Genomic DNA, 54973 nt, shown 5'->3' with positions numbered 1-54973 from the left:
CTTGTCGTCGCGTTCAGTCAGCTCGCGGTCGACCAGCAGGCCGAGGCGTTCCTCGAAGCTCAGGCTGTCGATGTCCGGGGTTTTCAGTTGTTCGTTCAGCGCCTTGAGCATGCCGTGCAGGCGCAGGGTTTGCAGCTTGTCCAGGGTCGGATGGGGCAGCATGGTGAGTTTCCTTGGGTTCAGTGGTAGTAGCCGGGGCCGCGCAGGTTGGCGTGGTCGTCCGGCAGCAGGGGCAGGTTGGCTTGAGCCAACGGCAGGCTTTCCAAACCCTGGCGCAGGATCGATTCGAGGCTCTTGTAGCTGCACGCACCGAGGCTGAGGGCGCGACGGCAGGCCAGCTCCAGACGCACTTCGCCATGGGTCTTGCCCAGGCGCAGGATGCCCAGGCAGGCCCGGTAGCCGTGAGTCGGGTGGATGCGCCGTTCGAGGATGTGGCCGATCACGCCGGCGGTGTTCGGTCCGGTCTGCTCGGCCCAGCGGATCAGCCGTTGCGGCGTCCACTCGGCGTGCTCGCGATGGCTCTTGGGCATGTGCTCGGCCTGTGTGCTGTGCCGGCCCTTGTGCGCTGAGCGCAGGTGGCTGGCCACCCGCTGATTGGCGTGGAAGCACTCCACCGTGCGCGCTGTCAGGCGTACTTCCAGTTGTTTCTTCACCAGTTGGTACGGCACCGAGTAGTAGTGCCCATCGACCTCGACGTGGTAGTCGATGTGCACCCGCGCCTTCTTCCACTCGGCATGGACGTAGGGCTGCTCCGGCAGTGGGCGCAGCGCTGGACGATCCAGGGCTTCGAAGGCCGAGTGCCGGGAGCCCGGCAGCTTGCGAAACGGTCGTCGGTTGAGCCGCTCCAGCAACCCGGCGATAGCGCTGTTGAGTTCATCCAGGGAGAAGAACTGGCGGTTCCTCAGCGCGGCGAGGATCCAGCGCTCGACCACCTGCACGCCGACTTCGGCCTTGGCCTTGTCGCGCGGTTTGCGTGCCCGCGCCGGCACCACCGCCACGCCATAGTGCTCGGCCAGATCGCGGTAGCTGGGGTTGATGTCCGGCTCGTAGCGATGGCTCTTACTCACCGCGCTTCGCAGGTTGTCCGGCACCACGATCTCCGGCACGCCGCCGAGGAAGGCGAAGCAGCGGGCATGGGAGCCCAGCCAGTCAGGTAACTGCTGCGACCAGGTGGCTTCGGCGAAGGTGTAGCTGGATGCGCCGAGCACCGCGACGAACACCTGCGCCTGGCGGATCTCGCCGCTGTGGCGGTCGATCACCGGCACCGTCTGCCCGGCGTAGTCGACGAACAACTTCTCGCCGACGCGATGCTCCTGACGCATCACCACGTCCAGCCTGCCCTGCCAGGCCCGGTAGTGCTCGCAGAACCAGCTGTACTGAAAGCCTTTCGGCTGGCTGAGGCGATACTCCTGCCAGAGCAGCGCCAAGGTCACGCCGGGGCGACGCAGCTCGGCGTGCACCCAAGACCAATCAGGCAGTGGCCGCTGCTCACTGGGCACCGCCGGCGATGGCGGGAACAGCTGCTGCTCCAACTCCGCATCGGACAACGAACAGGGCCAACTGAGGCCGCTGGCGGCAAAGCGACAGAGGTAATCGCCGACGGTGACACGACCGACCTGCACACTGACTGCAATCTGGCGAGCCGATAGCCCGACCTCGAACTTGAGACGAAGTACTTCGCGAATCTTACGCATGGATAAACGCTCCACGACGACCTCTCTGCTTCGAAAAAGAGGTCGATGGTAGTGAAGAAATCCTGCGTTACTGCCTGCCCGGTTGAGTGGCCGGATGGCCGTGGAATCAGTGGTCGGATACGCGTGGAATGGGTGGCCGGATCACCATGGAATCGGTGGTCAGATGCTCATGGAATGGGTGGCCAGATGACCGTGGAATCCGCAATGGTAGTGGGAGTTGACCGGAAGCAAATTTATCGACTTCTCTATCGGTATTGGAGCATGGGGCAGACACGAAACGCATTTTTGTGGAATACCAGCACGTGTGGAGGCCGTGGAAAGAAAAAAAGTCGGGCCTCAGGCATTGTTCCTGGCCGACCGCTTAAATATCGTGGCGTAGTTGTGGATGACGGTGGCGCAATTCTGCTCGAGTCACGGCACATCTCGCATATTCGCTTGGCCTATGGGCGCTTTGCCAGTGGCAGGTGTGGCAAGCTAAAGAAAGCCTATGATTGGATGCTCAATAAGTTTTATCGGTCGATCAAGTCCGACGGTTCAAAAGGTAACCTGGTTCGAGGTAGCTACCCGTCCATCAATCAACTGGAGTACCATGGAAAACTTTTCTTTGATGAACTCTATAGGTTGAAGAAGAGCGGCGGCGCAATCCGCTATAATAAAGACCATCGTGCGCTAGTTGGATCTGCCTCTCAAGGGTTAGTCGGTGCAAGTCATCGGTACGAAATCGATTCGACGATTGCTGATGTTTATTTGGTACATCGAGTCAATCGGTTATGGTTGATCGGCAGGCCAGTGCTGTATGTGTTGGTTGATACGTTCACCAGAATGATCGTAGGTATTCATGTCGGGCTTGAAGGGCCCAGTTGGAATGGTGCTCGACATGCCATTTATAATGCTTGCACGCCGAAGAAGGAGTTTTGCAAGCGTTATAATATTGAGATCGATGAGGTTGACTGGCCATGTTCTCATCTACCGGTTGAAATCGTCGCAGATCGCGCTGAACTTCTCAGTGAAGCTGGGGAGACGATGACAAAGACTCTTGGTACAGCCTTGAAGATTTTGCCACCGTTTCGGCCTGACTGGAAAAGTATCATTGAAAGCCGTTTCCGACTGCTCAACGAAAAGCTGGATTTGAAATTTGTCCCTGGCGGCGTAGATGCTCGGAAAATGGAGCGTGGTGATCGTGACTACCAGCTCGACGCAATTTTCGATATCGATGAGTTTACTGAGATGGTAATCCTCGGTGTTTTGGCTCACAACAAGAGCCTTCGAGTTCCTCATCTTCTGAACCGTGAGATGATCGCGGCAGAAGTGGAGCCCACGCCTATGGCCATGTGGAAGTGGTCTATGGCAAACAATCTCCTGAATTCGAAATTCGTATCACCAGCGGAGCTGAAGATTGCATTGTTACCCTCGCAGGTGTGTCGAATTGGTCGAGGAGGTATAAATTTCCAAGGTGTGCAGTACACCTGTGAAACCGCCATTCGTTCGGAATGGTTGGAGCGCTCTCACAACTTTAAAACGAGGTACGTTAGGGTTTTCTACGATCCAAACTCTATTGAGAACTGCTGGATGAAATCTGAGGCGGGTTTCGAGCCGTTGACCATTGTACCGCAGCAGCGGGTTAAGTACGGTGGGCTTCGTATGGAGGAGGTCCTCGATATTATCAAGATTTTGAATCAGGTTGCCCCAGATGCCCGGTACGAGGATGCCAATACTGGAGCGCTTCTTCAAGGCCGCCAGGAGGAGATTCTTCATCGAGCGCAAGCCAAACGCCAGGGGCAGGGAGATCCGAAATCTGACGCTGAGTTCAAGCGGGACAAGCGTTCGAAACGTGCCGTTGAAACCCAGACTGAGCGCGACTTGCATACCGCTGACCTAAATCAGCTTCGCCTTGTGGATAACTCGCCAGCCGCGGAGGAGACTTATACACCTGTAACCGTGAAACCTGTCTCGGGTCGGAGCGCCGCCTTCCTGAAATTGGTGATCAACGCGGGTAACGAGGCTAGTCATGAGTGATTCCAGTTTTGCGCCAGCAGATTACAACCCGACTGGCATGCCTCAATACGACGGTAACCCACTGATTGAGTGTCTCCCGAAGATTCTTTCGGATGTTGATGTAGTCAGGCGCATTGGGAGCGCCCCGCCCCGGCCTGACAACGTGGAGCGGGCCTTGGACCCGAAATTACGTGGTCATGGCATCAACAGGCTGAAGGATGTCGTTGTACCTTTTGAAATCCACCTCAGGCTTGAGGACCTGTTCAGTCAATTGATTCGGTACGGATACACCGGGCGCAATCCATTGCATGCGTCATCCGTTAGGCATCGCTTGCCCTCTTCTGCGGAGATCAAGGGGCACGGGTTTATGTCCACCGCTGAAACGTTGACACTGATCGGGTTGAGCGGCATGGGTAAAACGACTGCGCTGAACTCCATTGCCAAGCTTTATCCACAGGTGATCAGTCACAGTAAGTATAAAGAGCAGATCTTCATTGAGACGCAGGTGGTCTGGCTCAAGATCGATTGTCCGCACGATGGCTCGTTGCGAGGTTTTTGTACCGCATTCTTCTCTTCATTGGATGAAGCATTAGGCATAAAAAAGTACTCAGGCAGAGCTGCTACTGGCCGCAGCATCAGCGTGATGCTTCAAAATATCAGTCAGTTGTGCAAAACCTATTTCATCGGAGCTCTCATAATTGATGAGATGCAGCACCTCTGCTCATCCCGAGGCGGGCAAGACCGCGAAAAGCTTCTCAACTTTTTTGTGCAGCTGTCGAATGACGCCGGCATCCCGCTGATCTACGTTGGCACAAATGCCATGCTTCCGCTGTTTTCTGGTGTTTTGCGAAATGCTCGGCGTGCGGCAGGAATGGGGCCTATCACTTTTGACAGGTTTACCGAAGATGATCCGTTTTGGGCGCATCTGGTTTCACTGCTCTGGGCATACGACTGGACCAAAACCCCCACTCCGTTGACGGGTGAGATCCTTTCCAAAATATATGACCTCACTCAAGGAAACACGGATTTCCTGGCCAAACTTCTAATGCTGGCTCAGCGGCACGCAATCTGGGAGGGCATCGACTCGATTACACCGGCGGTTCTGCAGCAGGTGTACGACAGTCAGATGAGGCTCCTTCATAAGGCCATCGAGGCTCTACGAAGCGGGGATCCGCTGCAAATTGCTGACTTCGAAGACATGATGCCCACGAAGGACCAGGTCGCCAAGATGATGAATTACGATTTGGCGCGGCGTGCAGACAGGGCGAATCTCTCTTTAATTACCCAGGCCGCGATAGTGACACCTGTCGAGCACAGTGAAAGGGCAGCCGCAAAGCCTATTAGTAAACCGGTGGTTCCGGTTGCCAACGAGTCAGCACCAACTGCCCATTTCTCCGAAGGCGATGATGTGCAGACCCAGCTCGAGCAGAGAGGCTGGGTAGATAAGGACTCTGCTTGGTGACATGAACCGCGGGAGATCAGGTCAATGGATCGCTTGCATTGGTTTCCTCAGCCGTTCCCTGATGAGTCTCTCTACAGCCTGGCGGTCCGTTATCATAGGCTGTCGTCGAACGACAGCTATCGCCGGACAAGCCAGGAGTTGTTCGGCGCGTATTCCAGAACCTGTGGCTCTATCCTGCCGTGCTGCTTGGGTGCTCTGTCGCAACGGTTAGCATCAGCTTATTCGGTAGAGCATTTGATCGATCGCTTTACCCTTTTGCCTCTGTACGAACCTTTTTTGAATGACACGAAGAGCAAAGCCGCGCGTATCGCCATGACTGGTACCGACGGCACGGGCCTGAAAATGAGCCTGGGTCTCACAGCCTCAGGCTTCCTCAAGCACGCGTCGTTCAGGTACTGCGAGAGGTGTGTTGAAGAAGATATTCAAAACTGCGGCTCGGCCTACTGGCATCGTATTCACCAAGCAATGGGTACTTGCATCTGCCCGCTCCATGGAGAGGTGCTCTGCGGGACGATGTTTCCGGATGGAACTGACTGGCGTTGCATGCTGTTTCCGGCGGAGGCAGCGGGGTCGCCAGTGATGCGGGCTCCTGACTCTTCAGCTGCTGTGATAGGTGAAATGCAGTTTTGGGGACTTGAGCACCCAGCGGATGTACAAAATCTGCTGACCGGAAACTTCCTTCAGCATCGTCTGGATGAGATGGGGTTTCTTAAGGCTGGTCGGGTGAGGGAACAGGTATTAAGGAGCTTCCTGACGCCGCGTCTTCTCTGTAGCCCTCGCGCTAATGAGTTCCAGGAGCTCAGTTGCTCTTGGGACTGGGTGTTGGGCGTCGTGCGTCCACGCGGGGCGGTCGTACAGCCATTAAAATTCTACTTTCTTTGCTGGCTCCTTGAGGCAGACCTTGAGCACCTCAAATCCTTTCACCCGCGAGCTGATGCTCGCAGCGGTGAAGCGGCTAGGGGCAACGATACTAGGCCCCTCATAGAGGACGGCGAAATTGAGGCACGCCGCGAAGCTTTCTCGAGCAGCAAGAACGCGAAATGCCATGATAAGCCGGGCTATCAGTGGCTTTACCGCCATGATAAGGAGTGGTTAGCGCAGTATGTGTCTGCCCATCCTTTCATAAGGGTAAGGAGGGGGTTGGTCGATTGGCATGCGAGAGACGCAGCGCTTGCTCAAGATCTGCTAATCGCCAGGGACCAGATTCTGTCTACGCAGGGCAAACCGAAAAAGGTGACCCGCGCCGCGTTAAGCAGGAAGGTCGCTCGTAGCCATGATTTTTTGAGGGTACCTGATAAGTTCCCAATAAGTACTTTGTTGATGAAAGATATTCTCGAATCTGATCATGACCATCAAGTTCGTAAAATCAGATGGGCGGTGAGACATTATCTTCTATCTGAGCGAAGTGCTATAAGTGTTGTGTACCGGCTTGCTGGGATTCGGCTGTCTCATGTAACTGATGAGGAGGTACTAGGTATTCTATCTACTGTATGATATTTGCGTTTGATGAAGTCAGACCGAATAAGTTCATTAACTTCGTTTTGCAACTGAGTGCACGCGGCACTGTTTGTTAGCAAGTCTAGGTATCTGGCAGCGGTGCGACAGCCTAGGAAGGCTTGAATTACGAAGTTGTAATCAGTCGCCCCCTTTGAATAGGGATTTATAGTTTTTGTGCCGAGCTCACGCACTATAATTTCAGACACGTATCCATAATTGCCGTATATTTCATCGAAATAATTTTTGTATAAGCTTTTGGTCACTATCCATTCAGCGTTGTGCGTTTTAGCTGGAGGGCCTTTGTAGTTCAGAAGTTCTGCGATAAATATTGAATACAGATGGTTCGGTGATTTCCATTGACGTGTCGGGTTTTTGTATTTTTGACTGCATATTCCTAGTTGGGTTATTTTATGCTTATTAATGGGGGTTGAACATGCGGGGCAGATAGTTATGAGGTCAGAACCATGGATGCTACAAACCTTAACATAAGACTGTACATGGCTTCGATGTACGTACGCTGTGCCGTGATTCTCAAAGTCCTCGAATGCGCATTCGGGGCAAATTTTTTTCCAATAAGCGGGGGTTACTATTGTTTGGTTTGTAGGTCGGCCTAGCGCTGCGGTGAGAGGGTACAGGGTGTGGTTGTGCAAAACCTCTTCCGTGATTTTTCGTTCAGTAAATAAGGAGGGAAATTTAAAAATTGCGTACCCCCTAATTTCCGCTTTTCCCCCAATTCCTTTGCGTCCGTAACCTGTTCTTGGTATCGGTCTTATCCGGAAATCCTCATGTGGCAGGGTTCGGATACCGAGCATCTCGTTTCCCCGCTGCAGTGCCGACGCCACATATTCTCCAGGTAATGGTGTGAAAATCTTCATTGCTATAGCATCCTCATTTTTGGAGAGAACCACTGCATGCCGAATCCCCCTCGCAATCACCATTTCGTTCCACAACACTTTCTCAAGGCTTGGCAATACGCTCCTGGGAGAGTCTTCCGCTACCGCCGACTGCCTTCGAATGGTGCGCTGGAAATCAAGCCGGTTGCTATAAAACATACTGCTTCGATTGAGGACTTGTACCGTATCGACTTTCCCGATGGGGGATTTGAGGTCGAATCCAGCCATATTACCCCGATGATTGATGAAGCGGGCCATAAGATCATCGAAAAGGCACGTAGCAGTAGAGTTCAGGGTTGGAACCATCTGGACCGCCGACAACTGGCGAACACCCTGACGTTTCTGGAGGCTCGCCATCCCGACATTCTAAAAGCCATGGATATCCGCTCGGAACTCGATCTTATTAGGCAAAATATGAAGGATGAGCAGATCTCATCACATACTTCGATCAATGAAGTGGTTGACTATTTTAAATCAAGCAAGTCCCTCGGTGCGATGTCGTTAGTCCTATTCGCCCAGAACGAGATTTCGCCGTTTATTGACGAGGCATTTTCAGATGGACTCTTGAAGGCAACCATGCGGGAGTACAATTGGGAACAACCGGGCTTGCTCGCATCTGATTACCCCGCATCTCGCTGGGGAGACTATTTGAGGGACCTGTTGTTCATCATCGCCATCTCGCCAGGTAAAGCTTTAGTATTCTCCAATAACCCCAACGTTGTCGTCTATGATCATCTCAAGCCGCACGTACGTGCTCGGCTGATCAATCTGTATTCCTTGGCGAAGGCGCGCACGGCTTATTACTTCGACGAGACTCAGGGCGAGTTTGTCAGCGCTCATCTCGGCTGGGCTCTAAACCGCTCCACTCTTTCAAAGCAGCGCGACTACGTCAAAGATTTTTTACTCGCCGAGAATGCTTGGGACCTCTAGCATTTTTCCAGATGGCAAATTGCCTTCAATTGACCAGTGAGCCTCATTGAGGCTGACCATGAGGAGCCGGTTCCAGCAAATCTATAGCAGGCCGGTAGCGATACTCTTGCGGCGAAAAGCGTCCCTGGGGGCCAAAAAACAGCCTGGCTGTGAACTTTTCCAAGTAGGTCACCGCTTCCTCTGATGCGTGCTGTACGAAATAGGCCCGCTGCGCTGCGGGCAGTGTGGCGCGGTGAATCAGACAGGCCTTCACCATTTCTGCCAGCACAGAACCGCGAACGTCGTAACGCGCATCTACGGTGTGCAGGACAGTGCAATAACAGGACTGGTATGCCGATTGATGATCGACCTGCCATTGGGTATCCCGATTCATCCCTGGCTCCCCGCCTGCCAGGAGGCTAGGAACTGCAGCACTCGTTCAACTTGAACCTGACTGACCAGTTGCTCCGCGGTCTGCTGTTCGAAGGTCGGTAACGGCTCGAGTCGAAACCAAGTGATCGCCCGTTCGACGGCGACTCCGCTCTCGTCTAGGGCCAAGATCACCCGCAAGACATCCGCGATAAAGCGTTGCGTCGCTTCGGCGTCGGATGCGCTGGTAGCATCTGGTTTGCTGTGACGATAGGCAGCGATCTGACCGGCAAACTCGGTAGGGCTGAGGCCAAAGATCTCGGCATAGCGCTCGACCGAATAAGGCGCCCCGCTCGTAGGACACAGGTAGTCGATCAGTTCGGCGGCCGACAGTACCGCTGTCTGGAGTGTCCCCTGGTTCATGGCGCATTCCTCCTGCCACGTTTCGCTCACAGCATGCCCCCAAACCTGCGAGAAGCAAAGCTCCCGTTCGCTAGCCCAGGCCATTTATGACCTCATTTTCCAAGGAGTCCCCAAAGCTATTTTCCGGAGCTGGTCGGAACCAAGCTCATCCCAATGCTGACGGAAAGATGGTTGAGATAGCCATAGATGTTGATCTTCAGCAGTGCAGCAGGGTACGCAGGGCGTCCAGTTTCGGTGAGAACCACACCACTGAAGCCCAACGGGTGAGATCAAGCTCATCGTCGAGCACATCGATTACTCGAACCTAGTTAGTATCTGCGACATAATCATCCAGGCTCTCAGGCCGCAACGTGCATTAATCTCGATGCTTGCCTTGGAGGAATGGCCTCATGGACTACTCCGCTATGACTGCCGACGGCAGAATAACATTAGCACTGGTCAAGGTTTTACACAGCCTGGGCCGGTAGAAGACGCTGGCGAGAGGCAGCTAGCAGCATGCGGCACTAGTTTTCTACGCTTGGTTTTCCGATCAACCGAGAGTGCTTTGGTTGGACCATTGGCGTCTAAAAGGCTAATAATCGCTCTGCAATTTAAGCAACAGCCTTTTCGGCCAAAAAGCCAAAACCAGGCCGTGAGTGGGTCCGGGCAACTGACAGGATCTGCCTGTATTTCGCTGTCCACAGGGCCCTTTTGTGGAGTGTTTAGCAAACCGATACTATCGTCGCATTACTTTCACGCCTAGGACCCTTTTATGCATATGAGCTTCGGAGCTGGCGACCTTAACGAATACCTTGCTGACCTGTCGGGTTATAAAGTTGGTTTGGCTTTAACCCTGGAAGAACTCTACGACCATCTCAGTGGTGAAGAAGGATACGCAGATCTCGCGCGAGAATCTGAGCAGGGCGGAACCACCCCGACGGGTTGAGCCAGCTGGAGCTCCTGAGTCTAGTCCAAACAGGATTCTTTTTCAGCGACGTGAAGTGCATGGTCGAGTCATCGAGCCTGTTCAAGGCTCGTAACCTCGTCGGGCGAATCACAGGAAGATCGACCAGAAGCATTCACCGTCTGAGCCATCCCGCTCAGGCCCATCGTCTGGATGCCCAGCAGAGCGCGGTGGCGTTCCAGTATGCGAAAGGACTGGAGCTTGCATCGAAGGTATTTGGCTCTCAGATGCTCGCGGAGCAGTGGCTTTGTCGGCCGTGCGGCCGTTTGTTGGGGTTTGTACCCTTCGAGATGCTCGACACGTCGCTCGGGTTCAGCGTCGTAGCGGACTATCTTGAGCGTATACGCTTGGGTGTCTACCAGTAGCTTGCCTGAGGGCGAGGTTGGTATGCGGCGAGGAGGCAACGCTACCTCTTTTTACATGCGGGACTTACAACCTTGTAATTCCCGTATCACTCAATTGACAGCGATCAACCCCTAATCTTCAGTCACGTTTATTGGAGTGATTGAAATGAAAGTCATCAAAAGTATCACCGCTATCCTGGCCCTAGTGGCTTCGTCAGCCGTACTCGCCGAAGGAGGATCCGACCGTCTGCATGGAAAGATGATTCAGGCCAATGAGCAAGCTATGCGAGCTTATGCCGCTGCCAAGGGAAAGAACCCACCGGAGGTGATCCACTATCGCTACGGGATGCGGCTCGACGTGGCGAAGGTGATCAGCATGACGTCGACCAAGGCGAGCTGTGACGTGATGCCGGCACAGATGAATTACGAGGATTCCAACGGAGACGTGAAAATCCTTGAATACCGGACCGCTGGAGTCGGTTGCCGGGGCCAGAACTGAGCACTGAGCGAGTGGACAGGACTTACTCTGATAAAACGCCGGGTTGAAGCGTCAATTCCGGCAATAGATCGCCTGGTTACCGGCTTTCATGACTGGTGGAGTACGATGAGGACTGGTAGCTCAGGCAGGAGAGTCCAATGACTCAATCAGCGCGCACCACGGTAAAGTGCCTAGATCCCGGCGACGGCTCCGGCGATGTGATTGTGGAATTACCCGATGACATTTTGCGCGAGCTCGGGGTCACGACGGGCGACAGACTCTCCATCGAGCTCATCAACGGCGATATCGTACTCAAGCCAGTCCGCGAGCGCCGTGAATCTGACTAGCTACCCTTTGTAGCCCCTCTCTGTCGTCCTGTTGAGCTGATGAAGCTTTCTAGCGGGGGAATAAGGGACGGCAGTCAGCCTACCGCCGTCCTCCTGGTAGGTGCGTTATTTGGCTGGATAGTTGGCGACTACTTGGTCCTCGCCGCTTTTGATTAAACCAATGACTTGGTAGGCATGGCTTACGCCATCAACCTCCATGCCTGGGGACCCAGCTGGCATTCCTGGTACGGCGATCCCGACTAGATCGTTCCGCCCCCTGAGTTCTCGAATCTGCTCAGCTGGCACGTGACCTTCAACAAACTTTCCGTCGATCACAGCTGTGTGGCAGGACGCTAACCGTGGCGATACGCCCAGCTTCTGTTTCACTGCGCTCATGTCCGTCTCAACATGGTCGGTCACTTTGAAACCATTGGCTTCCAGGTGCGCGATCCACTTCTTGCAGCAACCGCAGTTCGCGTCTCGGTGAACGTCGATGGACAATGGCTCGGCAGCATAGGCCGCCGAGGTCACCAGAAGCCCAGCGATAGCGGCTAGCCGAACGAATATCCGGTTAGTTGGCATGAGTGTGCTCCTTACCGTCTTTGTGAACATGCGTCTTTGGCGACGATGTCGGGTGGGCATCCGAATGGGCCTCGGCCGCATTGTGGTCACCGTGATGATCTGCCGCTTGAGCGGAGCCTGCGGGTGCAGCTCCATGGTCGTGAGCTGCCTGGGCATGATCGTCGTCTGCCGCTTCATCGTGATCACCATGCTCGGCACGACCGCTCCCGCCGTGCTGGCCCTCATGGTTGTGCATATCGCTTTCACCGCCGCCGTGCTGGTGGCCGCCGCTCGTGGCCACCAAGGCCTTGTACTGCTCGGCATTCATCTGGGGCAGTTGATCCAGGAACGCGACGATTCCCCAGATGTACTCATCGCCCATGCTCTTGCCCCAGGCGGGCATGCCCGTGGCTTTGATACCGTGCTTGATTGTCCAGAATGCGGCGGCTGGATCGCCTCCGACACCCACCTTGGTGAGGTCGGGTGGCGACGGGTATAGCGCTTGGCTTAGCTCAGTCTTCCCAACGCCAGGGGCAAGGTGACAGCCTATACACATGGCGTTGTAGTTGCCCGCCCCCGCTTTGATCAACGCGGCTTCCTTCAGATCAGGGACTTCGATGTCTCGCGCTCGAACCTCAATAGACCGATCACGAGCCATGGCGAGAAAGGAATGGACTGCCGGGAAGTGAGGATCATCAGCGCCGACATTCACCAGACCGAAATAGGCTGTGCCCAATACCGCAGCACTTCCGACAGCACCGGCCCCAAGCAGCGTTGTAATTGTTTTTTTCATGTTGGAATTCTCAGAACCACATCCGGATACCGGCAACGAAGCGTGCCTCATCAACATCTCCACCCTCGTCTCGGATGAAGTCAGCGGTGTTGCCGTAGGAGCGGCTCCAGGTAACGCCTATGTATGGAGCAAACTGGCGGACAATTTCATACCGTAGGCGCAGCCCGACTTCGGTATTGGCAAGGCCCGAGCCAACGCCGCGCTCAGGATCGTTCTTGCCATAGAAATTGACCTCGGCCGTGGGCTGCAAAATCAAGCGATTGGTCAGCAGGATGTCGTATTCGCCCTCAAGACGCGCAGCAGTCTGACCGTTCTCGCCTATAAACGCCGTGGCTTCGGCCTCGAAGTCATACAGAGCCATGCCCTGAATACCAAAGGCTGCCCAGGTCTGTGGGGATTCCGGTTTGAAATCCTGGCGGACCCCGGCGACCACATCCCACCAAGGGCTGACCGAGCGCCCGTACAGGAGTTGCAGCTCAGCATCTTCGGTTACCCCATTGGTGCGCTCGCCTTCCGAACGAACCCAGAGGCGATTAATGTCGCCGCCTATCCAGCCTGATGCGTCCCAGGCCAGGGTGCTGCCCTCATCGGCGTCCTGGTATTCGAGCTGGTCCAACAGGAAGAAGCTGTTGATTCCGCTGTCGTGCACTTGGTGGCCACCCAGGGGCGGAAAGGCCGACTCGCGATCCGCATCAGTGAGCACTGGAATCGGCGTGCGGCTCGTCGTGGTCGGAGAAGTCGCTGAGCTATGGTTCATCTGGGAATGGTCCATGCCCTTCATAGAGCCGTGATCCATGCCCTGCATGTTTCCATGGTTCATTTTGCTGTGGTCCATCTTGTTGTGGTCCACCGGGCTGGATTTACTCTTGCTTTGAGCATGCCCCATCTGGCTGTGATCAACAGGGGCAGGCTTTTTCTGCTGTTTGCCCATCCCCATCTTGCTGTGATCCATCGCCGGCATCGATTCGGATGGAGCAGCATCCATTTGCATGGAGCCGTGCCCCATTTTCGAATGATCCATGCCCGAGTGATCCATTTCTTCAGCAGCGAAGCTGGGCGTTACGCCCAGCATGCTGATCGAAACGGTCAGAGCCAGCAGCGAAGGCCGCCCGAGGCTATTGGCCATCTTTCCCTGCCTTAGCTTTGTCGCTGCCATGCGATTTCATCATTTTGTCGTGGTCCATGCCTTCCATCGAGCCATGGTCCATTCCCTTCATCGAGCCGTGGTCCATACCTTCCATGGAACCATGGTCCATGCCTTCATGGTTCATCCCCTGGCCCTGCTTGTCCTGCGAGCCTTTGGCTTTGCCGGCCTCTGTGGTTTTCTGGGAATGCTGATCATGATTGTCGCTGGACCACGACGACGGGGCATAAACAGCCAGAATGCCTACCATCGCAGCAGAAAGGAAAAAGGCGCTTCGTTTCATTGGTTTGCTCATCTCAAATCTCCAGTTCATTCGTCCACACGTACTTCTCGGAACATGCCCATTTCCATGTGGAACAGTAGGTGACAGTGATAGGCCCAACGTCCCAAGGCATCTGCGGTGACGCGATAGCTTCGTTTTGAGCCAGGTGGCATGTCGATGGTGTGCTTGCGAACCATGAAGTTGCCGTTCTCGTCCTCCAGATCACTCCACATACCGTGGAGGTGGATGGGGTGAGTCATCATGGTGTCGTTGACCAAGGTGATGCGAAGACGCTCGCCATATTTCAACCGCAGCGGTTCAGCGTCGGAGAATTTGATACCGTCGAACGACCACGCGAACTTCTCCATGTGGCCGGTAAGGTGCAGTTCGATTGTCCGTCCAGGCTCTCGACCATCGGGATCGATGAAGGTGCTCCGCAGATCGGCGTACGTCAGCACTCGACGCCCGTTGTTGCGTAGGCCAATTCCCGGATCGTTCAGCTTTGGCGTTGGCGACATAGTCTGCATATCGACCAGTGGGTTGTTGGTCTCGGAAGCCGGATGGCTTTGCATTGCGCCGCTCATGCCGGCCATGCCTTCATTGCCCATCCCAGTCATCTTGCTGTGGTCCATACCGGCCATGCTGCCGTGGTCCATTCCAGCCATCTTGCTGTGATCCATGCCGGCCATGCTGCCCTGGTCCATGCCAGCCATGCTGCCATGATCCATTCCGCCCATGCTGCCGTGGTCCATGCCCATATCGCTCATGGCGATGATCGGGCGTGGATCTACCGCCGGTACGGGCGCTTGCAAGCCTTCGCGAACTGCCAGGGTGCCTCGGGAATACCCGGTACGGTCCATGGATTGCGCGAAAATCGTATAGGCCTGTTCGTTTTCAGGCTCGACGATGACATCGTAGGTTTCAGCAACGGCGATCCGGAACTCATCGACCGATACGGGTTTGACGTACTGGCCGTCGGCAGCCACAACCGTCATCTTGAGCCCAGGAATCCGGACATCGAAATAGGTCATGGCCGAGCCGTTGATGAATCGCAGGCGGATCTTCTCGCCGGGCTTGAAGATACCCGTCCAGTTGCCGTTCGGAGCTTGGCCGTTCATGAGGTAGGTGTAGGTATACCCGCTCACATCTGCGAGGTCGGTGGGGCTCATCTTCATTTCAGCCCACATCTTCCGATCCGCTACAGCGGCCGACCAGCCTTTCTCGCTCACGTCGTCAACGAAGTCGCTGACCGTGCGCTTGTGGAAGTTGTAATAGTCGGACTGCTTCTTGAGTTTGGAGAGCACCCGCGCCGGGTCCTCATCCGTCCAATCGCTGAGCATGACGACGTAATCGCGGTCATATACAAACGGCTCGGGATCCTTAGCATCGATCACCAGTGCGCCATAGACCCCAGACTGCTCTTGGAGGCCTGAGTGGCTGTGATACCAGTAAGTGCCGTTCTGGTGGACCTTGAACTTGTATTCGTACATGCCATCGGGAGCGATGCCGTGAAAGCTCAAGCCCGGCACACCGTCCATATTGGCGGGCAGGATTATGCCGTGCCAGTGAATGGAGGTGTCCTGTTTCAACCGGTTGCGTACACGCAGCGTCACGGTGTCGCCTTCGCGCCATCGCAGGATCGGCCCAGGCACGGAGCCGTTGATGGCCATGGCCGTACGAGCTGCCCCCGTAATGTTGACGGGCAGTTCACCGATATACAGGTCGAATTCATTGCCGCTGAGCACGTTCGGTTGGCCAGGGCTGGTCACAGCCCAGACCGGCGCGCGCCACATGCCGAGCCCACCCAGAAGTCCGGTAGCGGCCAGGCCTTTGACGAATGATCGTCTCGTGGTTTTGCTTTGCATGCCGTTGCGTCCAGTCAGGTAGATCGCTGATATCCAGGCTGCTCGATGGCGCAGCCCTTGGGTTCGTTGGAGCTCTCACCAGTCTCGTAGACTTTCGCTACTGCGCGAGGCTGATGAGAGGCCGTAGTCTGAAACTGCCATAGTTCAGATTCCGGAGTGATTACATTTCTGTAAGCTCGGATCAGCAGCTCTCGTGGCCGACATGCTTGCTGGACTGTGCGGCGACCGGCGGCTGCTCTTTCTCCTGCTGCGCAACCTGATAGGCCTGCATGGAGTTTTGGCGAGCCGCTTCCATCCGCGCAAAGGTCCGGTCCGCGCCGCCCTCTGCCAGGGCGATGCCTGCCATGCCGAAGGTAACGACCACCACAATTGCTTTGACCATGTTCATCTGGAGATCCTCAGTGGGTTCTGCGCCTCATGGCGTCAGGTACAGGGTCAAATTAGCCTCGCGGTGCTGTCAGAAAACTGATCGCGACATTACTTTTCCGTCAGCTTCTGGTTGGGCGTCTTTTTTCCTGCAAACTGGAGATGCACTCCGCGTGGATGAGAGCAGATGAAATTACTCGTAGCCGAAGATGAGCCGAAAACCGGTGTCTACCTCCAGCAAGGCCTAACAGAGGCTGGCTTCACTGTAGACCGGGTGATGACAGGCACTGACGCCCTGCAACAGGCGCAGAGCGAAGCGTATGACTTGCTGATCTTGGACGTAATGATGCCGGGGCTCGATGGCTGGGAGGTCCTGCGCAAGATCCGGGCAGCGGGGAAAGACGTGCCGGTCCTCTTTCTCACGGCCCGTGATGGCGTAGATGATCGCGTTAAAGGCTTGGAGCTGGGTGCTGATGACTACCTTGTGAAGCCCTTTGCGTTCTCTGAGCTGTTGGCTCGGGTCCGCACACTGCTGCGCAGAGGCAACGGTGGTTCTGCTCAAACCACCATGAAGATGGCGGACCTTGAGGTTGACCTGCTCAAGCGCCGGGCTACGCGAAACGGCAAGCGGATCGACCTTACTGCCAAGGAGTTTGCCCTTTTGGAGCTGCTCATGCGCCGACGCGGGGAGGTGCTCCCCAAGTCGCTGATCGCTTCTCAGGTCTGGGACATGAACTTCGACAGTGACACCAACGTGATCGAGGTCGCGATTCGCCGACTGCGGGCCAAGATTGATGACGACTTCGCGCCAAAGCTCATCCATACCGCCCGAGGCATGGGCTACATGATGGATGTGGCAGAGTGATGCGCCCGCAATCATCGCTCGTCAAGCGACTGACCCTGATGTTCATGTTCGCGGTGACTGCTGTCTTGGTCGTTGCCGGCGTGGCTTTCTACGGGCTCAGCCAGCACCATTTCCGGATGCTGGATGAGCAGGCGCTCTCCGAAAAGCTGGAGTCAACGCGTCATATTCTGTCCATTTCAGCAGCGCGAGGCGAGCTCGGCGATCAGGAGCAGCAGCTGCGGGCATTGCTCGGCGCACATCAGGATCTTTCGGCGAAAATCACCAAGGCTGACGGAACGACCCTTTTTTCAGACTCCAAAGCCTCCCAAATTCCTCAGCGGTTCGAGCAGGCGCGCCAGGGTGCGGTCTGGGAGTGGCAGGATGAATCGCAGAACTTCCGCGGTATCACCGCCCAGTTGGCCATCGCGGGCGAGCCGGAACCTGTGACGGCGGTGCTGATGCTCGATGTCACCACTCATGCCCATTTCTTCCACACCTTGCAGTGGTGGTTCGGGATCGGCTTGGTGATCAGTGCAGTGGTGAGTGCAGGCTTGGGCTGGGTCGTGGCCAAAAGCGGGCTTCGGCCTGTCGGGCAAATCACCAAAGTGGCGACCGCGATGTCAGCAAGATCGCTCCGCGAGCGCATTCCCCTGAAGCCCGTACCGATTGAGCTTCAGGAGCTCATCCTGTCTTTCAACGGGATGCTGGGACGATTGGAGGATGCATTCGTTCGGTTGTCCAACTTTTCTGCCGATATCGCTCACGAGTTGAGAACGCCGGTCAGCAACCTACTGACCCATACTGAAGTGGTGCTCACCAAGAAGCGTGACCTGGATGCATATGAGGAAAACCTCTATTCGAACCTGGAAGACCTCAAGCGCATGTCGCGCATGATTGACGACATGCTTTTCCTCGCCAAGGCGGACAACGGTCTGATCGTGCCCGAGCAGATCGATGTGGACCTCTCCGAACTCGTATACAAGCTGTTCGAGTACTACCAGTTCCTGGCTGAGGACCGGGGCATTCAGCTGACCCTCCAAGGTCGTGGCAAGGTTCGTGGCGATCGCCTGATGATTGACCGAGCGCTTTCCAACATTTTATCGAACGCGTTGCGCTACACCCCGGAAGGCAACGAGATATCAGTGCAGATCGAGCAAACACGTGAAACCGTGACGCTATCCGTACGTAACAGCGGAGTAACCATCGATCCTCAGCACATTGGCAAGATCTTCCACCGGTTCTATCGGGCCGATCCAGCCAGACGCGAAGGCGGGCCAAGCAATGCAGGCCTAGGCCTGTCGATAACACGCTCCATCATCGAGGCTCACAGCGGACGAATTTGGTGTACTTCAGCGGAGGGTGTCACAACCTTCTTCATCAGTCTCCCAGCCTCCATGCGGTTGGTTGGTGCAGCCCCAACCCCTTAATGGTGAGTTCATCCCGGTAACCTATACTCGCCCATCCTGATTCTTATCGTGGCGCTTCCGCTTAACGGGATGGCGGGCATCGATTCGGCGACTGAACCTTGCCCAATGCAGACCATGGGCATGGAAATGATGGCGGGCATGGACCATGCCTGCTGCCAGGACCAAGACCTGGGAAAGACTGGTGACCATACCAATCCTGCAAGGTAGGCCAGGAGTGCAGGACTGCCAGCACAGTGCAGCCCAGCTTCCTAACGCCTGGACTGACTATGCCAAGCCACGACCGTAACCGTCCGGCCAACTCACCTTCCTGACCCCGACGCCAAAGGCGATGGTGTCCACCTAATTTTGATCTGACCCCCAGACCTTGGACATCATCAAAGGGGAAGGCATGGAAAAATACACAGAGCTGGTGAAGCTCTCAGCGGTGAAAGACTACTGCTCGGGTAGCGCAGGCCACAGAGAGGTCGCGCACCGACATGGGGTTGATGTCTCGTCCCTTCGGAAGTGGATCGCGGCGTACCAGGCGCTTGGTGAGGCGGGGCTGAAACGCAAGAAAAAGAAACACTACAGCCCCGAGTTCAAGCTAAACGTATTGCAGCGCATGCGTGATGAAGAGCTGTCTTATCGTCAAACGGCCGCACTGTTTGACATTCGAAAATTCGACATCATTGGCCAGTGGGAACGTCGCTATGATGAGGGCGGTTTAGATGCATTATCCCGGCATCCAGGAAGTGGACTTCATAGCAAAATGGCGAAAATCCCCCAACCTTCTCAGCTCGCCTCTACGGACGACGAAGATCGCACCCGCGATGATTTGCTGGTCGAATTGCAGCAGCTGCGGATGGAAATAGATTATTTAAAAAAGCTAGAAGCCTTGGTTCAAGCAAAGGAACGATCTGCGCAGCCGAAAAAGCGCAAATCGTGATGGAACTGAGGCAGAAATATCATTTAGATGGCCTTCTGAAACTGGCAGGCCTCGCCCGCAGCACGTTTTATTATCAACAAAAGGTGCGACAAGCGGGTGATAAGTACGCGATGCTTAAAAGCTGTATTCGCTCGATTTTCGATGAGCATAAGGGGCGGTACGGGTATCGCCGTATCACTGCTGCCGTCAGGCGGGGCGGCCACCTGGTGAACCACAAGACTGTCCAGCGCCTCATGGGCGAGCTTGAATTGAAAAGCTGTGTACGCATCAAAAAATACCGCGCTTACAGAGGAGAGGAAGGTCAGATAGCGCCCAACCTACTGAAGAGAAAATTCGTGGCAAAACGGCCAAATCAGAAATGGGTAACTGACGTGACAGAGTTTCGAGTTGGCCAGCACAAGCTTTACCTCTCGCCCATACTCGACCTCTACAACGGCGAAATAATCGCCTTCAAGACTGCCAGGCGACCACTTTTCGACATGGTCGGCACAATGCTGCGGCAGGCTTTTGAGCGACTAAAGCCTCGTGATAAGCCGATCCTACATTCAGACCAGGGATGGCAATACCGCATGCCAATCTACCGACGTGTCCTGAACGAGCATGCGGTGAAGCAAAGCATGTCTCGCAAAGGCAATTGCTATGACAATGCGGCGATGGAAAGTTTTTTTGGCACCTTGAAATCTGAGTTCTTCTATCTGAACAAATTCAATAACCTAGAAGAGCTTGAAGCCGGGATAGCAAGCTACATACACTACTACAATAATTCGAGAATCAGGCTAAAGCTGAGTGGCCTGAGCCCTGTGGAGTACAGGACTCAAGCCCGGCGGGCATAGAAGGCGTCCAACATTTCGGGGTCAGATCATTTAAGTGGACACCATTTCTAGCCTTTTAAGCGGGTCTTTCCATGCAGTCACAACGCCGTTCCTATTCAAAATCCTTCAAGGCCCAAGTTGTCCAAGAGTGCGCCCAGCCCGGCGCATCGATTGCCAGCGTCGCGCAGAAGCACAGCCTTAACGCGAACCTCGTACATAAATGGATTAGGGTACTCACGAACAAAACTATGGCGCTGCAACCTGCTTTCATTCCAGTGCCCTTGCCGCTAGCCGGAGGACATTCGCAGGCAGCTTCATCAAGTATCTGCATTGAAATCCAGCACCCGCGTGGCACCGTCAAAGTGAACTGGCCGACCGAAAGCGCTGTCGCCTGTGCCACCTTTCTGCGAGACCTGTTGGAATGATTCGGATCGATGCCATCTGGCTTGCCACCGAGCCTATGGACATGCGCGCCGGTACCGAGACCGCGCTGGCCAGGGTGATCGCGGTGTTCGGTGTGGCGAAGCCGCACTGCGCATACCTCTTCGCTAATCGCCGTGCCAACCGAATGAAAGTCTTGGTGCATGACGGTGTGGGCATTTGGCTGGCAGCGCGACGATTGAACCAAGGCAAGTTTCATTGGCCCGGCATCCGTCACGGATCGGAAGTCGAACTCGATAACGAGCAACTTCAAGCCTTGGTACTGGGTTTGCCGTGGCAGCGGGTCGGCGCAGGCAGCGCGATCACAGTGCTTTAGCCCCTGCCATTAGCCCATCGGTTTATCGCTGTTGACGACCTGCTCTGACACAATCAGCGGCATGACTTCCTCGCCCAATCTCGACCAGATGACACCGGAACAGCTGCGCGGCTTGGCCGAACAGGCTATGCAGTTGCTGTCCCAGGTCGACTCCATGAGCCAGAAAATCCAACGCCTCGAAACGGTCAACGAGCAACTGGCTCATGAAATCGCCATCCTCAAGCGACACAAGTTCGCCAAGCGCAGCGAGCAACTGAGCCCCGACCAAGGCAGTCTGCTTGATGATCTGCTCGATACCGATATCGCAGCTATCGAAGCCGAGCTGAAGGCAGCCAATCCGCCGGCCGCACCGGCCGAGCCACGTCATAAGCCCAAGCGTGCACCACTGCCGCCGCAGTTTCCGCGAACCGTGATCCGTCACGAACCAGAGAATACTCAGTGCGTGTGCGGCTGCCAGCTTCAGCGAATCGGCGAAGACGTCAGCGAGAAGCTCGATTACACTCCGGGCGTGTTCACAGTTGAGCGGCATGTGCGTGGAAAATGGACGTGCCGTCAGTGTGAAACACTGATCCAGGCGCCTGTACCGGCCCAAGTGATCGACAAGGGCATCCCGACCGCAGGCCTTTTGGCCCACGTGATGGTGGCGAAGTTCGCCGACCATTTACCGCTGTACCGGCAGGAGAAGATTTTTGGTCGGGCCGGACTGCCCATCGCCCGTTCGACACTGGCGCAATGGATCGGACAGACCGGTGTGCAGCTCCAGCCTCTGGTCGATGCGCTGCGTGAGCATGTGTTGGCCCAGGGCGTGATCCACGCCGATGAGACCCCGGTTCAGATGCTCGCACCAGGCGAAAAGAAAACCCACCGCGCTTACGTGTGGGCCTATAGCACCACGCCTTTCTCGGCCCTAAAGGCCGTGGTCTACGACTTCAGCCCCAGCCGTGCCGGCGAACATGCGCGTAACTTCCTGGGCACGTGGAACGGTAAGCTGGTCTGCGATGACTTCGCCGGCTACAAGGCCAGCTTCGAGCTGGGCATCACCGAAATCGGCTGCATGGCCCATGCACGCCGCAAATTCTTCGACCTGCATGCAGCCAATAAAAGCCAGTTGGCGGAGCAGGCGCTTCACTCGATTGGCGGGTTGTATGAAGTCGAGCGACACGCCAAGGAAATGAGCGACGAAGCCCGCTGGCGATTACGTCAGGAAACAGCGGTGCCCATCGCTGAAAAACTGCATGAGTGGATGTTGGCCCAACGCGAACTTGTGCCCGAGGGTTCGGCCACGGCCAAGGCCCTGGATTACAGCCTTAAACGCTGGGTAGCGCTGACGCGCTACCTGGAAGATGGTGCTGTGCCCATCGACAATAACCAGATCGAGAATTTGATCCGGCCGTGGGCGCTTGGGCGCTCGAACTGGTTATTTGCCGGGTCGCTGCGCAGTGGAAAAAGGGCGGCGGCAATCATGAGCCTGATCCAGTCGGCGCGTATGAATGGGCACGATCCGTATGCCTATCTCAAGGATGTACTGATGCGGCTTCCGACACAGCGGGCGAGCGAAATCACGCAATTACTCCCGCAGCATTGGATGCTTGCCTGAGGCAGGCTAAGTGGACTTCGCCAAATAGTCAGCTCAAAGGCTGATTGGCATCAACAATTCGGAAGCGACTTTTCTCAGCATGTAGGTTTCGCGCAGAATTGACTGCCCCATCGAAGACTCGTGACGCTGCATGACGGCTTCATTGTGTGCGATGGCTTCATGCAGGTTGATCCAGACAGGCCGCATACCATTAGCGATTTCGTGGCTTTCCATTCTCACCGGCTCTAGCTGGGGCGCTACTTCGCATTGATAAAAATGCGAGGTCATGTGCATCAGATCGTACTGTGGCTTTTGGTAGGGCCGGTACTCCTCGATGTAACCGTAGTGCTGGAGCACCTGTATTTCACGAGCACCAGTCTCTTCCTCAAGCTCACGCTTCAGGCCTGCGACAATGTCCTCGTCACCATCAAGGCCGCCTCCAGGAAAGCTGAAATCGTTATAGCGCTCGGTGAACAGCAACAGGATCTGTTCACCCCGCATCACGATGCCGCGAGCTGCATGTCGACGGAATACTCTGCCCTGCTTGGATTTCAGCTCGGGGTGAACAATTTCAGTTATGAGTTGCATGTGGTCTCGTAGCGGCAAGATCAGTTAGTCATCGTCCAGGGTGGCCACGGTATTTCCTCAGTTCTGGAAATACTGTGGCCAGTGGAACTGGCTCAGCGAAGCAGCAATAAGGGTACAGTGGATGTACGCAGCATCGTCGTGGTCGTGCTGCCTATCAGAAACTGCCTGATGCGTGAGTGCCCGTACGCCCCCATGACCAAGAGGTCAATGCCGTGCTCTGCCTGATACGCATGCAGTGTGGACTCTACTTCGCCTGGGCGGATCTCGGAATGCACCAGCGAGCCGGAAGACGCAAGCGTGGTTCGTGCCTTCTCCAGCGCGTTCTGGTTGTCTTCAGAATCCGTTCCAACCATGACGATATGAATTGGCAGGCCTTCGCACAGCGGGCTTGAAGCAAGCATCTGTAAGGTCTTGTGGCCTGTTGCGCTGCCGTCAAATGCCACCATGACCGTTTCAGGTTTCCTGAAATGGCTGGTTGTAATCAGGGTGGGGCGGTGGATAGTTCGGACTATCGCTTCAATCTGGCTGCCAAGACTTTGGGCACTGCGCGTGCTGTCCTCACCGACTCTTCCAATCACCAGTAACCGAATATCGTCTTGGAGATCGCTCAGGCTCTCGACGAGATGGCCATGGCGCTGCTTCATATCAGGTGACATGGCGCCAGAGTGAACTGTTCGCTCGCGAGCTTTTTCAAGCATGTGCTGCCCATGCTCCAACGCCAGTTTTGCCCGCTGCGCATCCAGCATGGCCAACTCTTCCAGCAGATGTTCTCTGCTACCGAGACCGATATTGCCGCTGAGGTCAGCGGATGCAGGATATTTCTCCTTATCCAGCACATGAAGCAAGGTCAGGGGAGCGCTGAGTCGTTGCGAGGCCCATGCTGCGTAATCGCAGACCGCCAATGAGGATTGTGAGTTATCAATGCATGCCATTACGCGGGTCATTGTCGTTCTCCTTAGTGGCTCATGAGCTTGTCGATGGCACCGGGTTTGTCATGCACGCCGAAGCGGTCAACGATTGTCGCGCTGGCTTCATTGAGACCGAGCACTTCAACCTCAGCGCCTTCGCGTCGGAACTTGATCACGACCTTATCCAGCGCTGCGACGGCGGTGATATCCCAGAAATGCGCCTGTGTGAGATCGATGGTGACCTTGTTGAGCGCCTCCTTGAAGTCAAAAACCTCAGTGAACTTGTCCGCAGAGCTAAAGAACACCTGGCCCACGACGCGGTAAGTCCGATGCGATTTCGTCTCTTCAAGAGTGCTCTTGATATCCAGGTAGTGCCCGACCTTGTTTGCGAAGAACAGGGAGGCCAGCAGCACACCTACCAGTACGCCGTAAGCCAGATTGTGAGTGGCCACGACGACCACGACGGTCGCCACCATGACGAGGTTGGTCGACAGCGGATGCTCTTTCAGATTACGCAAGGAATCCCAGCTAAAGGTGCCGATGGACACCATGATCATCACAGCCACGAGTGCCGCCATAGGGATTTTGGAGAGCCACTCGCCAAGAAATACCACCATCAGCAGCAGGAAAACGCCGGCACACAATGTCGAGAGACGGGTGCGGCCACCAGATTTCACGTTGATGATCGACTGGCCGATCATGGCGCAACCTGCCATGCCGCCAAGCATGCCGGCAGCGATGTTGGCCACACCCTGGCCTTTGCACTCGCGGTTTTTGTTGCTGGTGGTGTCGGTAAGGTCGTCGACGATGGTCGCGGTCATCATTGATTCGAGTAGACCCACTACTGCCAACGCAGCCGAGTACGGGAAAATGATGCGCAGGGTTTCAAAATTCAGCGGAACTTCAGGCCAGAGGAAGATCGGGAGCGTATCAGGCAGTTGGCCCATGTCACCGACGGTGCGGATATCCAAACCGAGGTAAATGGCGATGGCAGTCAGCGTCAGAATGCACACCAATGGAGAGGGAATCACCTTGCCGATTTTCGGTACATACGGGAACAGGTAGATGATTCCCAGGCCCGCAGCGGTCATGGCATAGACATGCCAGGTGACATTGGTCAGCTCAGGCAATTGCGCCATAAAAATCAGAATCGCTAATGCGTTTACGAAGCCGGTGACTACCGAGCGTGAAACAAAGCGCATCAACGAGCCGAGCTTCAGGTAGCCGGCAAGGATTTGAAGTACGCCACATAGTAGCGTCGCGGCCAGCAGGTACTGGAGTCCATGCTCTTTTACCAGCGTAACCATCAGCAGTGCCATGGCGCCTGTCGCCGCCGAGATCATTCCGGGGCGCCCGCCGACAAAGGCGATGACAGCACAGATACAGAAGGAGGCGTAGAGACCGACTTTGGGATCTACCCCGGCGATGATGGAAAAGGCGATGGCTTCCGGGATCAGCGCGAGTGCGACCACCAGCCCCGCGAGCACGTCGGCACGGACGTTGGAAAACCACGTTTGTCTAAGTTTTTGCAGCATATAAATATCCAAGGCAAAGCATCGCGCACGCCAAGGGAGTGGCGAGCGAATCGATACAAATTCAAATTTTGAGGATTTTTTGCTGTGTGCTTAAGGTGTAAAACCAGGCGTACAGCAGTGAGCACCCGCGAGCGAGGCTAGCGGAAGCAGGTTGTTGCGAGGGGGCGTAGCGCTAAGGCGGCGTAGGCTGCCAGTAGATCGTTTGGAGTACAGTCATGCTGATGTTCCTGTAGCTCAAGGGGTATGCGGAGCCGAAGTATACAATGAAGCCATCGTCGATTGCGACCCGCTGGCAGGCTCTGCATGACCTACGTCAGTACAGGCTTATTCAATGGGTATACCTGCGGGCAAGGCTTTGTTTTCCACCCGTTCTTGTCCGAGCTGGTCTGTGTGCTGAGGGGTGAGTTGGCCAGACGGTTACCCACGACCTGCCGATACCTATGCTGTAGGCATAGCGACAGGTTCTCCCCCCCGATCCATGGCGTCCTCCCCGCGTCTGACTCCCTCTTAATTTCACACCATCGTTCTGCGTAGCAGCGGGGCGATGGCACGCGGCTGGGCGCTGATCTGTCGAGGAATCATTTTCATGACTCCATAACGTTTTCAGGGACGGATCCAAGCTGAGCCTGCACAGCTGAAGGGCTTGAACGTAGGAGACAAGGTGAAATTTGGGTTCCGTATGGGGGGAAGCGTCGCGAAATCGTGAGCATTCAGAAGCAGTGATTTTCCAGCCTTAAATGATCGGGCAGGCCTTCGCACCGAGATGCTGACCACTGTCAGCAATGCGCACAGGCCTGTATGACCTGCGCAGATTCCTGCGAAGCAATGACTGCGTAAGCGAATTTCGCCAAACCTCCGCCTGCTTTCCATGCGCCTGATAAAAGATTTGGGTACGTCGATAACCGGCGTGCCTAGGGAGACAGGTAGACCGCTTATGGGCATGCGTTCTGGCAGAGCCTAGCTTGGGCAGCTAGCCAACCAAAGGCGCTGCTGTACAGATCTGGTAGCAAAGAAGCCCGCCTCGGCGGCGGGCTATCAGATGTCTCCAAGGGGAGGCTGTAGGCCAACAAGTCTCGGAGCAAGCGCTTGTAGGATACGCCTCTTGGCTCACGCCCACCAGCCAGCTCGACGGGAGCGAATGGTCCTGCGTTCTGACGGCATTTGAAGCGGCTTATGTGGGCCACGTCAATCGGCAGGGCAATCCGCCAAGACAAAGCAAGCTGGTTATCCCCAGGCGGTATACCCTCAGGGAGAGTCAAAGGCAAAGCTAGGGGTAAATCTAGCGGGTACTCACATTTGAGGGCAGAATCACCAGCTTCGCCTACATTGCACTGGGTTGAGGGGAAGGTGGTGGGAGCAGAGCTAGATCGGGTAAAGGATCGCAAAAGGAGCAGAGCGTTAATCGAAGACCTCTACCTCGACGCGAACCGAGTTTACGTAATCCACTACTCCTGCGAATCGTTTTATCAGAACGATACGGGGGAGTCGAAACGTGTGACCTCCATCGCCACACGAAACCTAAAAACCGGCCAGACCAAATCATGGTCCATCCATAAAGAAGCAGAGCTCAGCAAACAGCTCTCCAGCATGCAAGCAGAGCTCAATAAATTCGAAAAGTCGATGCTCAAAGGCTTTTTCCAATGGCTTGATAAGCACAAGGATTGCCGTTTCCTGCACTGGAATATGCGAGACGAAAATTTCGGGTTCTTTGCGCTTGAGCATCGCTTCCGGGTACTCGGCGGCAAACCCGTAGAGCTGCCGGATGACAAGAAGGTTGACCTTGCGCGTGAGCTGGTTGCGTTGTATGGAAGAAATTATGCCCCGCATGCCGATAGCAAGGGAAGGAAAGGCAGGATCATGGCATTAGCTGAACTCAACAATGCCAGCGACCAAGACGCGCTGCCGGGCGCTGATGAGGCTGCCGCCTTTGTGAACGCTGAGTACATAAAAATGCATCAATCGACCTTGAGGAAGCTCGATATGTTTGCGAACTTCTTCGAACGGACACATGACAAGTCCTTGAAGACGAAATCCAAATGGTACGAGCGGAACGGGGTGCACCCTGTTGTGTTGATTGAAATCGTCAAAGACCATCCGATCTACACGACAGTTATCGTACTGAGTGGCCTTGCCATAGCTGCCGTCAATTTCAGCCGTTTCTTGGAGCTTTTCAACTAGCTCCCCGTATCGGGTTCTGCGCTGTAGCGCAAGCGCCAGTTCACCACTCTTTGGGCCTCATTAGGAGGCCTGTAGGTGTATACGGGACTCGGGACGATTGGATTTAGAGAATTAAAACTCTCGCAGCGTTTAATTCCACGGGCTCCAGCCCGACGCCCGTAATTACCCCTTTCATTGGACCACACCTCGTCGGGGACGCAGCCGCTTGCCGTATGAAGGCAATTAGCCATAATCTTCGCCGGTGGCCGAAGCCACGTACAAAAACCAAGCATGGAGTAGCCTGATGAAAATCGTTTACCTCGTGATCGCAGCAGTCCTGTCGTTCTCCTCGGTCACTGCCTTCGCACATAGCGGCGGTACCGACTCCAAGGGTTGCCACACCAACCACAAAACGGGCGAGCGCCACTGTCACTAAGGCGGTCCGCAGGTCCTTCAGCGCTGGTGTTCTTGACCCTGAGGATGCCAGCCATAGAAGCAAAGCCAGCAGCTAAAGCAAGTTGCGAATACCCAGTAGCGCCACCAGGTGGCCGGGGTAGAACCAATAGCTCCACTGTTTGACAGGCACGACCTTGAACGGCAATGGGGCCCAGAACAGCGCCAAACCGAGCAGAGGTGCAAGAGCGGCGGTCGACAGTGCGAGGATGGCGAATGGTTCTAGTTGCGCTGCTTGCTCGAACAGGCCAGTTCGAGAGTTGGCAGCAGCACAGAGTGCGACGGGCAGTAACGCGAAAAGTTCGGGGCGCTTGATCGCGAGCACCAGAGCTGCCGGCACGAACACTCCATAAAAGCCGAACATCAACGGCTCGCTCAGCAAATAGGCAGCCAGAATCGCCCCGCCGGCCAGTACCAGGCTTTCGAGCGTCCGGTGCTGCACTCCCCAAGCGACCAGCAGACCCAACGCCAACGTGACCAGGACGTTGAATGTGCCTGAGGTGCTGACCATCCGGTATGGCACTTCTGATAGCGCCGCAAACAACACCAAAAGGGCGAGATACCGGCCATTACTCCGGATAAACAACTCACCAGGCTGGTTCCGCGAAACGTTGATGGCCACCGCCAAACAGAACAAAGGAAAGGACAGTCGGCCTAAGACAAACAGGTTACTGGTAGCCGGCCAGGCCAACCGCATGTGATCGAGCACCATCGTAATCAAGGCGATCCACTTGATCAGGTCCTGGCCCGTGTGCCGCTCTCTGTGACGGATGGGATCTGACGTCACGGCATGCTCCCGAGTACCAAAAGAGTCAGTAGCAAGTACCGCCCACCCTTGGCCAAGGTCACCAACAGTGTGAACCGCCAAAGTGGCTCGCGCATGACCCCGGCTACCAACGTAATTGGATCGCCGATAATGGGTACCCAGCTCAATAGCAGTGACCAGTATCCATAGCGCTGGTAGAAGACTTGTGCCTTCTCCAGCTTGGACTCCCTAATCGGGAACCAGCGCTTGTGCTTGAAGTGCTCGACGCCTCGACCCAAAAACCAGTTAACCACGGAACCCAGCACATTGCCGGCGGTAGCCACCGCGACAAGCGCCACGGGCAGGTACAGCTCAGACACTAGCATCGCGGCCAGCGCGGCTTCTGACTGCATGGGTAGCAGCGTGGCGGCCGCAAAAGCTGCCAGAAACAGGCCGAGGTAGCTGGTGAGCTCGAACACGGCCCTACAGGTACTTGGTAATTTGCTTGAATTCGTCCAGGGCCGATCGATCGCCCTTGCTCAAGGCTGCAACCGAGTCCTCAAGACAGTGGTCGATATGGTCCTGGATGAGCGTGCGCTTGGCCTGGCAGACGGCCTTTTCAACCGCATGCAGTTGCTGGGCAATGTCTACACACTCGCGCCCATCCTCGATCATGGCAATGATGCTGCGCAGATGGCCGTCTGCACGCTTCAGGCGCTTGATGATCGCCTCATGGCTCTGGTGAGTATGGGCATGGCCCTGTTCATCATCGTGCTGGTGATCATCGGACATATCTTGAGTCTCTGTCGGCGATACATTACGCTGGCGATGCTATCCCCCCCAGGGGGTTAGGTCAAACGTGCAACGTTGCTGTTGAATCAGCGTCATAGGCATCTGAATGTCCCGTCGTTTCCTGTCATCAGCCATCCTCGTGGCTTTGGCTATGGCCGTTATGCTGGCCTGGACGGGGCACGCCTATTCGTTGGCAGTACCGACTCAAGTCGCTGCCCAAGAAGCAGGGAACATGAAGCATGGGCATGACCATGGCGAGGCCTCATGGAGCTGCGCGCATTGCACTGACCACTATCATGCCCCGCTCACGCCCGACCACCAGCACGAGACCCCTCAGCTCTCTTCTGCTGCGCAACTGACACCTATCTTCGGCCCGTCCATGCCATTGGCCTGGTCAGGCAACTCGGTACCACACCCGCCTATCTTCCGAATCGAACGCCCACCTCGTCCTGCTTTTGCTTCCTGACCCTGGCCGCTTTGCGGCTCTCGATCACTGCAAAAAGGATTGATCCATGCGTTTACACTCGATAACGGGTGGGAGCTTGCTCGCTGTGCGTGCACGCCATCCCATCTGCCTCTTGTTCCTGTTCGTCGCGTCATTGCTTATCGGCATGCCGGAGGCATTGGCACACGCCGTAGCGGAAGGCGACAAGGGATTCATCCAGGAAAGCTCGGGGGTCATGCTGATCCCGTTCATCTACATGGGCGCCAAGCACATGATGACGGGCTATGACCACCTGCTGTTCCTGTTCGGCGTCATCTTCTTCCTCTACCGCCTCAAGGACGTGGGCCTCTACGTCACGCTATTCGCCGTTGGACATTCGGTCACGCTGCTGTTCGGCGTGCTTACTGAGATCAGCATCAGCTCCTACATCATCGACGCGATCATCGGTTTCTCGGTGGTCTACAAGGCGATGGACAACCTGGGGGCCTTCAAGCGCTGGTTCGGTTACCAGCCGAACACCAAAGCCGCGACGCTCGTCTTCGGCCTGCTGCATGGCTTTGGCCTGGCAACAAAGATCCAGGAGTACGAAATCTCGGCCGACGGCCTGATCCCCAACCTCATTGCTTTCAATGTCGGGGTTGAGATCGGTCAGTTGCTCGCGCTGAGCGCCATCCTGATCGTGATGGGCTTCTGGAGAAGAACCGGTGGTTTCTGGCGTCACGCCTACACCGCCAACGTTGCCATGATGAGCGCCGGTTTCCTGCTGATGGGTTATCAGCTGACTGGCCTGATTGTTACCGCTTGAGGATTCTGAACATGTTCAACTCCCCACTTCCTTCGGCAAACGAACTGCCGAGCAGCCGTCAGCTCATTCGATCCACCGCCATCGCCTTCGCTGCCGCGATGGGCCTTCTGGTCACCGTGGTCATGCCTTCGGAGTATGCCGTCGACCCAACAGGTCTGGGCCGAGCCATGGGTCTTACCCAGATGGGCGAGATCAAGATCTCCCTCGCCCAAGAAGCCTTGGCCGATGAGGCCGCTACGAAAGCCGCTGTACCTGCGCCGGCAATACCGGCACCGGTTCCCGAGGCTGCTCCCGCTCCGGCTCCACAAGTTGCAGCGGTGCAGCCTGCCCAGCAAGCAGTGCAGCCAGCGGCAAAAACCGACGAGGTCAGTTTGACCCTCAAGCCAGGCGAAGGGCGCGAGATCAAGCTCGAAATGCGTAAGGGAACTGTCGTTGCATATGAGTGGAATGCTTCGGGACCGGTCAACCACGACACCCACGGTGAAACCTATGACGCGGCCCAGGGCGACTTCCACAGCTACAGCAAGGGTCGTCAGGTGCAAAGCGACAAGGGTGAGCTGACTGCGCTCTTCGACGGCACCCATGGCTGGTTCTGGCGCAACCGTACCACGGGTAACGTCACCATTGTGCTGAACACGACTGGCGACTATCTCAACCTGAAGAAATGACGCGTGGTCGAGGCTCACTAGAAGTGAGCCTCGACCTATCAATTTTTTGATCTCACCACTGTGGAACCTACGACATGACCATCAAACTGCTACGTTCGCTCGCTGTAATCGGTCTCCTCGGCCTGCTCGTCGCATGCGGCGATGCCGAGCCAGAGGTGTCGAACGATAGCGCGGGCCATGGCCACGCTCACGACTGATACCCCGGTTAGAGCCAAGGAAGGCTCTATCTACCGCTCCTCAGGATGACGGTTGATACGTTCGCCAGTCATCCCGCTCGTCTCAAAAATCGCCTGCTGATTACTGGTCTCTTGTATAGGGGGGTGGGGTATGACAATCTCCGCGCCAATATACATAGGGGGAGTATGGTATGGGCCATCTCGCATCGAACAAAGAGGCGCTGCTCAAGCGCGTCAAACGCATTGCTGGGCAGGTGCAGGCAATTGAAAAAGCCCTTCAGGAAGAAGAGGACTGCGCCAAGACCCTGCTACTGGTGGCATCGGCCCGTGGAGCGATGAATGGGTTGCTGGACGAAATCATCAAGGATCACGCCAGGGCGCACGTAGCTCACCCGTCACTTACTGACGAAGAGCGCAGCAAGGGCGTAGAAGAACTCCTGGAAGCCATTCAGCGGTACTCAAAATGACTTCGGACATCCAAGCTATGAGCACGACGGCAACCACCCATGACCATGTTTTTCTCGGTGCCTCCCATGAAGAGAATGCGAAGCGCACGCTCTGGGTCGTGTTGCTGACCGTTGTAATGATGGTGGGTGAGATTGCCGCAGGCTACATCACCGGATCGATGGCCCTACTCGCCGACGGCTTCCACATGGCCACACACGCTGGTGCGCTCGGCATCGCGGCCGCTGCATACGCGTATGCCAAGCGACACGCCACCAACTCTGGGTTCAGTTTTGGTACGGGCAAGGTCGGCGATCTGGGTGGGTTTGCTTCGGCGCTGATCCTGGGACTCGTTGCCCTGGCAGTGGGTGCTGAGTCGATCGTCCGTTTGTTCCAACCGAATGAAGTGCAATTCAGCATCGCGATTGGTATCGCGATAGTTGGCTTGCTGGTGAACATCGTGAGTGCGTTGCTGCTGGGCCACGGGCACAACCATGATCACGGGCATGACCACCACCATCACCACGATCATGGCCACGGGCACGGCGACAACAATCTGCAATCGGCCTATGTGCATGTCCTGGCCGATGCACTGACCTCGGTCCTTGCGATCGTCGCACTGCTGGCGGGCAAATACCTTGGATGGGTCTGGCTCGACCCTGTGATGGGCATCGTCGGCGCCGTTGTTATCGGGCGCTGGTCCTGGAACCTGATGAAAGTGACTGCCGGCGTCCTTCTGGACAAAACTGATGATCACGTAGCGCAGGAAATCCGCGAGTTCATTGAGCAACCGGGTGACGTCCGCATCTGCGATCTTCACGTTTGGCGCGTAGGCCCCGACGCCCACGCCGCTATCGTCAGCGTTGTTGGCAAAGCCGCAACCAGTGTTGAAAGTATTCGTGAGCGGCTGTTGCCGGTTCATGAAATTCGGCACCTGACCGTCGAAATTCACCAAGCCTAATCTGTGGATGCGGGCCGCTGAGGCGGCCTGCACTCACGCGCCACAATCCTGCCCACAGGTAACTCATCCATGGCTTCGCAGATCGAGAACCCTTGTATTTCACTCTGTCAGTTGAAGGGCGATCTCTGTGTAAGCTGCGGACGGTCGAAAGATGAAATCCGCAAGTGGAAGCGCATGAAACGTCCGGAGAAGATGGCCGCCGTACAGAAAGCCAGTGCGCGGCTGAAGGCGCTCAAGAAATAGCACCGACCCAGCGACTCTCCACCGCCCTGGATGGAGGGCGCTATCGCCGTGGCCATTTCCGGTGGAGCTCATCAATGACAAACGAGTGCGCATGAGATTTTCCATCAGCGACATGAGGATGATCTTCCGAAAGATCGTCGTGCTGATGCGACACAACCTCGTGCTCATGGTCGGGATGCCAGATCCATTTGCTCAGTGTCCACGCAAACCCAGCGAGTAGACCTAGGCCAACGAACGCAGCAGTGAGGCTGACGCTGGCTCCCAGCCACCCGGCCAGCGGGTAGGTAATCAGCCAACAAGCATGAGACAAGGCGAACTGCGCCGCGAACAGCGCTGGTCGATCCTGAGCCGAAGAAGATCGACGCAAGATCCGCCCCGACGGCGTTTGTGCCAGGGAATATCCAGCGCCCAGCACCACCCACAGAACAACCAAGGCCGAATAACTGGAGACGAAAGCCCCGATCAGCAAACCAGCCACCAGGATCGCTCCGCCGGCAAGCATGGCCTTACGATCGTCCAGACGCTCAAGAAGTCGCGGAAGCAGCATGGCCACCACCATCGAACCGCCACCGAAAGCCATCAACGCCATGGCCATCGCGCTCTGATCCAGCCCAAGCTTCGCCTGAACCAACACGACCGTATTCACGATAACCATCGCGCTGGCTGCAGCAATTGCGAGGTTCAAGGCCAGGAGGCCGCGCAGGCGCGGGGTACGCAGGAAGATCCGTAGGCCTTTGGTCGTCCGCTCGTAGATGCTCCGCTTGGGCCCGCGAACGGCTACCGGCAATACCGCTGAAACCACCATCGCAGCTGACACGAGGAAACCCACGACGGTGCCACCGAACAGGCTGTGGAAGCTGACCACGGTCAACAGGGCTGCCGCGAGCATCGGGCTAATAACACTCTCCAGGTCATAAGCCAGGCGCGAAAGTGATAGCGCCCGGGTGTACTCACGCTCGTCAGGGAGGATGTCAGGAATGGTGGCCTGGAACGTTGGCGTAAACGCGGCAGATGCAGACTGCAGCACGAAAATCAGCACGTAGATCTGCCAGATCTCGGTGACAAACGGGAGTAACAGCGCCACGGCTGCCCTGACCAGGTCGAGGGAGACCAGCATGGCTTTTCTGGGTAGGTGTTCGGCAAACGCACCGGCAATCGGCGCCACGCCAATGTAGGCCACCATCTTGATCGCGAGCGCAGTGCCCAAGACGGCGCCGGCCTGCGCGCCGGCTAGATTATAGGCCAGAAGCCCAAGCGCTACGGTCGCCAGGCCGGTGCCGATCAAGGCAATCACCTGAGCAATGAACAGGTGCCTGTAAGTGCGGTTTTTCAGGACAGATAGCATGGCACCTCCGTGCACGGCTGGAGGCGATCTCTATCGCCTGAACTTCATCAGATCGACAACAGCGTATCCCCCCCAGGGGGATATGGTCAACGCGATTCCATACGGCTCGACACGCTCGATGAATACCCGTTGCATTTGGACGAAACTGGCTTAATGTAGGAAAAGATACATTTTATGTTGAGTTTTCTACATGATTAGCTGGTCGCTATTGATTTTGGGACTGCCGACAGCAAACGCCACCGAACGAATGCGCGCCTGGAGAACGCTGAAGGCCTCTGGCGCCGCCGTGCTACGCGATGGTGTGTACTTGCTGCCGGAACAAAGCGCGGGCCGCGAAACGTTCGAAGCCGTGGAGCGAGATGTGCTAGCCATCAACGGCACGGCATTTCTGCTGTCGTTGCCAGAACGCGAGGAGCGCTTCAGCGGGCTATTCGACAGAAGCGATGAATACGCCAAGCTGATGGAAGAAATTGCAGGCTGCCGAGCTGACCTATCCCCGGATAATGCGTTGCTGACAGCCCGACAGGTGCGCAAGCTCAGGAAGGCCTTCGGCCAGTTGGCAGCGATCGATTTCTTCCCAGGTGTACTCAAGACCCAAGCCGACGCGGCCCTGCAGGAGCTTGAGACCGCGATTAGCCGCGCTCTGTCTTCTGATGAGCCGAGTGCGCACGATGAGGCGATCAACCAGCTGGAGCGCAGCGAATACCAAGGTCGCCGATGGGCAACGCGAAAACGTCCTTGGGTAGACCGGTTGGCCTGTGCCTGGCTGATCCGTCGCTTCGTTGATGCCGATGCCCAATTCATTTGGTTGGACAGTCCCAGCGACTGCCCAAGCGATGCGCTCGGCTTTGATTTTGATGGGGCCCGATTCAGCCACGTTGGCCAGCGGGTTTCCTTCGAAACCCTCATCGAGAGCTTCGCCTTTCAGCAGCCAGGCCTGGCACGCCTGGCGGGTGTCATCCACTACCTGGATGTGGGAGGCGTACAACCTTCCGAAGCACCCGGTATCGAGCGTGTCCTCGCCGGATTGAGAGAGAGCATTGGCGATGACGATCAACTGACAATGGTCGCAGGAGGCATCTTCGATGGCCTGCTGACGGCTTTCGCAAGCGAGGAAGCCCAAAATGGTTGATACCACCTCCGCAGTAAGTGAACAGCCGCCATCGCAAGCGTCTCAGCAGCCGATCGGTCTGTATGAAGCCTTCCTGTTCTGGCTCAAGTTAGGCTTCATCAGCTTTGGCGGGCCTGCCGGACAGATCTCAGTCATGCATCAGGAGTTGGTCGAGCGTAGGGGGTGGATCAGCGAGAAACGGTTTCTACACGCGCTGAACTACTGCATGTTGCTGCCCGGCCCCGAGGCTCAGCAGCTCGCAACGTATATCGGTTGGCTCATGCACCGCAGCTGGGGTGGGGTAATTGCCGGCGCATTGTTCGTGCTGCCTTCACTGTTCATCCTGATCGGTTTGTCCTGGGTCTATGTCGCCTTTGGCGAGGTGCCGGTAGTCGCGGGCATTTTCTATGGCATCAAGCCGGCGGTCACCGCCATTGTCGTCCACGCTGCACACCGGATTGGTTCACGAGCCCTCAAGAACGGCTGGCTGTGGGCTATGGCCGGCGCCTCGTTCGTCGCTATCTTCGCCCTCAACGTGCCGTTCCCGCTGATCGTGCTGGTGGCCGCCATCATCGGCTATGTGGGGGGCCGCTTCGCACCCGGCAAGTTCGTGATCGGCGGCGGTCATGGGGCCGCGAAGAACAGCTTCGGTCCGGCGCTGATCGATGACGACACCCCAACCCCTGAGCATGCCCGTTTCAGCTGGGGACATCTGGTACACCTGCTGCTGGTCGGTGGAGCGCTGTGGGTGCTGCCCATGGGGTTGCTAACGCTGTCGTTTGGCTGGGACGGCAGCCTGACGCAGATGGGCTGGTTCTTCACCAAGGCTGCACTGATGACGTTTGGCGGGGCGTACGCGGTGCTGCCTTATGTCTACCAGGGCGCTGTCGGTCATTACGGGTGGCTGACGCCAACCCAAATGATCGATGGCCTCGCTTTGGGGGAAACCACGCCAGGGCCACTGATCATGGTGGTTGCCTTCGTCGGATTCATCGGTGGGTACGTGCATCCGATGTTCGGTGCGGAGCACCCGTTCCTTGCCGGTGCAGTCGCGGCGAGCCTCGTGACCTGGTTCACCTTCCTGCCTTCCTTCATCTTCATCCTTGCCGGTGGCCCAGTGGTGGAGTCGACTCACAACGAGATGAAATTCACTGCACCGCTGACAGGCATCACCGCGGCTGTGGTGGGGGTGATCCTGAACCTCGCCATGTTCTTCGGCTACCACGTACTTTGGCCAAAAGGCTTCAGTGGGGCGTTTGACTGGCCTTCAGCGATGATAGCGGTTGCTGCAGCAATTGCCCTATTCCGCTTTAAGCGGGGTGTCATTCAGGTTCTATTCGCTTGCGCCCTGGCAGGCCTGGCAGTCCACATGTTGCGTGGTTGAAACCAACTGCCGGCCGACATCATCGGCCGGTGTTTCATGACCCATCGCCTGCCGGCGGTGGGGTGTCCAATGAAATGGGTAACGCGTGAACGTCCAAAGATCGATCGGATCGCCTGTCCTTGGCTCATCCAGCGCTTCATCGATACAGTCCCGGTTTTCCGCTACGTCCCCAGCAGCGAGGTCTTGCGCGTGGCAAGTGATGAAGGTGCCACGCTCTATGACATTCTAGGGGTAGACCTGAGCCATGTCGGGCCGTTAAGCAGCTTCGACGCCTTCCTCAAGAAGTACCAGCTCGATGATCCCACTCTGGCCAAGCTCGCCGAAATCGTCCGTGGCGCGGACACGTCCAGGCTGGATCTCACGCCCCAGTCGGCGGGGCTTTACGCCATTTCTTTGGGGCTGTTTCGCTGCTACACGGATGACCACGAAATGCTCAAACATGGCCGGATTCTGTAAGACGCCCTCTTTGCATGGTGCCGTGACTGCCACGGTGAAACGCACACCAGGCCACCGCAGATGTAAGAACTCAGCTTGCCGGGCAATGGAAATTTCTTCTGATGACGTATCGGTGGGGCTGCGTCATGAGCTCGCTGTACTGGCCCTTTGCTTGTTTCGCCGCGCAGCCGAGAATCGCTTCCAACCGGACTGTAAGGCCCGATCTAGGACTGTGTGCTGGCAGAGTGAAGAGGGGGCATGAGACAGACTTAGTACCTGTGAACAGGAGAAGCTCGTACCGATTACCTCTGTGTACAAAGATACCATCATAATTTTTCCGGGGTTTTTGCACGATATATCCTTGTGATTTTTCTTTGGCTGAACCTTTGCTGTGACAACCTTTACTGTTGTGACGACCTTTATTAAACGGAAAAGCCCAAGAATTTTTGAAAGATTATGCTTTGTGACAACCTTTATTCTCTCTTCTCCAGGATCAGCGCCCCCGCTCGGCCGCGGAATCCAAGAGCTTTTGTGACAAAGTTTATTAATCCGTAACAAGCGTCTGACTGTATGGAATAAGTTCTACACAATGCATAAGCCCCCGTATCTACGGGGGCTTTCCGTTTCTGGGCCAAACCGTTGGCTCGGAATTCAAGATAAACGAGCAGCCGTTACACAGCCGCGCTGCGCTCACGAAGATCCACATTCAAGGTGCGAAGGAAAAGGGTCGGGTAATGCACGCGACCCTGAGGCCATCAGACGCTGCGGGTAACCCCGCCGTCGACCTTGATGTTCTGGCCGGTAATGTAGGCGGCCCCTTCGCTCGCAAGGAAGGCGATAGTGGCGGCGATTTCCTCGCTGGTGCCATAGCGCTTGAGCGGCACACCTTCACGGCGCTCTTCCGTTGCAGGGAGGCTGTCGATCCAACCAGGCAGCACGTTGTTGATACGAATGTTGTCGGCAGCATACTTGTCAGCAAAGATTTTACTAAACGACGCCAGGCCGGCGCGGAATACCGCCGAAGTCGGGAAGAGTTCGCTTGGCTCGAACACCCAGGCAGTAGAAATGTTGATGATCGCACCGCCGTTCTGACGCTGCATGTATGGCGTCACCAGTCGCGTAGGGCGGATCACGTTGAGCAGGTATGTTTCCATACCCTTATGCCAATCCTCATCGCTGATCTCGAGGATCGGCGCACGGGGGCCGTGGCCGGCGCTATTTACCAATACGTCAACACGACCCCATTTTTGAATGACGGCGTCGACCAGGCGTTGCAGGTCTTCGTTCGACTGGTTACTACCGGTTATCCCAATACCACCCAGTTCCTGTGCCAGCGCTTCACCTTTGCCCGAGGACGACAGGATACCGACCTTGAAGCCATCAGCAGCCAGTCGACGTGCTGCTGCTGCTCCCATGCCGCTGCCGCCGGCAGTGACGATTGCTACTTTTTCTACTGACATACATCCTCCTGAGTGAGGCGTGGATGGGTTGTTGGTGAATTGAGACTAGCACCGCCCAGCACTCAGCAGAGAGACATCAACGCTTCTTCGATGCAGTAGATTTTTTATAGTCTGGCTTGCTCCATGAGCCATTCCCGCACCGTTTCAAGGGCCGCCGGCTGATGGGCGTTTCGTGGCCAGACCAAGTAGTAGGCTTTCTCCAAACTCATCTGATGAGTCGTCGCCAGCGCTAATCTGCCTGCTTCTATATCGGCTTTGACAAAGTAGTAGCTAGCCAAGGCCAACCCTTGTCCTGCTGCTGCTGCCTCGATAGCTAATACCGTCTGATTGAACCGTATATTTCTGAAGGGCAGGGGCAAGGAACTTTGGAAGGCCTGTTCAATGAACGCTGGCCAAAAATTGTGTGCGTCATGCAGCAGTGTGTATTCCTGGAGTTTCTCTACGCGCTCTGGACTACCGAGTTTTTCAATTAATGCCGGACTACCTACCGCAACGATACGTTCAGGCAAGAGAAGTTTGGCATTGAGCATGTTCTCGAAAGGCGTTCGCCCGTAACGGACAGCGAGGTCCGCTCCATCAGGTCGGAATTGCGAAATTCGGTCAGTGGCCAATACCTGCAAATTGATCTGAGGGTGCACAGCTGAGAACGAAGACAGTCTCGGTATCAGCCACTTCGCTGCAAACGTAGGCGTGACACTCACCGTCAGATCCAGATCATCTGGTTTGAGCGCCTCAGTGGCTGTGCTGATCAAGGCGAAGGCCTCACGAATGGCAATGCTGTAGGTCCTACCCGGATCCGTCATACGCAAGCCCCGGGGCAGTCGCTCGAACAGCTTCAACTCGAGCATCGCCTCAAGCCCTCGAATTTGCTGCGCCACAGCAGCCTGCGTCACTCCCAACTCCTCGGCGGCCAGCCGGAAGTTCAAATGGCGGGTAACCACCTCGAAGACCCTGAGCGCGTTAAGAGGCGGCAAGGAGGAATGTCTGTTCATGATAATTTTTCTACTGACACTCAAGTGATCTCCTGTCTCGCGGGGAACGCGTCATTCCAGTGTCAGAGGCTACGTCTAAGCCGTACGGAAAGGAACCTGTCACCAAGCAGCAGGGCCTTGATGCGTCAGCCGTCTTCGCCCCATGGGACCGATGCTACCGACCCTTTGGCGACTGAAACATGTTCCCGCATGTGTGGGGCGACGATGTACCGAGCAGCCAGCTCGCGAAGGGTCGCTTCTCTAGCCCGGGCGCTTCTCCAAGTGGCCAGCGACCTCGGTGGCCACTTCAATGAACGCACGTGCCGCCGCGCTCTGATACGCGCCCTTGCGCTGCATGAGCACGGCGGTGCGCTGGAATCGCAGCGGGTCCAGCTCGATGGCGACCAGCTCGTCGTGGGCGAGGGCGATGGTCGCGGGCAGCAGGGTGGACAGCGTGGTTCGGCGCACCACTTCGATGACCGCGCTGATGGCATTGGCCTCCATTTGCACACGCGGGCGGATGTCATGCTGGCGGCAGTATCGGTCGATCTGCTCGCGGGTGGCGAACTCGCTGCTGAGCAGGATCAGCGATTCGGCGTTCAAGGCTTCTGGTCCAATGGTGTGTTGCCCGGCCAGCGGATGCTTTGCGCCGACCACCAAGGCGAGGGTTTCGACCAGCAGCGGATAGGCGTCGATGTCTTGGGCGTGCACCTCTTCGAACGCGATTCCGACGTCCAGCTCATCGGATAGCAGGAGTTCTTCCATGTACTCCTGGGCGATTTCACGCACGTTCAAGGTGATGTTCGGATAGCGGCCGTGGAATGCCTCGACGAGCGGGCCTACCAGATAGGTGGTGAAGGTCGGGGTGACGGCCACTCGCAGCGAGCCTCGGCTCAGGTCGCCCACGTCATGAATGGCGCGCTTGCCCTCCTGCAATTCCTGATGCGCCCGTTGCGCATAACGCAGATAGACCTCCCCGGCATCGGTCAGCCGCGTCGTGCGGCCTGAGCGATCGAACAACTGCGCACCAAGGCTTTCCTCCAATTGCCGGACCTGCTGGGACAGGGCCGGCTGGGAGACGTGCAGGGCTGTCGCGGCCCGCGTGAAGCTCTGGTGTTGCGCGACGGCCAAGAAGTACTGGATATGCCGTGCCAGCATGGGTCGTTCTCATAAGAATATCTGATGCAGTGCATCATAAATGAGACTTTTACCTTATGAAATGGGCTGCGTAACCTTTGCCTCATCGCATCGCGACCTGAGGAGTCAGCCATGAAAGACATCATCGACGGTTTCCTGAAATTCCAGCGAGACGCCTTCCCCGAGCGCGTGGGCCTGTTCAAGAACCTGGCGACCCAGCAAAGCCCGCGGGCGTTGTTCATCTCTTGCTCGGACAGCCGGCTGGTACCGGAGCTGGTTACCCAGCGCGAGCCAGGTGATCTGTTCGTCATCCGCAACGCCGGCAACATCGTGCCTTCTTATGGCCCTGAGCCGGGTGGTGTGTCGGCTTCGGTGGAATATGCCGTCGCCGCGTTGCAGGTATCGGACATCGTGATCTGCGGCCACTCCGATTGTGGCGCCATGACGGCCATCGCTACCTGCAAATGCCTGGACCACATGCCTGCCGTGGCCGGTTGGCTGCGCTATGCCGACTCCGCCCGGGTGGTGAACGAGGCGCGTAACCACAAGGACCCGCAGGCGAAGGTCGAGGCCATGGTGCGCGAGAACGTGATTGCCCAGTTGGCCAACATCCAGACGCACCCATCCGTACGCCTGGCCCTCGAGGAGGGCCGTGTCGCGCTGCATGGCTGGATCTACGACATCGAGAGCGGCTGCATCGACGCCTTCGATGGCCGTACCGGCCAGTTCGTGCCCCTGGCCAGCAACCCTAATGTCCGTGCTGTCGCCCATCAGCTTCAGCGCGCTGTGTGAACCCCTTTCATCCCCCAAACGGAGATATCACCATGATCCAGTCCCAAGTCAGCCAGAATGCCCGCGTAGCCCTGACCGAAGTCATCCTGTTGTCCAAGGCTCGCAAGGATCTGTCCTTCGCTCAGATCACTGACGGTACCGGCCTGTCCGAAGCGTTCGTCACCGCCGCGCTGCTGGGTCAGCACCCACTGCCTGCGGAAGCTGCACAGGTTGTCGGTGACAAGCTGGGCCTCGACGCTGATGCCGTGGCGCTGCTGCAGACCATCCCGCTGCGTGGCAGCATCGAAAACCGTGTCCCCACTGACCCGACCATCTATCGCTTCTACGAGATGCTGCAGGTGTACGGCACCACCCTGAAGGCACTGGTCCATGAGAAGTTCGGCGACGGCATCATCAGCGCCATCAACTTCAAGCTGGACGTGAAGAAGGTCGACGATCCAGAAGGTGGCTCCCGCGCGGTGATCACCCTGGACGGCAAGTACCTGCCGACCAAGCCTTTCTGATTCGGTCACAGGTCAATGACCCGGCTGCCGCAGGGTGGCCGGGCCTTTGAACGAGGAATGACACGCATGGATTTGATCTTTCGAAATGTACGCATCGACGACAGTCTGCCACTGACGGATGTGGCGGTGCTGGACGGCAAGATCGCCCAGATTGCACCGACCATTGCCGTCCAGGCGACGCAGGAAGTGCAGGGCAACGGCAATGTGCTGATTCCTGGGTTCGTCGAAGGGCACCTGCACCTTGAAAAAGCCAACGTGATGCATCGCAAGGCCAATCGCTCTGGCACCTTGCAGGAAGCGATCGCTGTCACCGCCGAGCTCAAGCCTACCCTGACTCGCGAAGATATTCTGGAGCGTTCGACCCAGGTGCTGCGTGCATTGGTGCAGGCGGGCAGCACCCATGTGCGTGCGCATGCCGAATTCGACCCTTCACAAGGTTTCACGGGGTTGGATGTGGTGCTGGAACTGCGCGAGCGATTCCGTGACGTCATTGATATCCAGGTGGTCGCCTTCCCCCAGGAAGGGATCTTGAAGCTGCCTGGGATGAAGGAAATGATGGTCCAGGCCATGGAGAAGGGGGCCGATGTCGTCGGCGGAATTCCGTATAACGATGTTTCGCCGCTGGAGCACATCGACTTCGTGTTCGAGCTGGCCAAGCAGTACGACAAAGATATCGACTTGCACCAGGACTTCGCCGATGACGCCGAGAACATGACCATCGAGTACCTCGCGCGAAAGACCATCGAGCAGGGGTATCAAGGTCGTGTCTGCGTAGGACACCTGACCAGCCTGGGAGCGGTTCCCCCGGATAGACAGGCTGCGATTATCGATCTGCTGCGTCAGGCGGGTATCAGTGTCATGTGCCTGCCAGCGACCGACCTGCACCTGGGCGCCCGCGGTGACAGTCATAATGTGCGTCGCGCTCTGACGCCGGTAAGGGCATTGCGCGACGCAGGCGTGAATGTCTGCCTGGCGACCAACAACATCCGCAATGCATTCACGCCTTATGGTACGGGTGATCTGTTGAACATCGCACAGCTTGCCCTTTCGGCCTGCCATCTGGGGGGCGCGGATGATCAGGCGACCGTGCTTGCGATGCTCACCACAAGCCCAGCCAAAGCGCTGGGATTGAAGAACCACGGCCTGGCGGTGGGGAATGATGCCGACCTGGTACTGATCGACACGCAGTCGGTCCGTGATGTGATTCTCGATCTGCCGGCGCGCCTGATGGTGCTCAAGCGCGGCCAGGTCGTCGCGACCTCTGAGTACCGCCGTTCTGTCGCTTTTTGAGCATCCTAGAAGAAGGGGCGAACCGTAATGTTCGCCCCGTGCTCGGTTTTTTCTCGATGCGCTGTGCGTGTCGTCAGATCTGCATCGCCATGCCATCGACATTCATCGCTGCCTGACGCAAGGCCTCGGAGCGGGTCGGGTGCGGGTGGCAGGTGAGGGCGATGTCTTCAGCCGAGGCCGAGAACTCCATGGCTACGCAGAACTCGCCGATCATTTCGCTCACGCTTGGACCGACCAGATGCACGCCGAGCACTTCATCGGTATTGGCGTCGGCGATGACCTTGGCGAAGCCTTCGGTCTCGTGGTTGATCTTGGCGCGGCTGTTAGCGGTGAAGGGGAACTTGCCAACCTTGTAGGCGCGGCCTTCGGCCTTGAGCTGCTCTTCGGTCTTGCCGACGCTCGCCAGCTCCGGACGGGTGTAGATGACACCTGGGATCAGGTTGTAGTTGACCTCATGGGCCTTGCCGGCGATACGCTCGATGCACGACACCGCTTCGTCTTCGGCCTTGTGCGCGAGCATCGGGCCGGAGGTGACATCGCCGATCACCCAGATGCCGGGTACCGAGGAGCGATGGTGATCGTTGGCCAGCATGCCGCGCTTGTCGGTGACAAGGCCTGCACTTTCCAGGTTCAAGCCCTGGGTGTATGGACGACGGCCGATGGCCACCAGCACGTAGTCGGCTTGCAGGGTTTCGGCTGCGCCGCCAGCGGCGGGTTCGAGGGTCAGGCTGACGCTGTCGGCGGATGGCGTGGCCTGGGTCACCTTGCTGCCGAGCTTGAAGGTCATGCCTTGTTTGGCCAGGGCCTTCTGCAGGGTCTTGGCGGTCTCTTCGTCGGTGCCAGGGCAGATGCGGTCGAGGTACTCGATGACCGTCACCTCGGCGCCCAGTCGACGCCAGACCGAGCCCAGCTCCAGGCCGATCACGCCTGCGCCGATCACCACCAGATGCTTGGGTACCTGGGGCAAGGACAAGGCGCCGGTGGAGTCGATGATGCGTTTATTGTCGATGGTCACGCCTGGCAGCGGAGTCGGCTCGGAGCCCGTGGCGATGACGATGTCCTTGGCTTGCAGGGTGGTTTCGCTGCCGTCCTCGGCCTTCACGATCACCTTGCCCACGCCGTCTAGACGGCCCCAGCCTTTGACCCAGTCGACCTTGTTCTTGCGGAACAGGTACTCGATGCCCTTGGTCAGGCCGGTCACGCTTTCGTCCTTCTGCTTCATCATCTGGGCCAGGTTCAGCGTTGGCTTGACCTCGATACCCAGATGGGCGAATTCCTCGCCGCTGGCGGCCTCGTAGAGCTCCGAGGCGTGAAGCAAGGCTTTCGATGGCATGCAGCCAACGTTAAGGCAGGTACCACCGAGGGTCGAGCGGCCCTCGACGCAGGCGACGCTCATGCCCAGCTGGCCGGCGCGGATCGCTGCGTTGTAGCCGCCGGGGCCACCGCCGATGATCACCACATCATAGGATTTCATGGGATTTACTCCAGGAGTGAAGAAGCGCAGAGGGCCACAAGATTAGTCTGCGAAATCAAGGTTGTATACAATCTTGAGAGCAATTCGTACTGAATGGCTCTAGACCATGGTCTTGATAAACGGAAACTTCCGGTGAATGAACTACCCTTGCCCCGGTGACGTCCCAAATATGAGATGAGGCGTCCGGTACACATGAAGGGAGGGAAATTCATGCTTGCGCAACTTCCACCTGCGTTGCAGAGCCTGCACTTGCCTTTGCGTCTGAAGCTGTGGGATGGCAACCAGTTCGACCTAGGGCCAAGCCCACAGGTCACCATCCTGGTCAAGGAGCCTCAGCTGATCAGTCAGCTGACCCACCCGAGCCTGGACGAACTGGGTGTCGCCTTCGTCGAAGGCAAGCTGGAACTGGAAGGCGATATCGGGGAAGTCATCCGCGTCTGCGACGAGCTCAGCGAAGCTCTGCTCCAAGACGAGGAAGAAGTATCGCCAGAGCGTATCGCGCATGACAAAGCTACCGACGCCGAAGCCATTTCCTACCACTATGACCTGTCCAATGAGTTCTACCAGCTGTGGCTCGACCAGGACATGGCCTACTCCTGCGCGTACTTCCGCGAACCGGACAACACCCTAGACGAAGCCCAGCAGAACAAGTTCGATCACCTCTGCCGCAAGTTGCGCCTGCAGGCTGGGGACTACTTGCTGGATGTGGGTTGCGGCTGGGGTGGGCTGGCGCGTTTCGCCGCGCGTGAGTATGGCGCCAAGGTGTTCGGCATCACCCTGAGCAAGGAGCAGCTCAAGCTAGGTCGTGATCGGGTCAAGAAGGAGGGGCTGAGCGATCAGGTCGACCTGCAAATCCTGGACTATCGCGACCTGCCTCAGGACGGACGCTTCGACAAGGTGGTGAGTGTCGGTATGTTCGAACACGTCGGCCACGCCAACCTGGCGCTGTATTGCCAGAAGCTGTTCGGCGCCGTGCGTGAAGGCGGTCTGGTGATGAATCATGGCATCACGGCCAAACACGTGGATGGCCGGCCAGTCGGGCGAGGCGCGGGCGAGTTCATCGACCGCTATGTCTTCCCCCACGGCGAACTGCCGCACCTCTCGATGATCACGGCCAACATCTGTGAGGCCGGACTGGAAGTGGTGGACGTGGAAAGCCTGCGCCTGCACTACGCCAAGACGCTCAATCACTGGAGCGAAAACCTCGAGAACCAACTGCATAAAGCCGCCACCCTGGTGCCAGAGAAGACTCTGCGCATCTGGCGCCTGTACCTGGCCGGATGCGCCTATGCCTTCTCCAAGGGCTGGATCAACCTGCACCAGATCCTGGCGGTGAAGCCCTACGCCGATGGGCACCATGACCTGCCCTGGACCCGCGAGGACCTCTACCGCTGACTCACAGGATCGGAGAAATCAGCCGGGCGATACGCATCCCAAGTTGTTGCAGGCGATGCGTATCGCGGCTGTCTTCGGCAGTGATCTCCCGGACTTGGGCAAAGTCATCGAGCAGCATCGACTCGACCTGGTCGGCAAAGGCACGGTCGACGGTCAGCAAGGTAATCTCGAAGTTCAGACGGAACGAACGGTTGTCCAGGTTGGCACTGCCGATCGCACTCACCTCGTCATCGACCAGCACCACCTTCTGGTGCAGGAACCCTGGCTGATAACGGAACACCCTCACTCCGGCCCGCACCGCTTCGAAGGCGAACAGACTGGACGCTGCGTAGACAATGCGGTGATCCGGCCGTGAAGGAATGAGGATACGCACATCCACGCCGCGCAACACCGCTAAGCGCAGGGCGGCGAAGATCGCCTCATCTGGAATGAAGTACGGGCTAGTGATCCACACGCGCTGAGTAGCCGAGTGGATGGCTTCAAGGAAGAACAGCGCGCAAGTTTCCTGCGGGTCTGCCGGACCGCTGGCCAATGCCTGGCAGAGCACACCGTTATCCGGATAGGTGTCGGGCAGGATCAACGGCGGCAACTGGCGAGCGGCCCAATACCAGTCTTCGGCGAAGGACTCCTGCAAGCAGGCAAGCACTGGGCCGCTGACCTGAACGTGGGTATCACGCCAAGGCGACAGGCGAGGGTGGCCGCCGAGGTACTCGTCCCCTACGTTATGCCCGCCGAGGAACCCCAGCAGGCCATCGACGACGACGATCTTGCGGTGGTTGCGGAAGTTCACCTGGAAGCGGTTGAACCACCCACGGCGTGTGGCAAAGGCGTGGATCTTCACGCCTCCCTCCCGCAGGGTCTGGCTATAGCTGGCCGGCAAAGCATGGCTCCCCACCCGGTCATACAGCACGAATACCTGCACACCTTCTGCCGCCTTGCGCAGCAACAGTTGCTGCAGTTTCTTGCCGATGTCGTCGTCATGGATGATGAAGAACTGCACCAGCACGGCCTGCCGGGCTTCGGCAATGGCTGCGAAGATGGCATCGAAGGTGGCCTGGCCATTGATCAGCAGTTTCACTTCGTTGTTGGCCAGGCACGGCATGCGCCCGAGTTTCGGCATTGCCCGCAGGGCGGCATAGCTTTCCGACTCCCGGGCTGTCAGCGCTTCCTCAACCCAAGGCCGCCAGTTGAGATTGGCCATGGCGACGTGCATTTCCTGATTGGCCTGGCGTCTGGCTTGGATGTAGGCATAGAAGGAGCGGGCCCCAAACACCAGGTAGGGAATCAGCGTGAAGTAAGGGATGAAGAATAAGGACATCGCCCAAGCGATGGCACCCTGGGCGGTGCGCACGGTGAACACCGCATGCAGCGCGGCGATGATGCCTAGCAGATGAATCAGGCCAAGCACATAGCCGAAGAAATAGGGGCTGTGGAAATCCATATGCATCCTGCTTGCTGAGAGCCTGACGATAACAGAGCATGTTCCTGTCCCGCCTTGCAACCCGGAAGCGGAAATGACGTCTAAGGCTCAATCGGCAGAGGCCGTACTATCGAGGAGCATTGATCCATGAAGATTCGTCTGCCACTGCTGGCGCTGGCCTTGGGCCTGAGCGCACCACTGGTACATGCGCAGATGTTGCAACCGGGCTTGTGGGAGCTGACCACCAGCAATATGCAGGTCGATGGCAAGCCATTACCGGACATGGAATTCATGCTCGGGCAATTGAAGAACCTGCCACCTGAGCAACGCGCCATGATGGAAGGCATGCTGGCCAAGCAGGGCATCACCGTGGGTGGTAAGGGCGTGCGCTCCTGCCTGACACCAGAGCAGGTCCGGACCAATGACATTCCGCTGCAGGACCCTCAGTCCGGCTGCACGCAGAAGATCACCGACCGTACAGGCAATGTATGGAAATTCCAGTTCAGTTGCCCTCGTGCCCAAGGCACCGGGCAGGCGACCTTCCTCAGTGACCGGGAGTTTCATACCCAGGTCAGTGGCACGTTCAACGCTTCAGGCGTTCAGCAACAGGGCAGCATGAACACCAAGGCGGTCTGGCTGGGTAACGACTGCGGTTCGGTGAAACCTCGCAGTTGAGGCTTCAAAACCGATAGCGACTGATCGCCACTGCGTCGTGGGCATGCAGACTCTCTGCATGTTCCACCCGCAGGCTGAACCCCTCTACCCACCGCACTTGCCTAAGCGCCTGGTGCAAACGCCTGGCGGCATCCTCACAGAACATCAGGTTCTGTCCATTGGCCAAGGCGAACGCCTGTTCGTCTGCGCGCTTTACCGCTGTTTGTACCGCCGTACCCAAGGCACGCTCCAGCGTGTCGATCAACTCGGAGAGCGGCAAGTGCTGCAGGTTCTCTCGCAGTCGTACTCGGACCTGGGCCTCGCTGCGCTGACTATGGGGCGTGGCGACGATGCCCTGATTGCTGCCGAGCCATTCCAGTAAGGTCGATTGATCGGGTACCTGTTTTGGAAAGTCCTTGAGGAACTGCTGCTGAATCAGCTGTCGGGCGAGCGCTGCGGAGCAGGGGCAGGTGGAGGAGTAAGGAATTACCACCGAGAGTTCCACGTGGAACATTTCATTGTCCGTCGTAGCATCCAAGGAGACGGGATAGCTTTTCCAGCCAGCCAAGGGGCTGACCAAGGCAGGTCTTTTCAGCAAATGCTCGAAGCGCAAACTCACCTGCGCCTTTGAAGAGAGCCCGACGTGGGTATCGAGGAAACTCGCCAGCAGCCGACGGAGTAGCAGCGGACTGAGCTCGGTGTTTTCCAAGGCTTCCAACGCCAAGTAAAGCCGCGACATGTGGATGCCTCGGGCGGCGCCGTCTTCGAGATTGACGCCCGCGTCGGCTTGGGCATTGAGGGTGCGTCCTTCAAATTGCAACGGCACGGCGATTCCACACATACCAACCCACTCCAGGGGGACGGCCTCGGGGAGGGACTGTGTGGCGACGTCGGGAAGCGTCAGGCTGGTCATCATGGGTTCTCTGGCAAGGATCGACAAACGCGGCTTGGCGAAATTCTATTGTTATATTATAACAATGCGCAATGCATCGTTTCGAATGCGCTTGCCTGTCGAGGTACGACCAATGCCTAACCGTTTACCTGTAACTGTGCTTTCCGGCTTTTTGGGAGCTGGCAAAAGCACTTTGCTCAACCATGTGCTGCGCAATCGCGAAGACCTGCGCGTCGCCGTGATCGTCAACGACATGAGCGATATCAACATCGATGCGAGCGAGGTGCAGCGCAATGTCAGCCTGAACCGGGCGGAAGAAAAGCTGGTGGAGATGAGCAACGGCTGCATCTGCTGCACGCTGAGGGAAGATTTGCTCGAGGAGGTCGCGCGGCTGGCGAGCGAGGGTCGTTTCGATTACCTGCTGATCGAGTCCACCGGCATTTCCGAACCGTTGCCGGTCGCCGAGACGTTCACCTTCCGTGACGAACAGGGTCGAAGCCTGTCGGACATGGCACGCCTGGACACCATGGTCACGGTGGTCGATGCGCTCAATTTTCTGCGTGACTACCAGGCAGCCGACAGCCTGGCCAGCCGCGGTGAATCTTTGGGTGAAAACGACGAGCGATCTATCAGCGATCTGTTGATCGAACAGGTGGAGTTCGCCGACATACTGCTGCTGAGCAAGATCGACTTGGTCAGCCAGCATGAGCGAGACGAACTCACGGCCATCCTGCGCAGCCTCAACGCACGGGCGCAGATCGTGCCGATGGTCATGGGCCAGGTGCCGCTGGCACGTATTCTCGATACTGGCCTTTTTGACTTCGAGCAAGCGGCCCAAGCACCTGGCTGGTTGCAGGAGATGCGTGGCGAGCACGTGCCGGAAACGCAAGAGTACGGGATCGCCGCAGGGACGTGGCAGGCCCGTCGCCCGTTGCATCCGCAACGCTTCCACGATTTTATCCACAAGCCCTGGAGCAACGGCAGGTTGCTACGTTCGAAGGGGTTCTTCTGGCTGGCCAGCAAGTTCCAGGAGGCGGGCAGCTGGTCCCAGGCAGGCGGCATGATGCGCCATGGGTTCGCCGGTCGCTGGTGGCGCTTTGTACCGCAGGAGCAATGGCCGCAGGACTCCGAGAGCACCCAGGCGATCCTCAAGCAGTGGACGCAAGAATGTGGCGATTGCCGGCAGGAATTGGTGTTCATTGGTCAGAATATCGACTTCGCACAGCTATCCACAGAACTGGATGCATGTCTGCTGACCGACGAGGAATGGGCGCAAGGGGAGATGGCATGGCTGCGTCTTCCCGATCCGTTCGGGCCTTGGTATGACGAAGCAGCGTGAGGGTGTGGATAACTTTTGGCGGCTTGACTGGTAGCAACGAGGGCGCATAGTTGGAGGCTATTTCCAAGGTATGGCCCATGCTCCAGAACATCCCGACCCACGTGATCGCAGGCCCATTGGGCGCCGGCAAGACCAGCCTGATACATCAGCTGTTGGCTCAGCGCCCGTCAGGGGAGCGCTGGGCCGTATTGGTCAACGAGTTTGGGCAGATTGGCCTGGATGCGGCGCTGCTGAGTCGGGACGAGAATGGCATCGCTATTGGCGAGGTGGCCGGCGGCTGCCTGTGCTGCGTCAATGGCATGCCGTTCCAGGTCGGCTTGGGCCGCTTGTTGCGCAAGGCTCGGCCTGATCGGGTGTTCATCGAGCCGTCCGGTCTGGGCCATCCTCAGTCTTTGCTGGCCCAGTTGGGTCAGGCGCCCTGGGTGGGTGTACTGGCCGTACAGCCGTTGGTGATGGTGCTGGACGCCCAGGCTCTGGCCCGTGGTGAACCGCTGCCTGACGCGCAACGGCAAGCCTTGCCCGAGGCTGCATTGCTGGTTTTCAACAAGGCTGGGGCTTTGGATGAAACCCAGCGCCTGTTGATAACTGCACAGTTCCCCGAGTTGCCAAGGCTTTGGACCGATCATGGGCGATTGTCGGTGGACCTTTTGCCCGTCACGTCTGGCACAACGAGCCCTCTCGAGGCTGTGGACAAACTACCCAGGGAGACCCCTTCGAACCCTGCTGGCGCCCTGTGGACAGATCCTCGCCAGCCAATCTGTCTCGCCCAGCAAGGCGAGGGTGGCTGGAGTGTTGGCTGGCGCTGGCACCCCTCGCAGCGTTTCGACGCGACGCGTTTGCTCGCAATGCTTGAAAGCTGGCCGTGGCGCCGCGCAAAAGGTGTTATCCACAGCGACGCCGGCTGGCAGTCCTTCAATAGCCTGGAAGGCGAGGCACTGGCTTGGCAGCCGAGCGAATGGCGCAAGGATTCACGTCTGGAGTTGATCTTCGATCAGCCGCAGCTGCTGGACACCCTCCAGGAAGCCTTGGTCGCTTGCCGCCTGGAGGCCTGATCAGTTGCGCCAGCGGTTATGTTCCTGGCGCCACTGCTGCATCTCGATGACGTTGTCTGCCTTCGGCGGAACCTTGATTTCAAATGGATAGGGCGCCAGTTCGATCTGCAGGGTGTGGGCACCGAACTGCGTCACTGTCCCAGGGTGGCGTTGCTCGCCGGTCACGGTGAACTCGAACCCATAGACACGCGCCAGGCGCTTGCGGCCATTGGCATCGCGCACGAAGGCGATGCGCTTGAGGGCGACGTTATCGTCGAGCAGTTGAAGGTCAAGCTTGGTGCAATGCTGCTTGACCCGTTCAAGGGCCTTTTCGCGCAGCCCATGGTTGTGCCACAACCAGGCACCGGCGGTCGCCAGTACCATCAGGACGAAGAGGTTCTCCAGGGTCAACATTTGCATATGCTCCAAAACGGTAGATCCAGCTTAACTGTGTCCCTGGCCTGTCGTACAGGTGGCAAACGGGTTCATACTGCGCGGCGCACATCTACTGAAACAGCTTTGGAATTTCCCACATGAAACGTACACCGCATCTGCTTGCTATCCAGTCCCACGTGGTCTTCGGCCACGCCGGAAACAGCGCTGCGGTGTTTCCCATGCAGCGGGTCGGGGTCAATGTCTGGCCGCTGAACACCGTGCAGTTCTCCAACCATACCCAGTATGGACAGTGGGCCGGTGAAGTGCTCGCTCCGGCGCAAATTCCTGCGCTGGTGGAAGGCATTTCCAACATCGGCGAGCTGGGCCATTGCGACGCGGTGCTTTCCGGTTACCTGGGCAGCGCCGAGCAGGGCCGGGCGATCCTGGCGGGTGTCCAGCGGATCAAGGCGGTGAACCCCAAGGCGTTGTACTTGTGCGATCCGGTCATGGGGCATGCGGAAAAAGGCTGCATCGTGCCGGTCGAAGTCAGTGAGTTTCTCTTGGAGGAAGCCGCCTCAGTGGCGGATATCCTGTGCCCCAACCAGCTTGAACTGGACAGCTTCTGTGGTCGTCGGGCCGAGTCCCTGGATGATTGCGTGGCCATGGCGCGCGGCCTGCTTGAGCGCGGTCCCCAGGTGGTACTGGTCAAGCATCTGTCCTATCCGGGGCGCGCCGAGGACGCCTTTGAAATGCTGCTGGTGACCCGAGAACACAGCTGGCATCTGCGTCGACCATTGCTGGCCTTCCCACGTCAGCCGGTAGGGGTGGGTGACTTGACCTCCGGCCTGTTCTTGGCCCGCGTGTTGCTCGGGGACAGCTGGGTCCAGGCGTTCGAGTTCACCGCTGCGGCCGTGCATGAAGTGCTGCTGGAGACCCAGGCCTGCGCGAGCTACGAGCTGCAACCGATCAGGGCCCAAGACCGCATCGCCCATCCGCGTGTGCGCTTCGAGGCGCAGCGGTTGGCGATCTAGGCCCATGACAGGGCCGCTGTGCAGCCCTGCCGGTTGCTTGACGTCTAGATCGAATCGGTCTTGAGGTTCTGGTAGCGCTGTTCCAGCTCCTGGCGGATCTGTCGACGCTGCTGGCCCTGCAGGAAACGCCGCTTCTCTTCGCTGCTCTGGGGCTGGCGTGGCGGGACCTGCACCGGACGGCGATTGTCGTCGACCGCAACCATGGTGAAGAAACAGCTGTTGGAGTGCCGCACGGAGCGCTCGCGGATGTTTTCGGTCACGACCTTGATGCCCACTTCCATGGACGTATTGCCGGTGTAGTTGACCGAGGCGAGGAAGGTCACCAGTTCGCCGACATGTACAGGCTCTCGGAAAATCACCTGGTCCACCGACAGGGTGACCACATAGGTGCCGGCATAGCGGCTGGCGCAGGCATAGGCCACCTCGTCGAGGTACTTGAGCAGGGTGCCGCCATGGACGTTGCCGGAAAAGTTGGCCATGTCCGGGGTCATCAGGACGGTCATCGTCAGCTGGGCGTTTCCAGGTTCCATAGTGTGCTCACGGGTTGGTTGCGCTGAAACGGGGCTGGTATCTGCGGACACTTCTGTTTCCCCCTCATAGGGTTTCCCCATCCTGGTACGGGACGTCGCCTGACGTGCTTCCGTCACGCGGATCGTGCCATCTCTGGCAGCAAAATCGCCGATCTGTTTCTACATATTGCATCGGCTATTCATGCGAAGGCGCGATGTTAACCTGAGCGAGCCCATGCAACATGGGCTTTCCTGCTTTGAACACAGTATGTACGTGCTGCTCGCTTGGGTTTGCCTTGGCAGAGGAGCGGTCTGCCCGAGCAACGAGAAAAGGAGTACCTCGCCATGCATGCCATCAGTTTCATCCAGGATTTGGCCGTGATCATGCTGGTCGCCGGGGTGGTTACCATTCTCTTCCACCGTTTCAAGCAGCCGGTGGTGCTGGGCTACATCGTCGCAGGCTTCATCATTGGGCCTCACACACCACCCTTTGGCCTGATCCACGATGAGGACACCATCAAGACCCTGGCTGAGCTGGGGGTGATCTTCCTGATGTTCTGCCTGGGCCTGGAATTCAGCCTGCGCAAGCTGTTCAAGGTCGGCGCCACTGCGTTCATCGCCGCCTTCCTGGAAATCGTCCTGATGATCTGGATCGGTTTCGAGATCGGCCGCTGGTTCGGCTGGAGCACCATGGACTCGCTGTTCCTTGGGGCGATCCTGGCGATCTCCTCGACCACCATCATCGTCAAGGCGCTCAATGACCTGAAGATGAAGAACGAGCGCTTTGCCCAGCTGATCTTCGGCGTGCTGATCGTCGAGGATATCCTTGGCATCGGGATC

Annotated in this window: 59 protein-coding genes and 2 pseudogenes (2 of these 61 only partly in view); 35 read left to right on the top strand and 26 right to left on the bottom strand. The window is 57.3% G+C overall.

Annotated elements, in window-relative coordinates; genetic code table 11:
- Window positions 1-162, bottom strand: partial view of an IS21-like element helper ATPase IstB gene (gene istB / locus J5X93_RS26025; RefSeq protein WP_250034212.1) — the 5' end (the start) only. It extends 594 nt beyond the left edge of the window; the window shows 162 of its 756 coding nt (coding positions 1-162); the start codon lies at window positions 160-162; the stop codon falls past the left edge of the window.
- Window positions 163-179: 17 nt separating this feature from the next.
- The gene (gene istA / locus J5X93_RS26020; protein WP_218816148.1) at window positions 180-1694 is read right to left on the bottom strand and encodes an IS21 family transposase; all 1515 of its coding nucleotides are present in this window, start codon (window positions 1692-1694) and stop codon (window positions 180-182) included.
- Window positions 1695-1880: 186 nt separating this feature from the next.
- Between istA and J5X93_RS26015 the strand changes: the two genes are divergently transcribed.
- From J5X93_RS26015 to J5X93_RS26000, 4 genes are all read left to right on the top strand, one after another.
- Complete coding sequence (locus J5X93_RS26015) at window positions 1881-3710, top strand: TnsB C-terminal domain-containing protein (RefSeq protein ID WP_250034243.1); 1830 nt, start codon at window positions 1881-1883, stop codon at window positions 3708-3710.
- Window positions 3703-5151 (top strand): ATP-binding protein, encoded by a 1449-nt coding sequence (locus J5X93_RS26010; RefSeq protein ID WP_016489904.1) that lies wholly within the window; start codon window positions 3703-3705, stop codon window positions 5149-5151. Before J5X93_RS26015 ends, J5X93_RS26010 begins: the two co-directional genes overlap by 8 nt.
- A gap of 24 nt (window positions 5152-5175) precedes the next feature.
- Entirely contained in the window at window positions 5176-6645 is a 1470-nt protein-coding gene (locus tag J5X93_RS26005) for a TnsD family Tn7-like transposition protein (protein WP_012316938.1), read from the top strand.
- A gap of 914 nt (window positions 6646-7559) precedes the next feature.
- Window positions 7560-8471 (top strand): DUF4238 domain-containing protein, encoded by a 912-nt coding sequence (locus J5X93_RS26000; protein WP_016489903.1) that lies wholly within the window; start codon window positions 7560-7562, stop codon window positions 8469-8471.
- A 43-nt stretch (window positions 8472-8514) separates the two neighbouring features.
- On the opposite strand, the gene J5X93_RS25995 is transcribed toward J5X93_RS26000, so the two are convergent.
- The 3 genes and pseudogenes from J5X93_RS25995 to J5X93_RS25985 form a co-directional block, all read right to left on the bottom strand.
- Window positions 8515-8844: a hypothetical protein gene (locus J5X93_RS25995; RefSeq protein WP_016489902.1), complete on the bottom strand. Its 330-nt coding sequence runs from the start codon at window positions 8842-8844 to the stop codon at window positions 8515-8517.
- Complete coding sequence (locus J5X93_RS25990; protein ID WP_024717850.1) at window positions 8841-9242, bottom strand: hypothetical protein; 402 nt, start codon at window positions 9240-9242, stop codon at window positions 8841-8843. Before J5X93_RS25990 ends, J5X93_RS25995 begins: the two co-directional genes overlap by 4 nt.
- A gap of 155 nt (window positions 9243-9397) precedes the next feature.
- Window positions 9398-9591 (bottom strand): annotated as a pseudogene (locus J5X93_RS25985) (transposase); the annotation flags it as partial.
- 402 nt (window positions 9592-9993) lie between these two features.
- Between J5X93_RS25985 and J5X93_RS25980 the strand changes: the two are divergent.
- The 4 genes from J5X93_RS25980 (at window position 9994) to J5X93_RS25965 (ending at window position 11354) form a co-directional block, all read left to right on the top strand.
- A complete protein-coding gene (locus J5X93_RS25980) occupies window positions 9994-10167 on the top strand; it encodes a hypothetical protein (RefSeq protein WP_016489901.1) in 174 nt (57 codons plus the stop codon).
- Window positions 10168-10226: 59 nt separating this feature from the next.
- Window positions 10227-10550 carry an antitoxin Xre/MbcA/ParS toxin-binding domain-containing protein gene (locus J5X93_RS25975; RefSeq protein ID WP_012316933.1) on the top strand — a complete coding sequence of 108 codons (324 nt, stop codon included), beginning with the start codon at window positions 10227-10229 and terminating at the stop codon, window positions 10548-10550.
- Window positions 10551-10695: 145 nt separating this feature from the next.
- Window positions 10696-11028, top strand: coding sequence for a DUF2790 domain-containing protein (locus tag J5X93_RS25970; protein WP_012316932.1), 333 nt, complete (start codon window positions 10696-10698; stop codon window positions 11026-11028).
- A 137-nt stretch (window positions 11029-11165) separates the two neighbouring features.
- Window positions 11166-11354, top strand: a complete 189-nt coding sequence (locus tag J5X93_RS25965; protein ID WP_016489899.1) for an AbrB/MazE/SpoVT family DNA-binding domain-containing protein — start codon at window positions 11166-11168, stop codon at window positions 11352-11354.
- A gap of 105 nt (window positions 11355-11459) precedes the next feature.
- Here J5X93_RS25965 and J5X93_RS25960 read toward each other — a convergent pair whose 3' ends face one another.
- The 6 genes from J5X93_RS25960 to J5X93_RS25935 all read right to left on the bottom strand — a co-directional run bounded on the left by J5X93_RS25960 (window position 11460) and on the right by J5X93_RS25935 (window position 16346).
- Entirely contained in the window at window positions 11460-11915 is a 456-nt protein-coding gene (locus J5X93_RS25960; protein WP_012316931.1) for a DUF411 domain-containing protein, read from the bottom strand.
- Complete coding sequence (locus tag J5X93_RS25955) at window positions 11905-12687, bottom strand: c-type cytochrome (RefSeq protein ID WP_012316930.1); 783 nt, start codon at window positions 12685-12687, stop codon at window positions 11905-11907. The genes J5X93_RS25960 and J5X93_RS25955 overlap by 11 nt, the downstream gene beginning before the upstream one ends.
- A 10-nt stretch (window positions 12688-12697) precedes the next feature.
- Window positions 12698-13813: a copper resistance protein B gene (locus J5X93_RS25950; RefSeq protein ID WP_012316929.1), complete on the bottom strand. Its 1116-nt coding sequence runs from the start codon at window positions 13811-13813 to the stop codon at window positions 12698-12700.
- Complete coding sequence (locus J5X93_RS25945; RefSeq protein WP_012316928.1) at window positions 13803-14126, bottom strand: hypothetical protein; 324 nt, start codon at window positions 14124-14126, stop codon at window positions 13803-13805. The genes J5X93_RS25950 and J5X93_RS25945 overlap by 11 nt, the downstream gene beginning before the upstream one ends.
- Before the next feature lie 14 nt (window positions 14127-14140).
- On the bottom strand, window positions 14141-15958 hold the full coding sequence (locus tag J5X93_RS25940) for a copper resistance system multicopper oxidase (protein WP_012316927.1): 1818 nt from the start codon (window positions 15956-15958) through the stop codon (window positions 14141-14143).
- A 181-nt stretch (window positions 15959-16139) separates the two neighbouring features.
- On the bottom strand, window positions 16140-16346 hold the full coding sequence (locus J5X93_RS25935) for a co-regulatory protein PtrA N-terminal domain-containing protein (protein ID WP_012316926.1): 207 nt from the start codon (window positions 16344-16346) through the stop codon (window positions 16140-16142).
- A gap of 165 nt (window positions 16347-16511) precedes the next feature.
- On the opposite strand from J5X93_RS25935, the gene J5X93_RS25930 reads away from it, so the two are divergent.
- From J5X93_RS25930 to tnpC, 6 genes are all read left to right on the top strand, one after another.
- Window positions 16512-17189, top strand: a complete 678-nt coding sequence (locus tag J5X93_RS25930; protein ID WP_012316925.1) for a heavy metal response regulator transcription factor — start codon at window positions 16512-16514, stop codon at window positions 17187-17189.
- Window positions 17189-18595, top strand: a complete 1407-nt coding sequence (locus tag J5X93_RS25925; protein ID WP_012316924.1) for a heavy metal sensor histidine kinase — start codon at window positions 17189-17191, stop codon at window positions 18593-18595. The genes J5X93_RS25930 and J5X93_RS25925 overlap by 1 nt, the downstream gene beginning before the upstream one ends.
- 388 nt (window positions 18596-18983) lie before the next feature.
- Window positions 18984-20353, top strand: a protein-coding gene (locus tag J5X93_RS25915; RefSeq protein WP_228759684.1) for an IS3 family transposase whose coding sequence is annotated in 2 segments (ribosomal slippage) — window positions 18984-19467 and window positions 19467-20353 — 1371 coding nt in all. Because the reading frame shifts where the segments join, the coding sequence is not laid out codon by codon here.
- Window positions 20354-20424: 71 nt separating this feature from the next.
- Complete coding sequence (tnpA, locus tag J5X93_RS25910) at window positions 20425-20757, top strand: IS66-like element accessory protein TnpA (protein WP_009684096.1); 333 nt, start codon at window positions 20425-20427, stop codon at window positions 20755-20757.
- A complete protein-coding gene (gene tnpB, locus J5X93_RS25905; protein WP_009684097.1) occupies window positions 20754-21089 on the top strand; it encodes an IS66 family insertion sequence element accessory protein TnpB in 336 nt (111 codons plus the stop codon). Before tnpA ends, tnpB begins: the two co-directional genes overlap by 4 nt.
- A gap of 61 nt (window positions 21090-21150) precedes the next feature.
- Window positions 21151-22686, top strand: coding sequence for an IS66 family transposase (tnpC, locus tag J5X93_RS25900; RefSeq protein WP_009684098.1), 1536 nt, complete (start codon window positions 21151-21153; stop codon window positions 22684-22686).
- A 33-nt stretch (window positions 22687-22719) separates the two neighbouring features.
- On the opposite strand, the gene J5X93_RS25895 is transcribed toward tnpC, so the two are convergent.
- The 3 genes from J5X93_RS25895 to J5X93_RS25885 all read right to left on the bottom strand — a co-directional run bounded on the left by J5X93_RS25895 (window position 22720) and on the right by J5X93_RS25885 (window position 25696).
- Window positions 22720-23253, bottom strand: a complete 534-nt coding sequence (locus J5X93_RS25895; RefSeq protein ID WP_009684099.1) for an NUDIX hydrolase — start codon at window positions 23251-23253, stop codon at window positions 22720-22722.
- A gap of 92 nt (window positions 23254-23345) precedes the next feature.
- Window positions 23346-24197 carry a universal stress protein gene (locus J5X93_RS25890; protein WP_012316922.1) on the bottom strand — a complete coding sequence of 284 codons (852 nt, stop codon included), beginning with the start codon at window positions 24195-24197 and terminating at the stop codon, window positions 23346-23348.
- Window positions 24198-24208: 11 nt separating this feature from the next.
- Window positions 24209-25696 carry a SulP family inorganic anion transporter gene (locus tag J5X93_RS25885; protein ID WP_009684101.1) on the bottom strand — a complete coding sequence of 496 codons (1488 nt, stop codon included), beginning with the start codon at window positions 25694-25696 and terminating at the stop codon, window positions 24209-24211.
- Between the two features lie 768 nt (window positions 25697-26464).
- Here J5X93_RS25885 and J5X93_RS28670 point away from each other — a divergent pair.
- The 3 genes and pseudogenes from J5X93_RS28670 to J5X93_RS25875 all read left to right on the top strand — a co-directional run.
- Window positions 26465-26533: pseudogene (locus J5X93_RS28670) on the top strand (four-helix bundle copper-binding protein); the annotation flags it as partial.
- A 657-nt stretch (window positions 26534-27190) separates the two neighbouring features.
- Window positions 27191-27874 carry a hypothetical protein gene (locus J5X93_RS25880; RefSeq protein ID WP_177336881.1) on the top strand — a complete coding sequence of 228 codons (684 nt, stop codon included), beginning with the start codon at window positions 27191-27193 and terminating at the stop codon, window positions 27872-27874.
- 283 nt (window positions 27875-28157) lie between these two features.
- Window positions 28158-28289 (top strand): YHYH domain-containing protein, encoded by a 132-nt coding sequence (locus tag J5X93_RS25875; RefSeq protein WP_016489890.1) that lies wholly within the window; start codon window positions 28158-28160, stop codon window positions 28287-28289.
- Between the two features lie 72 nt (window positions 28290-28361).
- Here J5X93_RS25875 and J5X93_RS25870 read toward each other — a convergent pair whose 3' ends face one another.
- Genes J5X93_RS25870 through J5X93_RS25860 form a run of 3 tightly spaced genes read right to left on the bottom strand, consistent with a single transcriptional unit; the run spans window position 28362 to window position 29843 of the window.
- Window positions 28362-29093, bottom strand: coding sequence for a TraX family protein (locus J5X93_RS25870; protein WP_012316919.1), 732 nt, complete (start codon window positions 29091-29093; stop codon window positions 28362-28364).
- Window positions 29090-29530, bottom strand: a complete 441-nt coding sequence (locus J5X93_RS25865) for a YqaA family protein (protein WP_012316918.1) — start codon at window positions 29528-29530, stop codon at window positions 29090-29092. The genes J5X93_RS25870 and J5X93_RS25865 overlap by 4 nt, the downstream gene beginning before the upstream one ends.
- 4 nt (window positions 29531-29534) lie before the next feature.
- Window positions 29535-29843 carry a metal-sensing transcriptional repressor gene (locus J5X93_RS25860; RefSeq protein WP_012316917.1) on the bottom strand — a complete coding sequence of 103 codons (309 nt, stop codon included), beginning with the start codon at window positions 29841-29843 and terminating at the stop codon, window positions 29535-29537.
- A gap of 512 nt (window positions 29844-30355) precedes the next feature.
- Between J5X93_RS25860 and J5X93_RS25855 the strand changes: the two genes are divergently transcribed.
- The 6 genes from J5X93_RS25855 (at window position 30356) to J5X93_RS25835 (ending at window position 33585) form a co-directional block, all read left to right on the top strand.
- Window positions 30356-31093, top strand: a complete 738-nt coding sequence (locus J5X93_RS25855; RefSeq protein WP_012316916.1) for a HupE/UreJ family protein — start codon at window positions 30356-30358, stop codon at window positions 31091-31093.
- Window positions 31094-31104: 11 nt separating this feature from the next.
- A complete protein-coding gene (locus tag J5X93_RS25850) occupies window positions 31105-31761 on the top strand; it encodes a hypothetical protein (protein WP_012316915.1) in 657 nt (218 codons plus the stop codon).
- Window positions 31762-31835: 74 nt separating this feature from the next.
- Window positions 31836-31958 (top strand): hypothetical protein, encoded by a 123-nt coding sequence (locus J5X93_RS28350; RefSeq protein WP_016489889.1) that lies wholly within the window; start codon window positions 31836-31838, stop codon window positions 31956-31958.
- Window positions 31959-32128: 170 nt separating this feature from the next.
- Window positions 32129-32404 carry a metal/formaldehyde-sensitive transcriptional repressor gene (locus tag J5X93_RS25845; RefSeq protein WP_012316914.1) on the top strand — a complete coding sequence of 92 codons (276 nt, stop codon included), beginning with the start codon at window positions 32129-32131 and terminating at the stop codon, window positions 32402-32404.
- Complete coding sequence (gene dmeF / locus J5X93_RS25840) at window positions 32401-33342, top strand: CDF family Co(II)/Ni(II) efflux transporter DmeF (protein WP_012316913.1); 942 nt, start codon at window positions 32401-32403, stop codon at window positions 33340-33342. Before J5X93_RS25845 ends, dmeF begins: the two co-directional genes overlap by 4 nt.
- Before the next feature lie 69 nt (window positions 33343-33411).
- Window positions 33412-33585: a DUF1289 domain-containing protein gene (locus J5X93_RS25835; RefSeq protein WP_012316912.1), complete on the top strand. Its 174-nt coding sequence runs from the start codon at window positions 33412-33414 to the stop codon at window positions 33583-33585.
- Between the two features lie 40 nt (window positions 33586-33625).
- On the opposite strand, the gene J5X93_RS25830 is transcribed toward J5X93_RS25835, so the two are convergent.
- A complete protein-coding gene (locus J5X93_RS25830) occupies window positions 33626-34930 on the bottom strand; it encodes an MFS transporter (protein ID WP_012316911.1) in 1305 nt (434 codons plus the stop codon).
- Between the two features lie 190 nt (window positions 34931-35120).
- Between J5X93_RS25830 and J5X93_RS25825 the strand changes: the two genes are divergently transcribed.
- Genes J5X93_RS25825 through J5X93_RS25815 form a run of 3 tightly spaced genes read left to right on the top strand, consistent with a single transcriptional unit; the run spans window position 35121 to window position 37881 of the window.
- Complete coding sequence (locus tag J5X93_RS25825) at window positions 35121-36062, top strand: chromate resistance protein ChrB domain-containing protein (RefSeq protein ID WP_012316910.1); 942 nt, start codon at window positions 35121-35123, stop codon at window positions 36060-36062.
- The gene (gene chrA, locus J5X93_RS25820) at window positions 36055-37425 is read left to right on the top strand and encodes a chromate efflux transporter (protein WP_012316909.1); all 1371 of its coding nucleotides are present in this window, start codon (window positions 36055-36057) and stop codon (window positions 37423-37425) included. The genes J5X93_RS25825 and chrA overlap by 8 nt, the downstream gene beginning before the upstream one ends.
- A 36-nt stretch (window positions 37426-37461) precedes the next feature.
- Complete coding sequence (locus J5X93_RS25815) at window positions 37462-37881, top strand: chromate resistance protein ChrB domain-containing protein (RefSeq protein WP_228759674.1); 420 nt, start codon at window positions 37462-37464, stop codon at window positions 37879-37881.
- A 734-nt stretch (window positions 37882-38615) separates the two neighbouring features.
- Here the strand turns inward: J5X93_RS25815 and J5X93_RS25810 are convergent.
- From J5X93_RS25810 to cynR, 3 genes are all read right to left on the bottom strand, one after another.
- Complete coding sequence (locus tag J5X93_RS25810; RefSeq protein ID WP_090344143.1) at window positions 38616-39320, bottom strand: SDR family oxidoreductase; 705 nt, start codon at window positions 39318-39320, stop codon at window positions 38616-38618.
- Between the two features lie 104 nt (window positions 39321-39424).
- Window positions 39425-40312: a LysR substrate-binding domain-containing protein gene (locus J5X93_RS25805; RefSeq protein WP_102081168.1), complete on the bottom strand. Its 888-nt coding sequence runs from the start codon at window positions 40310-40312 to the stop codon at window positions 39425-39427.
- 240 nt (window positions 40313-40552) lie between these two features.
- A complete protein-coding gene (gene cynR, locus J5X93_RS25800; RefSeq protein ID WP_250034241.1) occupies window positions 40553-41449 on the bottom strand; it encodes a transcriptional regulator CynR in 897 nt (298 codons plus the stop codon).
- Between the two features lie 111 nt (window positions 41450-41560).
- On the opposite strand from cynR, the gene J5X93_RS25795 reads away from it, so the two are divergent.
- The 3 genes from J5X93_RS25795 to J5X93_RS25785 all read left to right on the top strand — a co-directional run bounded on the left by J5X93_RS25795 (window position 41561) and on the right by J5X93_RS25785 (window position 44013).
- On the top strand, window positions 41561-42220 hold the full coding sequence (locus J5X93_RS25795) for a carbonic anhydrase (RefSeq protein WP_043210011.1): 660 nt from the start codon (window positions 41561-41563) through the stop codon (window positions 42218-42220).
- A gap of 32 nt (window positions 42221-42252) precedes the next feature.
- Window positions 42253-42723, top strand: a complete 471-nt coding sequence (gene cynS, locus J5X93_RS25790; RefSeq protein WP_043210009.1) for a cyanase — start codon at window positions 42253-42255, stop codon at window positions 42721-42723.
- A 66-nt stretch (window positions 42724-42789) separates the two neighbouring features.
- On the top strand, window positions 42790-44013 hold the full coding sequence (locus J5X93_RS25785) for an amidohydrolase family protein (protein WP_043210006.1): 1224 nt from the start codon (window positions 42790-42792) through the stop codon (window positions 44011-44013).
- Window positions 44014-44086: 73 nt separating this feature from the next.
- On the opposite strand, the gene lpdA is transcribed toward J5X93_RS25785, so the two are convergent.
- On the bottom strand, window positions 44087-45487 hold the full coding sequence (gene lpdA, locus J5X93_RS25780) for a dihydrolipoyl dehydrogenase (protein WP_043210005.1): 1401 nt from the start codon (window positions 45485-45487) through the stop codon (window positions 44087-44089).
- A gap of 210 nt (window positions 45488-45697) precedes the next feature.
- Here lpdA and cfaB point away from each other — a divergent pair, with 210 nt between their 5' ends.
- Complete coding sequence (gene cfaB, locus J5X93_RS25775) at window positions 45698-46882, top strand: C17 cyclopropane fatty acid synthase CfaB (protein ID WP_043210002.1); 1185 nt, start codon at window positions 45698-45700, stop codon at window positions 46880-46882.
- A 1-nt stretch (window position 46883) separates the two neighbouring features.
- Here cfaB and cls read toward each other — a convergent pair whose 3' ends face one another.
- The gene (cls, locus tag J5X93_RS25770) at window positions 46884-48323 is read right to left on the bottom strand and encodes a cardiolipin synthase (protein WP_250034239.1); all 1440 of its coding nucleotides are present in this window, start codon (window positions 48321-48323) and stop codon (window positions 46884-46886) included.
- 126 nt (window positions 48324-48449) lie between these two features.
- On the opposite strand from cls, the gene J5X93_RS25765 reads away from it, so the two are divergent.
- On the top strand, window positions 48450-48977 hold the full coding sequence (locus tag J5X93_RS25765) for a DUF3617 domain-containing protein (protein WP_043209997.1): 528 nt from the start codon (window positions 48450-48452) through the stop codon (window positions 48975-48977).
- A 4-nt stretch (window positions 48978-48981) separates the two neighbouring features.
- Here J5X93_RS25765 and folE2 read toward each other — a convergent pair whose 3' ends face one another.
- Window positions 48982-49869, bottom strand: coding sequence for a GTP cyclohydrolase FolE2 (gene folE2, locus J5X93_RS25760; protein ID WP_090344398.1), 888 nt, complete (start codon window positions 49867-49869; stop codon window positions 48982-48984).
- Window positions 49870-49981: 112 nt separating this feature from the next.
- Here folE2 and zigA point away from each other — a divergent pair, with 112 nt between their 5' ends.
- A complete protein-coding gene (gene zigA, locus J5X93_RS25755; RefSeq protein WP_043209996.1) occupies window positions 49982-51187 on the top strand; it encodes a zinc metallochaperone GTPase ZigA in 1206 nt (401 codons plus the stop codon).
- Window positions 51188-51264: 77 nt separating this feature from the next.
- Window positions 51265-52239, top strand: coding sequence for a CobW family GTP-binding protein (locus J5X93_RS25750; protein ID WP_250034235.1), 975 nt, complete (start codon window positions 51265-51267; stop codon window positions 52237-52239).
- On the opposite strand, the gene J5X93_RS25745 is transcribed toward J5X93_RS25750, so the two are convergent.
- Window positions 52240-52632, bottom strand: a complete 393-nt coding sequence (locus J5X93_RS25745; RefSeq protein WP_043209992.1) for a DUF3301 domain-containing protein — start codon at window positions 52630-52632, stop codon at window positions 52240-52242.
- A gap of 119 nt (window positions 52633-52751) precedes the next feature.
- Between J5X93_RS25745 and pdxY the strand changes: the two genes are divergently transcribed.
- Window positions 52752-53624 carry a pyridoxal kinase PdxY gene (pdxY, locus tag J5X93_RS25740; protein ID WP_070572228.1) on the top strand — a complete coding sequence of 291 codons (873 nt, stop codon included), beginning with the start codon at window positions 52752-52754 and terminating at the stop codon, window positions 53622-53624.
- A 44-nt stretch (window positions 53625-53668) separates the two neighbouring features.
- Here pdxY and J5X93_RS25735 read toward each other — a convergent pair whose 3' ends face one another.
- On the bottom strand, window positions 53669-54154 hold the full coding sequence (locus tag J5X93_RS25735) for an acyl-CoA thioesterase (RefSeq protein ID WP_043209987.1): 486 nt from the start codon (window positions 54152-54154) through the stop codon (window positions 53669-53671).
- Between the two features lie 324 nt (window positions 54155-54478).
- Between J5X93_RS25735 and J5X93_RS25730 the strand changes: the two genes are divergently transcribed.
- Window positions 54479-54973: the 5' end (the start) of a cation:proton antiporter gene (locus tag J5X93_RS25730; RefSeq protein ID WP_182942034.1), read on the top strand. The gene runs 1266 nt beyond the window's last position; only the first 495 of its 1761 coding nucleotides appear in the window; its start codon is at window positions 54479-54481; the stop codon falls past the right edge of the window.

It is taken from the genome of Pseudomonas sp. BYT-1 (genome assembly GCF_023611805.1).
Lineage (GTDB): Bacteria > Pseudomonadota > Gammaproteobacteria > Pseudomonadales > Pseudomonadaceae > Aquipseudomonas > Aquipseudomonas guariconensis.
Note: the sequence above shows the minus strand (reverse complement) of the source record. Positions and strands in the feature narration are given on the sequence as shown.

Excerpts from the sequence above, each read along its gene's own strand:
- istA (WP_218816148.1), bottom strand. The coding sequence starts at position 1,694 with ATGCGTAAGATTCGCGAAGTACTTCGTCTCAAGTTCGAGGTCGGGCTA.
- J5X93_RS26015 (WP_250034243.1), top strand. The coding sequence starts at position 1,881 with ATGACCGTGGAATCCGCAATGGTAGTGGGAGTTGACCGGAAGCAAATT.
- J5X93_RS26010 (WP_016489904.1), top strand. The coding sequence starts at position 3,703 with ATGAGTGATTCCAGTTTTGCGCCAGCAGATTACAACCCGACTGGCATG.
- J5X93_RS26005 (WP_012316938.1), top strand. The coding sequence starts at position 5,176 with ATGGATCGCTTGCATTGGTTTCCTCAGCCGTTCCCTGATGAGTCTCTC.
- J5X93_RS26000 (WP_016489903.1), top strand. The coding sequence starts at position 7,560 with ATGCCGAATCCCCCTCGCAATCACCATTTCGTTCCACAACACTTTCTC.
- J5X93_RS25995 (WP_016489902.1), bottom strand. The coding sequence starts at position 8,844 with ATGAATCGGGATACCCAATGGCAGGTCGATCATCAATCGGCATACCAG.
- J5X93_RS25990 (WP_024717850.1), bottom strand. The coding sequence starts at position 9,242 with ATGAACCAGGGGACACTCCAGACAGCGGTACTGTCGGCCGCCGAACTG.
- J5X93_RS25980 (WP_016489901.1), top strand. The coding sequence starts at position 9,994 with ATGCATATGAGCTTCGGAGCTGGCGACCTTAACGAATACCTTGCTGAC.
- J5X93_RS25975 (WP_012316933.1), top strand. The coding sequence starts at position 10,227 with ATGGTCGAGTCATCGAGCCTGTTCAAGGCTCGTAACCTCGTCGGGCGA.
- J5X93_RS25970 (WP_012316932.1), top strand. The coding sequence starts at position 10,696 with ATGAAAGTCATCAAAAGTATCACCGCTATCCTGGCCCTAGTGGCTTCG.
- J5X93_RS25965 (WP_016489899.1), top strand. The coding sequence starts at position 11,166 with ATGACTCAATCAGCGCGCACCACGGTAAAGTGCCTAGATCCCGGCGAC.
- J5X93_RS25960 (WP_012316931.1), bottom strand. The coding sequence starts at position 11,915 with ATGCCAACTAACCGGATATTCGTTCGGCTAGCCGCTATCGCTGGGCTT.
- J5X93_RS25955 (WP_012316930.1), bottom strand. The coding sequence starts at position 12,687 with ATGAAAAAAACAATTACAACGCTGCTTGGGGCCGGTGCTGTCGGAAGT.
- J5X93_RS25950 (WP_012316929.1), bottom strand. The coding sequence starts at position 13,813 with ATGGCCAATAGCCTCGGGCGGCCTTCGCTGCTGGCTCTGACCGTTTCG.
- J5X93_RS25945 (WP_012316928.1), bottom strand. The coding sequence starts at position 14,126 with ATGAGCAAACCAATGAAACGAAGCGCCTTTTTCCTTTCTGCTGCGATG.
- J5X93_RS25940 (WP_012316927.1), bottom strand. The coding sequence starts at position 15,958 with ATGCAAAGCAAAACCACGAGACGATCATTCGTCAAAGGCCTGGCCGCT.
- J5X93_RS25935 (WP_012316926.1), bottom strand. The coding sequence starts at position 16,346 with ATGAACATGGTCAAAGCAATTGTGGTGGTCGTTACCTTCGGCATGGCA.
- J5X93_RS25930 (WP_012316925.1), top strand. The coding sequence starts at position 16,512 with ATGAAATTACTCGTAGCCGAAGATGAGCCGAAAACCGGTGTCTACCTC.
- J5X93_RS25925 (WP_012316924.1), top strand. The coding sequence starts at position 17,189 with ATGCGCCCGCAATCATCGCTCGTCAAGCGACTGACCCTGATGTTCATG.
- tnpA (WP_009684096.1), top strand. The coding sequence starts at position 20,425 with ATGCAGTCACAACGCCGTTCCTATTCAAAATCCTTCAAGGCCCAAGTT.
- tnpB (WP_009684097.1), top strand. The coding sequence starts at position 20,754 with ATGATTCGGATCGATGCCATCTGGCTTGCCACCGAGCCTATGGACATG.
- tnpC (WP_009684098.1), top strand. The coding sequence starts at position 21,151 with ATGACTTCCTCGCCCAATCTCGACCAGATGACACCGGAACAGCTGCGC.
- J5X93_RS25895 (WP_009684099.1), bottom strand. The coding sequence starts at position 23,253 with ATGCAACTCATAACTGAAATTGTTCACCCCGAGCTGAAATCCAAGCAG.
- J5X93_RS25890 (WP_012316922.1), bottom strand. The coding sequence starts at position 24,197 with ATGACCCGCGTAATGGCATGCATTGATAACTCACAATCCTCATTGGCG.
- J5X93_RS25885 (WP_009684101.1), bottom strand. The coding sequence starts at position 25,696 with ATGCTGCAAAAACTTAGACAAACGTGGTTTTCCAACGTCCGTGCCGAC.
- J5X93_RS25875 (WP_016489890.1), top strand. The coding sequence starts at position 28,158 with ATGAAAATCGTTTACCTCGTGATCGCAGCAGTCCTGTCGTTCTCCTCG.
- J5X93_RS25860 (WP_012316917.1), bottom strand. The coding sequence starts at position 29,843 with ATGTCCGATGATCACCAGCACGATGATGAACAGGGCCATGCCCATACT.
- J5X93_RS25855 (WP_012316916.1), top strand. The coding sequence starts at position 30,356 with ATGCGTTTACACTCGATAACGGGTGGGAGCTTGCTCGCTGTGCGTGCA.
- J5X93_RS25850 (WP_012316915.1), top strand. The coding sequence starts at position 31,105 with ATGTTCAACTCCCCACTTCCTTCGGCAAACGAACTGCCGAGCAGCCGT.
- J5X93_RS28350 (WP_016489889.1), top strand. The coding sequence starts at position 31,836 with ATGACCATCAAACTGCTACGTTCGCTCGCTGTAATCGGTCTCCTCGGC.
- J5X93_RS25845 (WP_012316914.1), top strand. The coding sequence starts at position 32,129 with ATGGGCCATCTCGCATCGAACAAAGAGGCGCTGCTCAAGCGCGTCAAA.
- dmeF (WP_012316913.1), top strand. The coding sequence starts at position 32,401 with ATGACTTCGGACATCCAAGCTATGAGCACGACGGCAACCACCCATGAC.
- J5X93_RS25835 (WP_012316912.1), top strand. The coding sequence starts at position 33,412 with ATGGCTTCGCAGATCGAGAACCCTTGTATTTCACTCTGTCAGTTGAAG.
- J5X93_RS25830 (WP_012316911.1), bottom strand. The coding sequence starts at position 34,930 with ATGCTATCTGTCCTGAAAAACCGCACTTACAGGCACCTGTTCATTGCT.
- J5X93_RS25825 (WP_012316910.1), top strand. The coding sequence starts at position 35,121 with ATGATTAGCTGGTCGCTATTGATTTTGGGACTGCCGACAGCAAACGCC.
- chrA (WP_012316909.1), top strand. The coding sequence starts at position 36,055 with ATGGTTGATACCACCTCCGCAGTAAGTGAACAGCCGCCATCGCAAGCG.
- J5X93_RS25815 (WP_228759674.1), top strand. The coding sequence starts at position 37,462 with ATGACCCATCGCCTGCCGGCGGTGGGGTGTCCAATGAAATGGGTAACG.
- J5X93_RS25810 (WP_090344143.1), bottom strand. The coding sequence starts at position 39,320 with ATGTCAGTAGAAAAAGTAGCAATCGTCACTGCCGGCGGCAGCGGCATG.
- J5X93_RS25805 (WP_102081168.1), bottom strand. The coding sequence starts at position 40,312 with ATGAACAGACATTCCTCCTTGCCGCCTCTTAACGCGCTCAGGGTCTTC.
- cynR (WP_250034241.1), bottom strand. The coding sequence starts at position 41,449 with ATGCTGGCACGGCATATCCAGTACTTCTTGGCCGTCGCGCAACACCAG.
- J5X93_RS25795 (WP_043210011.1), top strand. The coding sequence starts at position 41,561 with ATGAAAGACATCATCGACGGTTTCCTGAAATTCCAGCGAGACGCCTTC.
- cynS (WP_043210009.1), top strand. The coding sequence starts at position 42,253 with ATGATCCAGTCCCAAGTCAGCCAGAATGCCCGCGTAGCCCTGACCGAA.
- J5X93_RS25785 (WP_043210006.1), top strand. The coding sequence starts at position 42,790 with ATGGATTTGATCTTTCGAAATGTACGCATCGACGACAGTCTGCCACTG.
- lpdA (WP_043210005.1), bottom strand. The coding sequence starts at position 45,487 with ATGAAATCCTATGATGTGGTGATCATCGGCGGTGGCCCCGGCGGCTAC.
- cfaB (WP_043210002.1), top strand. The coding sequence starts at position 45,698 with ATGCTTGCGCAACTTCCACCTGCGTTGCAGAGCCTGCACTTGCCTTTG.
- cls (WP_250034239.1), bottom strand. The coding sequence starts at position 48,323 with ATGGATTTCCACAGCCCCTATTTCTTCGGCTATGTGCTTGGCCTGATT.
- J5X93_RS25765 (WP_043209997.1), top strand. The coding sequence starts at position 48,450 with ATGAAGATTCGTCTGCCACTGCTGGCGCTGGCCTTGGGCCTGAGCGCA.
- folE2 (WP_090344398.1), bottom strand. The coding sequence starts at position 49,869 with ATGACCAGCCTGACGCTTCCCGACGTCGCCACACAGTCCCTCCCCGAG.
- zigA (WP_043209996.1), top strand. The coding sequence starts at position 49,982 with ATGCCTAACCGTTTACCTGTAACTGTGCTTTCCGGCTTTTTGGGAGCT.
- J5X93_RS25750 (WP_250034235.1), top strand. The coding sequence starts at position 51,265 with ATGCTCCAGAACATCCCGACCCACGTGATCGCAGGCCCATTGGGCGCC.
- J5X93_RS25745 (WP_043209992.1), bottom strand. The coding sequence starts at position 52,632 with ATGTTGACCCTGGAGAACCTCTTCGTCCTGATGGTACTGGCGACCGCC.
- pdxY (WP_070572228.1), top strand. The coding sequence starts at position 52,752 with ATGAAACGTACACCGCATCTGCTTGCTATCCAGTCCCACGTGGTCTTC.
- J5X93_RS25735 (WP_043209987.1), bottom strand. The coding sequence starts at position 54,154 with ATGGAACCTGGAAACGCCCAGCTGACGATGACCGTCCTGATGACCCCG.